The organism is Stenotrophomonas sp. STEN031 (genome assembly GCF_056759975.1).
Genome location: NZ_JBRREA010000002.1, coordinates 56,951 through 114,621, shown reverse-complemented (window position 1 = coordinate 114,621; position 57,671 = coordinate 56,951). Strand labels below are relative to the sequence as shown.

The window sequence follows — 57,671 nt, the reverse complement described above, 5'->3', positions numbered from 1 at the left end:
TGCGGGGGACGACAACGCGCCCGCCGACGGCAACGCTTGGACCTGGGTGCGTGTAATGACCCCCTGGGCCGGCGACAACTGGGGCGGGGTAGTGTTGCCTCGGCGCGGTCAGGAAGTGCTGGTTGCCTTCCTGGAGGGCGATATCGATCGCCCGGTTATCGTTGGCGCGCTCTACAACGGCCGCGGTCAGCAGGATGCACAGCACAATCAGTTGAACAGCGCTGGCGCGAACGCCACCGGCAATGCCGCTGCATGGTTTGAAGGCAACGACCACGCCGCTGTATACACCGGCTTCAAGAGCCAGGCGCTGGCAGAAAGCCAAAGCGGCACCGGTGGCTACCAGCAGCTGCGCTTCGACGATACCCCCGGACAAGGCCGTGCACAGCTGTCGACAACGCAGCACGACACAACGCTCACCCTCGGACATCTGAAAGGCGGTGACGACAATGTGCGCGAAGGCGAGCGCGGCTTCGGCGTCGAGCTTTCAACCCAGGCACACGGCAGTCTGCGTGCCGGTCGCGGTCTGCTGCTGACAACCGAGGAGGGCACGCCGCAGATGGCAGCACCACAAGCCATCGCACAGCTGCAGCAAGGCCACGACCTGCTCAAGAGTCTCGCCGACTCCGCAACTGATCAAACAGCGCAGCTGCCCAAGGATCCTGCCGAACTTCCCATCGATCAAACCCTGGCCGAGCTGCAGGAGCAGCTCAAAGCAACGCATAGCGGCAGCAGCGCCGGCAGCATCAATGGCGGCGATGGTGAAGCACCCGGCTGGAGTGCGCCGGTATTGCTCGGCAGCGGCGTAGCCGGCGTAATGAGTCTGACCCCGGCCGACCAAGCCTGGGTAAGCGGCACCCACACCTTGCTGAGCAGCGGCGTTGCCCTGAACTGGATGACGCAGGGCTCGCTGAGCCTGGCAGTCGCGCAAGGTCTGGTGCTGTACACGGTAGGCAGCGAAGGCAGCAAGGAAAGCCCCAATCAGGAGCGAGGGATTGCCCTGCACGCGGCACAAGGCAAGGTGAGTGCAAGGGCGCACAAGAACCAAGCCACGATCGCCGCGAAAACCAACGTCCGGATCGCCAGCACGGAAGCCGATGTCGAGATGGCGGCGCCCAGCAAGCATCTGCTGGCTACGGCGGCCGGTGCTTACATTCGGATTGAAGGCGACAACATCGAGCTGGGCGCGCCCGGGAAGATTGAGTTCAAGGCAAGCCAGCGGGATTGGGTGGGGCCGGCTGGTGTGACAGCAGAAACCACTGTTCCGCAAAGCTCTCATAAGGCTTGTGAATATCGCGTCCGTGCAGCGGAGGTTTCCGGAGCAGGTTTTGTTCCACTTGGGCGCGCGGTATGAGGCTGGATCACAGATTTTTCAATGAGCATCAGTTTGCTCTTATAAATCCATTGCAAATGGATAGGCGCGTGGCTCGCTTGTGGCCCGGTACTCCTCTTGTGCCTGCGGAACTGCGAGCTCAACAGCAGGTCTTCCCTTACCTGATTGATCTCAGATACATGTCTACCGATGAAAGGTTGCATGCGCTGGATAAGACTGTTGAGTACGCTCACTCTCATGAGCAGAGCCCATTCTCCGCGTTGATAGCTAGTCAAGAGAGCCACGCGCGTTTACGAAGTCATCTCTCACGAGTCATGGTAAGACAGATTGAAGGCGAAAAAATGCTCTTCCGCTACTACGATCCACGGGTTTGGGAGTGCCTGCTTTGGATATTGAGCGAAGCACAACTTAGCTCCCTGCTGGGCCCTATTGTTCGTTGGACCGCGCCATTGGCTGGGGGGATGGATTGGATTTCGTACGCTGGTAAGGGTCTGTCGCATGAAGCGTTGATGTTCGATGCTGCGCAACTTCGAGCTATTGCGTCGCTGGCTTCGGTAAATCGTGTGGTTGCGCGGCTTAACGTTGATGTCGAACAGCTGGGGCGGCCAGAAGGACTATCTCAACGTATCTATAAGGAGATCGAGCGCGCGCGAAGTTTCGGTCTGACAGATTTTGATGATCTAGAGGCCTTTGCTTATATCTCCATCTCCGAGTCGCCGATAGTTCATGAAAATCTCGCTTTTCGAGAAGCGATAGATATTGCTAAGGCCGATCCCGGGGCATATCGCAGCATTGTGACAAATCTGGTTGAGCATATGCATGCACAATCATTGAACATTTATGAAAGTTACGGAGCTAGATAGCATGGAACGTAGGCCAACACAGTCGTGCGATCCCGCGAAGAAATGCGATGTGTGTGATCAGGTGGGTTTGCCCATATTGCCAGTGCGTTATGCGATTTGTCGCTCGGACGTGAAAGATAGTTGGCAGGGCCCTCGATTGAGTGGAAGCTTCGGCAAGGAGGTATCTGCAATCTCACTTCCTGACGGCGAGGCACACTATACGCTTAGGCTTGCCCGCTATGGGTACCTCTATGTATTCAATGAAGTCAGGGGTGAATGGAAGGGCTTCCAAGTAACAAGCGATTCTTATCTGCTTGAGTTCGACCCTCATGGTGTTCCACCGCCTCGCGAGGAGTTCGAGCCAAGCTGCGCCAGAATGGCGGACTCTCAGGTTGCAAGGTTTGTAACCATTCCAGATCCTAAACGTGCGGGTAATGTGTGGTTCGGGTTTAGCGAAGCGCCTTGGCCTGCAGAAGTGCTGAAGCGCAATCGGACCGCTGCCGAACGTCGAAAGCACATGCGCTGCGTAAACGTGCAGAACTGGCTGGGCGGAAAGATAATTGAACACGCGGGCAGTGCGCTCGATGCATCTGCACAGGTGAGCGAATTTAAATTCGGCAAACTGCCTAGGCAAAGCAGCGTAACCAATATTCCGTTCGTTGCTTCGAGCAATTCTACACCGACAGTGCCAGGGAGCCCAATTCTTGTCGACGGGGTTGTTTCGTCCGTTATTGAAGGGGTCACCGTATACGGGAATCCCGGATTTGATTTCTCATTCCTCCCTTTCTGCAGGAGTAAGCAGGATATACCTGGAATGGAGGCTTGGCTGCAGAAGTCGGCTTCGATTGGGCGGCCGATGATGCTGGCACTTAATGATCCGGCGGGAATCACGCAAGAGTTGTCTGCGCTAATGCGCAAGAAAGCGCGTGATTTCGAGGAGGAAAATGATAGGGCTTGGAAACAGGTAAGTGCGGTTGCTATTCACAGCATGCGACAGGCTATCGAAGACCAAGCCGCCGCTGAAGAATTGAGTTCCGTAAAGTCGAGAGTATACACAGGCCGGGCAGCTATCGAACTCTATGCAGCCGGTGTGACCAAAATTCCGGATGAGTTGACGCCAGAGCAAGATAGGAACGCCCGCGATTCTGCGTGGAAGAGGTATCGAGATGATTACGATGATGATGCGCTGAAGGCATTTGAGTCCAACCTCGAGAAGGAGATGCATGATTATACAGTGGCGCACATAACGCCCTTGGCTTTAAGTTTTGTCAAGTGGTATAGGCACGATGTGTTTAGGTCTTGGCTTGCGTGTAATCACCACGATGAAGTCTCATATAGCTCGATGCGACTGACAGAGATCGTCGAGAACTCGTTGGACGGGATTGTTGGGCATGACGCCATTCAGGCGGCGGTCCTTCAAGATCTAGTTGGACGTTTTACCGATCTGAAAAATGTAACAATGCGCGCCTTGACTCTGAACGACAGTCTTGCGGCTGAGGTAATTGAACAGCAATCAAAGTCGCTAGCGGATAACCCGGGAGCTTGGTCCAACCTTTTCAAGGCATATGGTCATGTTCTGGCTCGGGGGCGGGAGAAGCCTCAGGAACTTCAACGAGGGTTAGGGCTGGTCGCAAGCTTGGTATACAAAATATCCGGAGGGATTGTCACTTGCCTTTCTAAAGTTGGATCTGCGCTTAGACGAGGTAGTGTCAACGTTGCCATTACGGCTGCAACGAGAAACAACATGTTGGGTCTCTTGGGGGTTTTATCTGGAAAGAGAATCGAACGCATTGGGATTCAGGCTTCAGAGAGGGAGATGGCGCATTTTCTCACTGAGGCATTGAGTCAAGGACAGCCGGGCATAGATAAACAGCAGTTACGTGCACGGATCGATCAGCACCTGCGACAGGAACTAAGTGAGCGAAGTGGGGCGCGAACGGCTACTGGCGAGCGGAATGCGCGAGGCCGAAAAGTTTTTCAATGGGCAGTATTTTGGGATCAACGTGCCATCAGTGCCGCTAGAGGGGGTAGCCCAGGTGCTCTTGGGAACCTCTTGATGACCGAAGACCAAATAAGGTCTATGGTTCAGAATCGGACATCCCAGCATATGGGGCCGCGGGTGAGCTTGGATGTACGTCTCGGTGTGGTTGGTCTTGTATTAGACGCGTGGAACACATGCGATGCCTATGGAAAGCTTGACGTCACGTCCGAGGGTCCAGCGCTCCGCAGGGGCCTTTCTATGGCCTCCGCCCTGATGGGATTCGTCGCGACAAGTGTTGAGCTCGCTGGACTTGGCCTGGAGAAGACGCAGTGGGGTAGAGCCGCCCTGCAAAACGAGATCAGATTTGGGGCTGCGCGTGTAGCTACTCGAGCTGGGGCAATTGGTTTCTATGCACGCGTTTTTGGAGTGGTTGGGGGTATTTTGGGGGCTGTTGTTGACGGATGGAAGGCTATGGATGCTATAAGAAAAGGTGATATTCCTATGGCCGTCTTCTATGGTGTCACTGCGGTGTCCGGTGTGGTGGTAAGCGTCTTGATGCTCGCTGGCGTTCTTACTGTCGGGGTGGGCTTCGTTGTGCTGCTCGTTCTTGGACTTCTGAGTATGTTGGGGGAATGGTTGATAAATCTAGTTCGCGACGACAAGATCGAGGTGTGGATAGATAAAACCCCATTTGGTGTGAATAATCATGGCCGTTTTGAATCCGTAGAGGATCAGGAAACTGCTTACAATGCGTTGATGCCGGCTGAGGGTTAAGTTATGAGTCAGTTTGCGGGGTGGTTGGCCCAGCGTTACAAGGTTGAGCGTCCTCTGTCCGATTACGAGGTTGCCGCTGGATTTGATAAGCTTTGCTCATTCAAGATTTCGAAGCCAATTGATCAGGGGTTGATAGCAATAAACTCGACATACATGGAGTATGTCGATAGGCACTTCGACTATCGTGGTTGGGCGGCGATGTGGGGTGCGCTGATGATTGCGCTCGTACTCGCATTTGCGGCCGGGATGATGTGGACACTTTGGCAGGTGCAGATTGACGGTGAACGAGTAGTTGCACAGGCTGAGTACTATGCTGTCGGCTTCCTGGTCTTGTTGTGCCTGTTTTGTGCGGGATTTGCGTATTGGATGCTGCTAGGCCGGGATATTTTCAGGTATCAATACTATCCAATAAGATTCAATCGAGAGACGGGGATGGTCCACGTGTTTGTTGGTGGTCAGCGTCGCGCGATATCCGTGCCTTGGAAGGATGTTTATTTCTATATCGGGCGAGACAAACCTGTTGGACCAGACGAGGGTCATACTTATGACCTGCGCGGTAATATAATGCGTGACGGAATTGTGGTTCACACTTTTGCCGTGGGTTCTGATAGTGGGGACAGTCTTGGAGTGTCTTTGGCTAGCTGGGAGATGATCAAGCGCTTCATGGAGTCTGGTCCTGGTGCTTTGCCGTTTCCGCCGCTGCAACTATTCACGTCTGTAGAGCCAAGCTTTCGAAATGCTTTCATCATTCATATATCTTCCTCTGGTCAGGGAATGGTTCTGTTAGGTCTTCCGATAACTTTCCCTTGGGCAATATCGCGCTATTTGACGATGAAGCTTTGTCGTAAGCCGGTTTGGCCAGAGTCCGTGCTCGCGGATTGCAGGTCTCGTAGTGGTAAAGCCGATGGCCTAAAGGCGCCGGCAGTATTTGGGCGAGTCAAACAGGGGCCCACGGCAGAGGCGATGATGACCTATTGGAGCGAATCAGTGCGGGAGGCAAAAGCCTTGGACGCAGATTTGAAAGCACAAATCTATGGAAAGGCCGTCGTTTAAGGAGTTCGTAAGTATGCGCGATCCCTCAAACTGACCGATTAGTGATGCTCAACCAGATCGGTGCAAAGTTTACTCGAATCAATTTATTTAGCTGCGGGTCCGAGGTTGACCCGCTACGGAAAATCGGTTGGCGTCGGCGAAGAAGTAGTTAGCCGTGGAGTGGCGTAGTAATGTGCTCTTACAATATATCTATAGGGCCTCCAGGTGTGGCGTGAACGGTGTTATCTCTGGTAACGGACGAGACGGTATGGAGACTGTCGGTAGATTACGTTGGGCTTACGGCTTCGACAGCACGCAATTGGCTCCATGGCAACATGTACGAAAATACATGGAAGAAGACGGCCGATCGCTACAGCCAGGCAAAAAATTTCGCGCGACCGATCTATCCCGAGTCCCAGAATTTCTAGCAGAAATCGTCGCCGACGCTGGCGGCCCAGCGATGGACCAAAGCGCGATTGACCAGTTGATCCGGTTGAAGCATCGCCCATGAGTGCAGCAAGGAGTACGAGCTTTGGCTGCCGATCCGTAGCAATACTGAGGGCTTTCGGATCATCAAGAACCTGATCTGGCGATTCGCTGGGATCTGCACATCACTTCCGTTCGCAAGGACCAGCAATAAGCCAGGCCCCTCTGCTGGCCAGATTTTCCCGATGATGATGCCCGGGCTACTCTTGAAGTAAAGGACGAAGATTGATGGTTTCCGGAGAAGATGGCTCGAATTTGATCCCTGGTCGCTGGGTCAAGAATTTGCCAGGAAGTTGTGCTGGGTATATAAGAAATTCGAAATTGCCCGCCGAGTTGGTTAACAGAATGGATGACGTTGTCTTGGAGATATCAAGGTCTTCGATAATTATGCGGGGCGGCCCTTTATTGTTCGCAATCTTAGGTCTTTTTTGTTTCTTCGCTTGTTTTTTGTTGCTTATAAAAATTGCTTTCCCGTTGGATAGGGAAGTTATTGCTGTTGTTTTTGTTTTTCCAGTTTTATTGCTAGGTGCATCTTGGATTGTTTTTCTGTTATTAAAAACGGATCTTGGTATTTCGAGTGATCGGCCAGTTCGTTTTAATAGGGCTCTTAAGAAAATCTATGTTTATGAACATTCCTATAGCTTGAATCCATTTAGGGGGTGGCCTGTGACTGTAAAGATTTTCGACTGGAGTGATGTTGATGCCAAGATATATTGTTATAAGGGATTCACGGGCAAGGTCTATATGCAGAGGTTTTCCCTTTGGTTAATAGATCGAGGGCGCTCTGATGTGAGCGGATGTTTTCAATTGATGGGTAATTGGCCAACTACCAAAGAGATGCATGATGCTTGGGATTATTGTGTTGAATACATGGAGTCCGGCGTGTCGGCTGTTCCTGCTTGCGAGCCTAGAAATCAAGACGTAACATTTCGGCGCAGCTTGTTCCACTATATGCGCATGTTTGACCCAACCAAAGATGGAGAGAAAATGCGTGGTCGAATGACGGCAGGTGATTGGTCTTTTAATTTGCCGTTTCTTCTGTTGACATTTTGGCTATTTTTGCCGATGGGGGTTGCGCACTATTTTGCGATGCGCTTTTCTCCTGCTGTTAAATGGCCGGAGGCCGTGGGTAACGAATCACTTAGTAACTAGCAATCCCTCTGTCGCCTGCCTGTAAACTTGATCCAGGCATTCTTAGAGGTCTCCGGGCAAACTAGGCCCAAGGAGACCACTGATGCGCAAGAGCAAATTCACCGAGAGTCAGATCGTTACGACGTTGAAGCAGGTTGAGGCTGGAAGGCAGGTCAAGGATATCTGCCGTGAACTTGGCATTTCCGATGCGACTTACTACGTCTGGAAGTCCAAGTACGGCGGTATGGGAGCTTCGGACGCGCAGCGGTTGCGGGACGTTGAAGCTGAGCACGCAAAGCTCAAGCGGATATACGCCGAACTGGCGATGGAGAATCATGCGTTGAAGGATCTGATTGCAAAAAAAGCTGTAGACCCGGCGCATAAGCGCCCGCTCTTGGCCTGGTTCCAGAACCACCACGGCTGGAGCGAACGCCGGGCCTGTGCGGCGATTGGAATGCCACGGTCGACGGCACGCTACCGTCATCGACCGGATCGGGACGAAGAGGTGATCGCGCTATTGGCCGAGCTCTTCGAGCGTTTTCCGGAGCGCGGCTTCGGCAAGCTGTTTCAACTGATTCGTCGCCGCGGTATGGTATGGAATCACAAGCGTGTCTGGCGTGTGTACTGCCTTATGAAGCTAAATCAGCGTCGACGAGGAAAGAAGCGTATTCCAACCCGACATCCGATGCCGTTGGTGGCCGCTGAGTAGATCAACGGCAGCTGGTCGATTGACCTTCATGTCCGACGCGCTTTGGGATGGGCGACGGTTCCGGACATTCAAGGTAATCGACGATTTCAGCCGCGAGGCTTTGACCATCGAAGTTGATCTCAATTTACCGGCTACACGGGTCATCCGCTCTTTGGAACGAACTGCGGCGTGGTGCGGCTATCCCGCAAAGCTTCGCCTGGACAACGGTCCCGAATTCATCGCCTTGGCGCTGGCGGAATGGGCCGAGCGCAGGAGCATCGCGCTGGACTTCATCGAACCAGGACGACCGATGCAGAACGGCTTCATCGAACGCTTCAATGGCAGCTTCCGACGTGGAGTGCTGGATCTGCACGTCTTCCGTAATCTCGCCGAAGTACGTGAACAAGCGGAGCAGTGGTTGGCCGATTACAACACCGAGATACCTCACGACAGCCTCGGCGGGCTGACACCCGCCGAATTTCGTCAGTACTATGAACCGGAAACCTCTAATTTAGCCTGGCATTGAATTACGGGGAGTCGACAATTGCACTGATGTTGGCGTTTGCGGCTGGGATGATATGGGTGTTTTGGCAGGTGCAGGTTAGCGGCGAACGACTTGCCGTTCAGAGCGAGTACTTTGCCGTTGGATTTTTGGTTTTGCGGCGTGGAATGGATGGCTTGGTATTCGCGTGACATGTTGTCTGCAGTTGCAATCGATGTTATGTATATGCCAGAGATTGACGGCCGGCCTAATTTTAATGTTCCAGCTCCAGATGGACTGAGGAAGATGATTGCTGCGGCGGATTCTGTATGATTTCGGAGGAGCGCAAACTGGCTCGGCCAGCGGAGCGGGTTGAAATCGGCGAAGAAGGGTTGATGTCTGTTAAGGGGCGGAGCGCGATGTATCCGCTGCCATTAAAGGGGCGCTACGGTAGGTCTTTTGATCTCGTCCTGGAGATTAATGAAGATTTTGCGATATTGAATCCTGCAGGGACAGCTAGTGGTGCGGCTAATGGGTTTCTTATTCTCCTGGTGGTCTTGCTTTCGATAACGATGTTATTCTTTGGTAATTGGATCTTCTTGGCGATTATTGGAGAGGGGAGCGGAGACTGGTTTATAACGACGGTATGCGTTCTGGGGTTTCTCCTCTTTGGTACTGGAAATGTTGCAGTCATCAAATCGTTGAGGCGGCAAGTGGTTGGCTTTCCGCTATTAGCGCTTCGTAAAGAACGTAAGGTTGTTCAGTTGCAGGGCAGTGCTCGTGTTGAGGCCGATTGGGAGCGTCTTAGGCCCTACATTGAACCTGTGACGAGCGTAAGTTCTGTGGGCGCATCAACGTCCTGTAATGTTCATTTAATTGAGCCTACTGAAGACGGACGCAATGCCCGCCGGCAAATTTTGCTGCAGAACGCACTGGGTTTATACGATTGTTTAGCCACATATGAGTTCCTGGCGAGGTATATGGAGGGTGACTGGGAAGGTTTGCCTGATATACATTTGATTCCAGGTGTCCGCCCTAAGTTCTGGGACGCATACCGCTACGGTTTCTTTAACGGTTGGATTGGTGTCCCGCGCTGGGATGAACGCTCTGAAGCGTCCCGTCGTTGGATGTGGTTGCTTACTCCGCTCTGGACGGCAATTTTCTGGCCTTTGGTGATATTAACAATTGCGGGAACGCGCACCGGTCGTGTTCTGCGATTTGATCAAAGCGAGATCGGGAAGGCGCGCGATGCCATTGCGGAGCCAATGCCAGCATCGCTTCAGGACAAGATCAAAGCACCGTCGCGATTGCAACCTGCGGAGAAGTTGCTCTATTGGCTTTCGATGATGTTTGGCGGAGTGTTGTGGGGTGCAATAGCGCTGAAGTCGGTTATGTTGATACTTGGCGCCGATAGTGCAGTTGTGGCGATCAACTAGAACTGTTTTGATAATGTCGGTGCATAGCAGTTACGCAACCTTGGAGCCGAGTGTCGCCTGTCCGTAGACTTGATCCAGGCATTCTTAGAGGTCCCCGGGCAAACTAGCCCCAAGGAGACCGCTGATGCGCAAGAGCAAATTCACCGAGAGTCAGATCGTTACGACGATGAAGCAGGTTGAGGCTGGAGGGCAGGCAGGTCAAAGATGTCTGCCGTGAGCTTGGCATTTCCGATGCGACTTGCTACGTTTGGAAGTCCAAGTACGGTGGCATGGAAGCGTCGGATGTGCAGTGGCTCCGAGACGTTGAAGCTGAGTACGCGAACCTCAAGCGGATGTATGCCGAACTGATGGCGATAACTCGAAGCACGCTTGGCTAGAACGTTGCTATTGGGGGCGTTTGACGTCTGAGCGTTATGAGGATGTCGACGTTGAGAGTCGAGAGTATCAGCTATAGGAATCTCTTTATGTACTACCGCGGAATAATGCCGGGTCGACCTTTCTCGGTTAACAGTAAGCTTAGCGATACAGATAGGCGGAATCAGCTCTTCAAAGGTAAGAGGCTGGGAGATGTAACTCCTTATCCAGACCTTACGATTATAAAAATGAATTCGTCGTACTTGGAGGTTGTTGATAAATTTTACAGCTGGAAGGGGGTGTTTACTGCGTTTGTTGTTATTTGGATTGCCGTCTTAGTTTCGTTTTCACTGGGCTTTGGTTGGCTGGAGATTGAATCGGTTCGCGGTGGAAAGGGCGTATCAACGTTTGGTGCATTTGCGGTCCCGACTCTGCTCCTAATGGCAGTTGCTGTTTTCTTTTTGGGTCGATTTGAATGGGCGTACTATACCCACTATCCTATCCGACTTAATAGATCGCGTCGTGATGTTTTTGTTTTTCGTAAGGATGGGAGTGTGCTCCAAGTAAATTGGGATAGTATCTTCTTTACATTGGGCGTTGATGGTCGACTTTGGGAAATTCGCGGCCATGTAGTCGGCGAAGACGGTGAGACGATAAAGGAGACGTTCGCTTTAGGAATCAATGATTCGGGTAGCGATGAGGGTATGCGAAAACTACGTTGTCATTGGGAGTTCTTTAGGCGGTACATGGAGGAGGGGCCGGATTCTGTTGCTCCCTACTTGAAAATTGCGTTGCCTATTGATGGAAAAAGAGAGTCATTCAGAATAGGTTATGAGGTGCTAGCATCAAACTTCCGACACCCAGACCCAGTTGTTGCGTTGTTTGGTTCTTTGGCTTGGCCTTTTGTTGCGCTAACTTCGCTGGGCCGGTGGTTGGCAATGCAGAGAAGTAAGGTTCCACGCTGGCCGAGTGACGTGGAATTGATGAACGTAGTGGATAAGGGTGACTTATATGATGTGGATTCCCGCATAAATCCGAAGCGCCGACGTTGACTTTTTAACCTCCGTTCCCTGTACAAAAAATTTATCCAAATGGTCGTGGCGGTCTCTAGATGAACCGGTTTCAAGGAAGAGATTGCTGCGTGATTCTCGCCTGCCCGTTAACTTGATTCACCCCTTCTTAGAGCTCCGCAGGCAAACTAGACCCAAGGTGTCCGCCGATGCGCAAGACCAAATTCGCCAATAGTCAGATCGTTGCGACGTTGAAGCAGTTTTAGGCCGGAATGGAGGTCAAGGGTGTCTGTCGTCACCTTGGCATTTCCAAGGCGACCTACTACGTCTGGAAGTCCAAGTACCGCGGCATGGAGGCTTTGGATGTGCAGCGGTTGCGCGATGTCGAAGTCAGGCACGCAAAGCCCAGCGGATGTACGCGGGACTGGCGATGGGAAATCATGCATTGAAGGATCTGATTGCAAGGAAGAAGTAGCGCCCATGGCTAGGAATGTTCACGACGCGTTGTTCGGAATGAGTCACCTTCCAGGAAAGAGTGGTTGGTGGGGGGAACTACTAAGTACGCATAGTAAGGCGGAAGCTATCGAGCCCGCCTCTCTCAATGCTATCCAAGCAATTAATAACTCCTTCATGACATTTTCACCTGCTACCGAAGCGTCTGGCAGGGGTTTTGCGTTCATTCTGGGTTTGGTATTCGGCTGTGCAAGCTTGAGTATGATTTTATCTCGCGTGGTACTGGGGGGTATTCTGTCACGGGCTGACTTCTGGCCTTATTTCGCGGCCGCCTATGGGGTGGTCCTTCTGATAGGTGGTGCGTTCTTTATATGGTCAATTGCCGCTGTTAGACGCACCGCCCCGCTCCCGGTTGTGCTGAGTAGAAGGCTTAGGAAGTTTTATTGCTGGATTGACAAGAAGAGCGGCTGGGTCACCGTAGATTATGACGCCGCACAACCCGTTTCGTTGGTGTCCAGGAGCTATAGTCTGGCAGGTGCTGCGACAGGTTATGTGCTCGCCGTGACTGATATTGACAGTTCCGATCGCCGTATCCGCTCGTGTGTGCCGTTGGCCCAGCCCAATCGCGACAATCGTGCGCCTGAAATGATTTGGGAATTCATTCGCCATTACATGGATGGAGACCCGAAGACTCTGCCTCCTGTGGATCCACTGCCATCCATTGATGATGCTGCTGCGGACTATGTGCTGCTCGATAGACGGTTGTACGGGGGGGCTTGTGGATAACCAGCATCGTATAAAGCCTGGTGCGTTCCCTGTGATCTATGTTTCTGTGGTTGGAGCCATAATGTATTGGTTCGAACGCGCAGGGCTTTGGATCTGGCGTCGTGCTCCTCGACCTGATTGGCCATCGGATATTCTTGCGGACATGTCAGTACGCTCTCCAGAGAGCTCGTTCAGAACTAGAGGGCTCACCGCTGCAGAGCGTCTTGCTTATGATGGGAATCTGGACTATTTGAACCGTCGCTGGCTCCTGCTGGGAAGTATTAGCACGGTGCTTGTCTTTATGATGTTTGCGATAATCGGAATTCCACCTTGGTTCTCTGATTTTAGTCGGTGATGAGAACGTGTGCGGATGACCTGTCAACTCAACGTTTCCGGAGTTTGTTAGCCGCTGGTATCTACTAAAGGGTTCCAATGCGTTTCTTGGGTTGACTGGAGGGATTGCCTATGCGCCGCTTGGCGCCCTGTTGGATCGAGTTATGTTTTTAGGGCCGCCTTCCTGCGAGTGTCGCCTGCCCGTAAACTTGACCCAGGTATTGTTAGAGGTCTCCGGGAAAACTAGCCCCAAGGAGATCACTGATGCGGAAGAGCAAATTCACCGAGAGTCATATCGTTACGACCTTGAAGCAGGTTGATCTTGGAACGCAGGTCAAGGATGTCTGCCGTGAGCTTGGAATTTTCGATGCGACTAACCAGGTCTTGATGTAATGATCCACTGAAATCCTGCTCAGGTGTCAGTTTTCCGCAAAGGAGACACCGATGAGCGAAAAGATTGAGGAAGAGATCAAGCGCTGGAGCGCCCGGCGCAAGTCGGCGCTGGCCCTTGAGATCATCTTGGAGGCAACCAGTTGATCATTCGTAGCTCGGGCGGGATTGCCATCTGCCATCTGCCGTCTGCCGTCTGCCGTTGGGCAGTTGGCCTGCCTTATCCTGGATCGACTGCGGTTTATCGACTTATTGGGGAAGTGGTGATGCAAATGATGGTGTGTTTTTTTCGAAGGCCTAGCGCATGAGCCAATTTGCAGGTTGGTTAGCCCAGCGTTACAAGGTGGGGCGTTCTTTGTCAGATTACGAAATCGCCGCTGGATTCGGCAGTCTTCGCTCTTTCAGGGTTTCTAAACCAATAGATCAGGGTTTGATAGTGATAAACTCGATGTACCTCGAATACGTGGATCGCCACTTCGAATATCGTGGTTGGGCAGCGATGTGGGGGGCTCTTTTGATTGTGCTGGTAATGGCATTCGCGGCCGGGATGATATGGGTGCTTTGGCAGGTGCAGATCGCTGGCGAACGAGTGATCGTACAGGGTGAGTACTATGCCGTTGGTTTTTTAGTCTTGCTTTGTTTCTCAATCGCAGGCCTTGCATACTGGATGCTGTTGGGGCGGGATGTTTTTAGATATCAGTACTACCCAATTCGATTTAATCGGGTGACGCGTATGGTGCACGTCTTTATCGGCGGTAACCGCCGTGCCATATCTGTCCCCTGGAGCGACGTGCACTTCTACATCGGGCGAGACAAGCCTGTTGGGCCAGATGAAGGTCATACCTATGACTTGCGGGGAAACGTGATGCGTGACGGCATTGTGGTCCACACGTTTGCTGTGGGTTCCGATAGCGGAGGTAGTCCAGGGGTGTCTTTGGCTAGTTGGGAGATGATCAAACGCTTCATGGAGTCAGGTCCTGATGCTTTGCCGTTCCCACCTTTGCAGTTGCTTACGTCCGTTGTACCTAGCTTTCGCAACGCTTTCATCATGCACGTATCTTCCCCAGGTCCGGGAATGATCTTGCTGGGTCTGCCGTTGACTCTCCCTTGGGCATTATCCCGCTATTTGACGATGATGCTGTGCCGTAAGCCGATTTGGCCTACGTCCGTGCTTGCGGATTGCAGGTCTCTTAGCGGTCAAGGCGATGGCCTCAAGGCGCCGGCAGTATTTGGGCGAGTGAAGCAGGGACCCGAGGCAGAGGCGATGATGACCTATTGGAGGGAATCAGTGCAGGAAGCAAAAGCCTTGGACGCAGATTTGAAAGCACAAATCTATGGAAAGGCCAATGTTTAAATAGTTCGTAAGACTGTGGCGGCATCGAAGCTTCGGAGGTGCAGCGGTTGCGCGACGTTGAAGCCGAGCACGCCAATCTCAAGCGGATGTATGCCGGATTGATGGTGATAACTCGAGGCACGCTTGGCTAGAGTGTTGCTATTGGGAGCGTTTGACATCTGAGCGTTGTGAGGATGCGGACGTTGAGAGTCGAGAGTATCCGCTAAAGATCCGGATCGGGATATGCGGGCAAGAGGAGTGAGGCGATATGTTGACGGGTTGGTATCCGAGATTTGAGAAAGGGCGAGGCATCACCAATGTTGAAAAGGCTGATCATCTTGCGTTAGGTGTGAGTGAGGGGGTTATTCCAGGCGATTCCACTTCGCTGATTTCACTGAACTCTACTTATGCGGATTTTGTAGATCGAACATTTTCGATGAAAGGTTTTGCTCCAACCTTGGTCGCAGGTGCCCTTAGTGTTTTTTTTGTCGTTACCGCTATATGTGCGATCGCAAGTATTCTTCCTGCCAATCCTTCGATGGCCGAGTTTTTTGCAGCGATTTTTCTGTTAAGCATAACTAGCGGTCTGGTGTATTTCTTCTGGAACCTTGTGTTAAGGCATGACTTTTTTTCATATCGGTACTATCCGGTAAGATTTAACAGGCTAACGAGGAAGGTTCATATTTTCAGAAGCAATCTTTCAGGTGGTGAAGTAATCGTGCCGTGGGGGAGTGATGCTCTTTTCTTCCATGTTGGGCGGGGTAGTCAAAATTCGGTTTTGCGCGATCTACGCTGCCATATCCTTGATAAAAATGGAATTATTATAGAAACGTTTACTGTCGGGATCTTCCATGATGATCCAGGGCGGGTGCGTGAGCGCTGGGAGTTCATTAATCGGTACATGGAATGGAGTGCGCAACGTGCGGTTTCTCACGACGCGGATAGAGTTATTACGCTGTCCGTGCGTAATAGTCTTGGAAATGCTTATCGTTGGACCTGCTTCCTACTTGGAAAGTCGCTGTTTCCTTTCAGACACTTCTTTTTTCCGTTGTACTGGACTTTGGCGCTAACACGATGGGTGGTTATGCTGACGTGCGCAGTCCCTCGCTTTTCCTCCGCAACGGAAGCTGAAAGTAGATTCGATCCAAATGATGCAGATCGTTGGGACGAGCCGGACTATATTGATCAATTTGGCGACCGCCCAGATGTGGTGGCAAGAGCAAGGGAACTCTATCGCGAGCGGCAGCAACGTAAAGGTAAATCTTAGTATTTCCGGAGAGTATTTTCGGTGAGGTCGCATGGAGTGCTGTGCAGGCGTGTGTCGCCTGTCCATGGCCTTGATCCGGACATCCTTAGAGGTCTCCGGGTAAACCAACCTCAACGAGACCGGCGATGAGTCAAATCGCTACGAAGTTGAGGCTCGTCTCCGGCAGGCTCGCGTATGGTCGATTGCCGATGGACGAATCAATCGTGGCTTATGAGAAAGCCCGCAGCGGCGGGCTCGTGGCCATGAGTGGAAATGGAGGGCAAGGCGTCGTCACGACTGCATCTGCATACGCGTCGTTGAGGAACTTCTGACTTTCAGTCGATTCCAAATCCGAATAGGCAGGCCATCACATGGCAGGACAAGCAGGATCCCTGCCGCGTACGCCGGCACAGATCTTCGCGCGACACTCCAGGCCCTTGGTGGTGTTCGCACCAGGACACGCACGCAGCTGGGTCTGGATGGTCGATTCGGTCGAGGCAGTCTTCCGCGTTGCAACCTGTTCGAACGCAACGCGTTCGTCATCGGCACGCTTCTTGTCGTCTGCTTCAATTTTCGCGATCAGATCATCCATGGTCTGAGGCTGTGGCGCGGCAGCGCTTTTCTTCTTCTTGCTTTCCTCTTCCTTGATGATGCCCAGCAATGTGCCCAGAAGATTCTCGTCCGCATTTCTGCTGCCTGCAGCAGGGCGTGCGGCCGCTGTTGTGCGCCGCACGCGTGCATCCCGTGCTGCGGGCGCTGGTGTTGCGTTCGCTGCGGCGGTTTCCACAGCCGGTGGCGTCGCGTTGCGGTTCCTGGCATCTGCGCTGTCCGGCGCATCAATGATCATCGCAGCGCCATCGCTGGGCGCAGCATAGGGTGCGTCGGGGTGGCCGGTAGCGCCGGTTACAGATGAATCTGGGTTTGCATCCGGGTTCAGCGAGTACTCGGTGCTGTCCTGTGACGCGCTGCTCGATAGCCACCACAACGTCGCCGTCGTGAACGACAGTAGAAGTGCGCAGCACGCGCCAACCCACAGCCAGACGCGCCGGCGTTGAGTGGGGCGGTCTTTGGTGGCGCGCGACGATGCGGCAACCTGTCGACCTTCCATGTCTGCGAGAATGCGGCCCGTGTTCGGTGCCGGGCCGTTGTTCTGCGCTCCCCCTGAGAGCAGACTCGGCCGATTGATTCCGCCATTATTCAAGTGCTTCCAGCCCTTGGTTTGAGTCGGCTAGTGCCGAAACGAATACGCGCATTTGTAGAGTAAGCCTCTCGATGCGTCAACCAGCATTGTCGTCATGGAGGACCGGTGACTGTAATTGTCGTTGTAGCCATTGTGCTGTTGCTGCTTGTTGCACTGCTTTGTTGGGGTTTGTTGTTTCCTGAGTCGCTGGGTCCGGTGTTTGCGCGATTGCAGGCACGCTGGGCAGCGGCTTGGCAGCGGGCAGGGCGCGCGGGTGATCGTGCAGGTCAGGGCGCGGCGCGTGTGCGCAGTGGGGTTCGTGAAGAAGTCGTTAGTGCGCGCGGTGCGCTGCGCCGCCATTGGCCTGTGTTGGCGATAGCCATCGGGCTGTTGTCGATTCCTCCCGTGATAATTCTGATGTCGCGGCAAACCGTGGTGCTGTCGGATTTTCGCGGAGATGACCTCGCCGAATCCGGCTCGATGGTTGCGCAGTTGCTGCGTGGCGAGCGTTTGACCCCGCCGCCAGCGCCGCCGCCAGAGGTGTTCACCACCACCGAGATTCGTCGCTTGCGACCAGAGATAGTTACGGCTGATCGCAAATGGAACCAGATTGATCCGGATCTGCAGCAACGCGTTCTGGCTATCTACGAAGTGATGCGTCGCCAGTATGGTTACGAGATGGTGCTGATCGAAGGCTACCGCAGCCCCGAGCGGCAGGCCGAGCTGATGGCGGGTGGTAAGGCCACGCGTGCCGGCGCCTGGCAGAGCTGCCACCAGTACGGACTGGGTGTGGACAGCGCGCCAATCCGTGACGGGCGTCTGCAATGGGACATGGAAGACCCGTGGACCCGGCGAGGTTATTTTCTGTACGGCGAGCTTGCTGAACAGGCAGGTCTGGATTGGGGTGGGAACTGGCGCAGCATCAAGGACTACGTGCACGTCGAAGACACGGATCGCTGCCGCACCGCACGCAATGCAAAGCGCGATGAACTGCGACGGCAAGGCTTATAAGCGCGGACAAGTGCTGGTATCGTAAGCCGGTGATGACTCGGGTCGCCGTTGGACAGGGGCGATGGAAAGGCCGGGTCACGGCGAATCAAGGAGCATGATGCATGGCACGACCGTTTATCGTTGTCGGTGACAAACTGAGTCATGGCGGTAGCGTGGTGTCTGGCACTGGCCAGACCGACGTCAATGGCAAACCTGTTTCCCGGATAGGGGACCGCGCCATTTGTGCGGTGCACGGGGCAACATCAATCATCAGTGGCGACGCTACCGTCGTAATCGACGGGCAGCCTGTCGCACGTGACGGAGATCGCACTGCGTGTGGTGCCACGTTGTTGGCAACACAAAGCAGCACCGGGTTGGGCTAATCGCAACACGCAGTACAGGAGCGGGCATGGAGCACGGCGACTGATGGCAGGTTGGTTGAAGAACGCGGGGAGCGTGATGATGGTTTTCGTTGCCACCTGGGCAACGGCCATCATGTACTGGCGTAGCAGCGGCACTACCCCCAATGGCATGCAGATGTTGGCCTATCTCGGCGTATTGCCGGTAGGTTTGAGCGGTGCGGGCTACATGCTGCGCAGCATGCTGTCGCGCGGCGTTGAAAAGGTGGTTGAAACAAACGCGAGCGGCGCTGTGGCGCCCTCTGCTGCGGCGATGGCTGCCCCCGGCGCGGCGCTGCCGTCGATGGCGATAACAGCAGCCAGCATCAATCTGGCTGCGGCCACCGACGCCAACGCAATGTTGGCCGTGGCAACGGCGCTGCCCAGGCCGCAGTTGGACAATCGGTTTCGCGACGCCAACAACCTGCCTATCCGGGTCAGCGCGGTAGCTGATCTGGACGAGTGGCTGGTGTTGTCCGAGCGTGAAGGTGATATCGATACCGCAGCCCATGAGCGGCGTGCGACGGCCTTGTTGCAGCCGGTCCTGGAGCAATTGCTGGATGCGGCCTATCTGGCGATGCCAGCAATCGTTGGTGGTGAAGAAGTCGTGGTTGCCGGCTTGCGTCGTCGGGAAGAGGAACGGGTCGATAACGCTCTTACTGTCGAACTCGTGGTTTCACCGGCGTGGTCTGACGGATTGCGTCACTGGGTACAGGCATGGCTGCAGGAGCAAGCCGTGCAGGCCGGCTTGGACGCGCGTCGGTTTGATGTTCGCATCAGCGTGCTCGAGCGCCCCGGGGATGTATGGGCGCATCTGCAGCGCATAGTGGATGCATTGAGCGCAGGTACGCCGCGCTGGCATCTGCTGGTTTCCTGCTACTCCGCGATTGACGCCGGTGTCATCAACACATGGTTGACTCAGGGCCTGTTGGCAACCACCCAGAACGCCCAGGGCCGTGTACCGGGCGAGGGCGCGGCCGGTGTGCTGTTGAGCAGCATCGCACTCGCAGGTGAAGGCGCGGGGCGCTTGTGGCGCCCACAGGTCGAGCGTCTGGAGCCGGTTTACGGCAGCCGGCCTGCGGAGCTTCGTCGTCAGCTCGCCACGGCGGCGCAACAGTGGCTGCAGCCTTTGCTTGCCGATGCGGGCCGTGTGCAGTTCGTGCTGCATGACGCCGATCAGCACCCTGAATCCATTGTCGCCACTGCGGCGGTCACGGCTGCGCTCAATCCGGACCTCGATTTCAGTTCACAAAGCCTTGCCCTTGCAGTGTGCTCAGGTGAGCTTGGCCCGGTGTTGCCGGTTGCCCAGTTGGCCCTGGCCCAGGCGCAGTTGCAACGGCAGTCCGATGCGGTGCTGTTGCTGGGTGTTGCCGATACGCAGCAACGTTTGTTTGGTCTCGTAGAGCCGCTTTCTTCCCCGACGCTGGCGGCTGAAATGCCAACAGTCAACTAACCCCTGGATTCCCTGCATGAGTTTGAGCAATTTCAGCTACTACCTGCGTGACTATCGCTTGTGGATGGTGATCGGCCTTATCGGCGCCGCGGGGCTGGCCAAGTACGGCGAGGCCGAAGCACGTCAGATCGGCATATGGGCAGCGATTGTTCTCGCAGCACTGTTGGTTGTCGCGCTGATCGTGTGGATCATCAAGCGGATCATGGCGCGGCGCGCAGCACGGCGGGTGGAAGCGATGGTGCAGGGCGAGGCCGACAAGGCCGTGGCCAATGCGCAGCCGTCGCAGCGGGCCGATACCGAAGCCTTGCGTAAGCGCATGCTGGACGCGGTGAAGCAGATAAAGTCTTCGCGGATGGGCATGCTCAAGGGCAATGCCGCGCTCTATGAGCTGCCGTGGTACGTGATCATCGGCAATCCTGCTGCGGGCAAGAGCACGGCCATCCTCAACTCCGGGCTGCAGTTCCCGTTCGAGGACAACCGCAGCAATGTCATCCAGGGGATTGGTGGTACCCGCAACTGCGATTGGTACTTCACCACCAACGGCATCGTGCTGGATACGGCCGGACGCTATTCGGTCAGCACCGAAGACCGCATGGAGTGGCTAACGTTCCTGGGTCTGCTGAAGAAGAATCGGCCGCGCGCGCCGATCAACGGTGTGATCATCGCGGTCAGCATTGCCGAGCTGTCCGGCAGCAAGCCGGAATTCGCAATGGAGCTGGCCAAGAATCTGCGCCAGCGCGTGCAGGAAGTCACCGAACAGCTGGAGGTTTTTGCGCCGGTCTACGTACTGTTTACCAAGGCCGATTTGATCGCTGGCTTCAGCGAGTTCTTTGGCAACCTGGACCCGGGCGAGCGTGAGAATGTGTGGGGCGCGACCTTGCCGGCCGATGTGCTGCAGCAGAGTGACGCCTTGACGGCGTTCGACAAGCACTTCGACGAGTTGGCGGACGGCATCAAGGAGATGAGCCTGACCCACATGGCCATGCAGCGGGGGCGCGAAGTCTCGCCAGGCCTGTTGTCGCTGCCATTGGAGTTCGTTGGCATCAAGCCGGCATTACGCACCTTCATCGCAACGCTGTTCGAGGAGAATCCGTATCAGTTCAAGCCGGTGTTCCGCGGCTTCTACTTCAGCAGTGCGTTGCAGGAAGGCCGTTCGGTCCATCATGCCTCCGAGCGCGTTGGGCGCCAGTTCGGGCTGCAGCGCGGCTCCAATGTCGACGAGGCGCCGAGCGGGCAGACCGCGTTCTTCCTCAAGGATCTGTTCCGCAAGGTGATCTTCGCCGACCGCGAGCTGGTCCGGCAGTACGCAAGTCCACACCAGAATCGCCTGCGCTATGGCGTGTTCCTGGGGGCGGTGGGTGTGTTGGCTTTGGGTTTGGGACTGTGGACCTGGTCGTACACCACCAATGCGCAACTGGTGGCCAATGCGACCAAGGATCTGGACCAGGCCGTGCGTGTGCAGAAGGATCGCATGGACCTGAAGTCACGCGTCGACGCGCTGCTGCTGCTGCAGGATCGCATGGAGCAGCTCGATCGCTACAAGAAGGAAGGTGGCATCACCACCAGCCTCGGCCTGTACCAGGGCGACGCGATTCGCGACAAATTGCTGCGCGAGTACAACCACGGCATGCAGCAGGTGATGCTGGCGCCTACCGTATCCAATCTTGAGAATTATCTGGGGCAAGTGGTTGCCGAGCGCGACAAGCTCGGCCAGGCCAACGCTGCCGCTGCGGAAAGCGAAACGTTGTATCAGAACGCATCGCCGACCAGCACCAACGACGCCTACAACGCGCTCAAGACCTACCTGATGCTGGGCAATCCCAAGTATGTGGAAGGCGCGCACCTGTCACAGCAGCTCACCCTGTTCTGGCGCAATTGGCTGGAAGCCAATCGTGGCCAGATGAGCCGTGAGGAGATGGTGCGCGCTGCCGAGAAGCTGATGACCTTCTACGTGGCGCAGGCCGGCAAGCCGGGTTGGCCGCAGGTGCAGAACAAGGTCACCCTGGTCACCGATTCGCGCCAGGCGCTGTCACAGGTCATGAAGGGCCAGCCGGCGATGGAGCGCGTGTTCGCGCAGATCAAGGCGCGCGCCGGTGCGCGCTTTGGCACGGTAACGGTGGATGGCCTGGTGGGTGAGGAGCGCAATGCGCGGCTGATCAATGGCAGCTATGCCATCTCCGGTGCTTTCAGCCGCAAGGCCTGGGAAGACTATGTGCAGGATGCGATCAAGGAAGCGGCCAACACCCAGCTGAGCACAACCGACTGGGTCCTGGGCACAACCGAGCAGAGCGACTTGTCACTTGCCGGCAGCCCAGAGCACGTCTCGCGTGAGCTGGTGACGCTGTACAAGCAGGAATACGCGCGGGAGTGGGGCAAGTTCGTGCAGGGCTTGAGCATTGCCGAGTTCAATACCTTCGACGAGGCCGCCGCCCGCATCAATCGCCTGGGCGACGCCAGCAACTCGCCGTTGCGCACCCTGCTGGAGAAGATCAACGAGGAAACCATCTGGGACAACCCGCCTGCACAGGCGCGCTCCAGCAAGGCCGGCAAGGGTTTCGTGGCTTGGTTCCAACGTACGATCCTGCGCAAGGATCCGGCAGCTGCTGCCGCAGCCGCGCCGGTCGGACCGATTGGCAAGGCATTTGAAGGTATCGCGAGGCTGACCATGCCACGCGGCGATCAGCCGGCCGTGATCGCGGCGTACTTCGACACGCTGGGCAAGCTGCGCGCCCGTTTGAATGCGATCAAGTCGCAGGGCGACGTGGGTGTGGGCGCACGCAAGCTGATGCAGGATACCTTCAGCAATGAAGGCTCCGAATTGAGTGTCGCGTTGGCCCTGGTCGACGAGCAGGTGCTGAACGGTTTGGATGAGAAGCAGCGCGATGCACTGCGACCGTTGCTGCTGCGTCCGTTGACGCAGACCTTTGCCGCTCTGGTGCCGCCGACCGAAGACGAGGTCAACAAGACCTGGACGGCGCAGGTCTATGATCCGTTCAAGGCACGTATCGGCCAGCAGTATCCGTTCAACCTGAACTCGGATGTGGACGCCGCCGCCAGCGATATCGGTGCCATCTTCGGCGCCAGCGGCAGCATTGCCACCTTCAACAAGGACGCGATGGGGGCACTGGTCATCCAGCGCGGGCCCTTGCTTGAAGCACGGCGCTGGGCGGGTATCGGTATCAACCTGTCCTCCGAACTGGTCGCCAACTACGGCAACTGGGTCAGCGGTGCCGGTGCGGGCGCAGCGCAGGACAGCACCATCTTCGAGCTGCTGCCGTCACCGGCCACCGGAGCGGTGGAGTACACCATCGAGATCGATGGCCAGCAGCTGCGCTATCGCAACACGCCGCCGCAGTGGACCACCATGCAATACCCGAACGCGGGTCAGATTCCCGGCGTGAAGATCTCGGCGGTGACCGGCGATGGGCGCACGGTGGAGGTATTCAATGCGCCGGGCTCCAATGGTTTCAAGCGCTTGATGTCCGAAGGGCAGTATGAGCGTCTCGATGACTCCAGCCGCATCACCTGGGAAGGCAGTGGTGTTGCCGTAACGGTGGAAATGCGTGTCGTACGGCGTGCAGGCACGGGCTCTGATGGCAGCGATTGGCAGCGCGGCCTGCAGTTGCCGGAGCGCGTCGCCGGCGGTGCGCCTGTAGCCGCAGCACCGCAGGTCCCCGCGATGCAGGCACCTGCAGCAACTACGCCTGCGACGACGCCGGCGCAGCAGGCTGCCGGAGGTGCGCGATGAGCCGCGTTGTCAGTGCCGGTGTTTCCTATTTTGGAAAGGTGCCCTCGCGGGGCGACTTCGTGCGTGCCGCCGACAACCACCAGTTGCTGGGGTGGCTGGACCGCTGGGCCGGTGAGTCCTTGGAGTTACTGAGCCAGAGCCCGGATTGGAAGCAGCGCTACGACGATGCCCCGGAGATCAACTACGCCTTTCTTGGCTCGCGTAGCAAGATGCTGGTGTGTGGTCATTTCCTGGCCAGTCGCGACGCGTCCGAGCGACGCTTCCCGCTGCTCTCCGCATTGCGACTGGAAGCCCCGGAACCTTTGCCGTTCATCGGTCGCAGCCCCTTGGCGCTGTCCAATGCGTGGTCCGGGCTGGCGCGATTGGCTCGCCAGGCCAACGAAGATGCCGATGCCACACAGGCCTTGAGCCAACTGGCAGATGCACGCTTCAGCATCAGCACCGATCCGGCCGACTACAACGCCAGTTTCCATGACTTCCTCGAAGGCACCACTATCGCCAGCTTCGAACAGCGCCTGCGTGAGGCAGGCCATGGCGATGTGTCCTTGCGGCAGGTGCTGCCGGCCTTGGGCTTGTTGCTGCAGCCGGTGCTGAGTGGTGGCGAGGTGACCATCGACAAGGCGTTGGTGCTGCCGCTGGTGCGCGACCCGGCCTATCGACCATTGGTGGCTGCCTTCTGGTTGGACCTGGTATCCAGCTTCGTCAGTCGCGGTGATTTCGAGCTGGCGGTGCTGATCCGCAACGATGCAAAGCCGAACATGGTGATTGGCTTCAACGGTGCTGATCGCATGGTATTGCGGGCGGCACTGGATCCTTCCGAAGCAGGCGACTACCTGATTCACCTGCAGCACTCGGCGTGGGTGGATGACTACCTGCATGGCGACTACAACTTGAACCGCTTCGGCAGCTTCCTCGAGCGTGACGACCTTGCCTTGGTCACCGCGCGTCGGCTGTTTGGCGAGACTTTCCTGGGAACCTGACGATGCATCTGTTCAAAGTGAGTTACATCGCTGCATTGCTGTTGGCGGCTACGCCTGTGTTCGCACAAACGGCAGCTCCGGCAACTGCGGCGACGCCTGCAGCGGGGGAGCGCCCTGTGGTGATCGAAGGGGTGGTGCCGGATCAGGCCACCAAGGCCAAGCTGCTCAATAACCTGCGCGCGGTCTATGGTGCCGAACGTGTGGTCGATCGCATTCAGGTGGAGAGCATCGCCACGCCACCCAACTGGGGCGACTATGTTGCCGGGATGATCAACACCGGGCTCAAGCGCGTTTCACCCGGCAAGCTGGAGGTCAACGGGCAGTCGGTGCGGATTACCGGCGAAGTGGCCAATGAGGCCCTGCGGCAGCAGGTTGCCAGCGACCTCAGCCTTGCCAGCAATACCAGCTATACGGTCAGCAATGCCTTGAAGGTGGGGTCACAGCAGAGTGTGCTGGATCAAACCCTGGCTAACCGGATCATCGAGTTCCAGAGTGGCAGTGCCAAGCTCACGCCGTTTGGCATGAGCATTCTCGATGAAATGGTGGCCAAGATGGCGCAGATGCCGGACAGCCGCTTCCTGATCATTGGCCACACGGACAATGTCGGCCAGCGAGAGTCCAACCTGTCGCTTAGCCATGCGCGTGCGGCAGCGGTGAAGAACTACATGATGTCCAAGGGCATTCCCAGCACCCATATGGATGTGCTGGGCAAAGGCCCGGATGAGCCCGTCGCGGACAACACCACCAACGACGGGCGTGCGCGCAACCGGCGTATCGAGTTCAAGATCCAGTAAGTGCCGGGCCCAGCTTGAAACGACAACGACGGGCTCAAAGCCCGTCGTTGTCGTTTTTGACATCGAGCATTTCTTCCATCTGCTCGAGCGTGGTGTGGTCCTTGATGACACGCTTCAACCACACGTGCAGTGGCATCTCGCCCCAGCTGGCGGCCTTCTCGGCCAGGTAGGCGACCGGGCTATGCGGTTCGGTGCGACGGAAGAACTCGGCTACCTGACGTAGCTGCGCCAACGCTTCCTTGCGGCTGGTCGGTGCGCCGGCAGGGCCACGTGGCGCCGTGCTGGCCGCCGCTGGCTCAGCGGTGATCGCTGCGGGCGCGAAATGTGTGCCATTCGCTTCATCGGTGGTGTCTTCCACCTCGCCGTCGAGCAACATGCCGGCCTCACGCGCGAAGCGGCGGACGGTGCGCTGCAGATGATCCAATTGCTCACGCACCGAGCTGAAGCTGGGGCCATCCATGCCCAAGCGGCTGTCCACCGCGGCCTGCAACTCATCCAGTGCCTGGCTGCAGTCGGGCAGGGCGGTAACCAGCTGCCGGTACACGTCGTGAGAGGTGCTGCGACGCGCGGCTTCCAGAACATCAAGGCTTGGCCGGCCATCGGAAGGCTCGCCACCATTGGCGTGGGCATGCTCGAAGTCGGCCAGGCTGAAACGACCCTGCGGTGCGACGGCAATGGGTATCGCGCGCAGCCATTGCGCGGTATTGGTCAGCAACCAGCTCAGGTTACCGATGCGTTCCTCGTAGTCGCCGTCATACGCTACTGGATGCACGTCATCCCAATAGCGCTCGCACAGCCCAGCGGTGACCCGGAAGCCTGCGGCCAGGCCGGGAAAACCCTCCTGCTGGGTCGCTGCCTCGCACAGCCAACCGGCCAGGCGCAGGTCTTTGGTGCGGGTCTGCAGCAACTGGTTGCAGTCGCGCAGCACGCTGCCCCAGTCCGCATATTTGATGTCGGTCTGCCACGCCCCCTGATCCAGGGTGGGGTCATCGGCACGACGGTTTTCGATGATCCGATCAAATTCGGCCGAGAACGACAGGTCTTCACCGGTCGCTGCGTGTCCGTCAATCGGGGCCAGCAGGGCATCCTGATCCAGCATGGCAAATCTCGCTGTGGGTTACCGCCCGATTCTAGCGCGGCTGTGGGCAGAAGAATGTAGCGCTTGGTTGCAGGCTGGCGAAGAGAACGTCGCGCCTGCCTTCATTCAGCAATGGCTGGGCAGCTTGCTCATGCACCCTTGGGGCGATGGCGGACGTGGATGTGAAGGGGATGTCGTTGCACCTGGCCTGCGGCGTCAAGCGCTGGCGTTGCCACGGTCAATCACGGATGGGCAGGTCGATGTGGCTGCTGCCATACCAGCGTACTTCCAATGGCGTCGCTGCATCGACCAGGGTTTCATCACTCGGGTCCTTGCCGCTACCGAGATTGAGTTGTCGATCAGGCTGCTTGATCACCCCCAGCGTCACCACTATGCGGCTGCCCGCAGCGAGCCTGCGGCCCAGCAATCGGGTATCGGTCAAGCGCACGCTATGGCGTCGTGCGGGGGTGAGCAGTTGCCGCTGGCGGGGATCGGCTGCATGACTGAGCCGCTGCAGCCAGTACGCAAGATCGAGATAGGTGCCGTCGGCAGTGCGTTCGTAGATGGCGAGCGCGATGTCGGCGTCCTGTTTGTTCAGACTGAAGTCCAATGTGCCTGAGAACGCGCCCGCCAGTTCGGTGTCCTGCGCCAACGGTTCGCCCAGGAAGACCAGCCCCGCGTGTGGATCAAGCGTGCGGTTGACGACATTGGGCGGGGCCTGCCAAGCGGCGTCGCCGCGATCATGGAAATCGACCCGCTGCACGCTGCTGCGGGCAGGCGCGGGTTCAACCGCAAGTCGATGACCGCCAGCGCTGGCGGGCAGCAAGTAGAGCCGCTGTTGGCGTGTCGGCATTGCATCAAGCGATGCGACATGACGCCACTGGTTGCTGCCCATGACCTGCCAGTTGACCCGGTCGGCCAGCAGCGGCGGTTTGGCCGCAGCTTTCAGCACATGGTCGAACCATGCAAGGCGCAGCGCCTGAAGGTCCACGCGCGCGACGGGATCAGGGGTATAGCCCTGCACCTGTTCGGGTACGCCGGCCTGCATGGTGAAGTGCTCGTAGGGACCGATGATCAGGGTGTGATCGGCATCCGGGCGCTGTTTCAGGTGCTGGCGGAAGTAGTGCAGGGCGCCGATCTGCGCGCCATCGAAGTAGCCAGTTGTCGCCAGCACCGGGATGCCGATGTCAGTGAACTCCCGCCCTTGGGGTATCAATGCCTGCCAGTAAGCGTCATAGGTAGGATGCTGCAGCCAGCGCTCGAACCAGGGGTTCGCCGCGCCGTCCAGCATAGGCAGGTCGCGATAGGCCTGCCCGCTGCGATACCAGCGCCTGTTCAGTGCGTTCCAACGCTCGTTGTCACCATAGGTTGCATCGTCCAGCGAGGTGCTGTTGGTTGTGTAGAACGGCCATGGGTAGATGAAATTCAGGAAGATCCCACCTTCCATCGGAACGTCGATGCCCGGCGCGGTGGTTGCGGAGGTGGCGATGGCTTTGAGTGCAGGGGCCCGTTGTTTGAGTGCCGCCCATTGCGTGAAACCGCTGTAGCTGCCGCCATACATGCCGACCTTGCCATTGCTCCATGGTTGGGCGGCAGCCCAGGCAATCACTGCCGCGGCATCGCTGCCATCGTGCTCATACGGCCGGATCGGATCAGGGCTGCGGCCCTTGCCGCGACTGTAGGCGACCACGCTGCCGTAGCCGTGTGCAGCCATGGTCTTGGCATCGGACCAGGCCCAGTCGTCATTTGCATAGATGGTGAAGGTCAGCAATACCGGTAGTTTGCTGGCCTTGTTAGGGTGCACGGAAATGGCGGAGATGCGCGCGCCATCGGGCGTGGTGATGCTGATGTTACGGTCAATGCTGTAACGCCGCGCGTCGTCTTCGCTGATCGCTTGCGGCACCAGCGGCAGAAACTCCGCGTATGCGGCGTGCACCTGCCACGCCCGCAGTAGGGCGGTGGCTTGCTCGTCGTTCAGCGCTGCGACACTGGCGGTGGCATCGATCAGTCTGTCCCGTTGTTCGCGCAGGCCTTGCAGATTGCTGCCGAAAGCGAATTCGGCTTTCAGGGCCATCGGGTCATCGAGCCGCTGGAAGTGGTCTGCAAAACTCCGCTTCCACGCGTCGGCGAAGCTGATCCGCTGCGCTTGCTGCAGCTGTTTGGCGCTCGCGTAGATCTCGTACTGGAGATACAACGGTGGCTGCTGGGGTGGATCGCCGCGCAAAGCGCGCAGCTTGTGAATACTTTCGATCGCCTGTGGGTACTGGCCTGAGACTAGCTGCAGGCGGAAGCGGGTATCCAGCAGCGGTTGTTCGTCGCCCTGGGGCAGGCGGCTCAAGGTGAGCCTCGCAAGCCCGGGCATGGCGGCATCTACATCGGAGTGCTGAAGCCGCGCGGGCGCGGGTGCCGACACGTCCAGGGCCGAAGCAGTTCCCGCGGCGAGTAACAGGAGCAGGGCAAGCAAGCCGTGCATGGCAGGACCAACGGTTTGATCGTTTGCCTTCAATAGCACATCGCATGGATGAGCGTAACGGCGGGTCTGTGCCGGTCGCAGGCTTGCAAAAAGCGGGTGATGCCGGGCTTGGGTGCGTTGCGGTGGCCCGGCTCATGGCAGGCACGAACCAGTTGGACCTCAGTGCGGAAAGCACAACGGGCAGGCCACAGGCCTGCCCGTTGCATTCACGGCCAGAGGCGCTCGGTCAGCCGAGGATGCCCGGCAGATCCAGTCCCTTCTCCTTGGCGCAGTCGATGGCGATGTCGTAGCCGGCATCGGCATGGCGCATCACGCCGGTGCCGGGGTCGTTCCACAGCACGCGTGCGATGCGCTGGTCGGCGGCCTCGCTGCCGTCACAGACGATGACCACGCCCGAGTGCTGCGAGTAACCCATGCCCACGCCGCCGCCGTGGTGCAGGCTTACCCAGGTGGCACCGCCGGCGACATTGAGCATGGCGTTAAGCAGCGGCCAATCGGAGACCGCATCCGAGCCGTCCTTCATCGATTCGGTTTCGCGGTTGGGCGAAGCGACGCTGCCGCTGTCCAGATGGTCACGGCCAATCACCACCGGCGCGCTCAGTTCGCCATTGCGCACCATTTCGTTGAAGGCCAGGCCGAGTTTGTGGCGCAGACCCAAGCCAACCCAGCAGATACGTGCCGGCAAGCCCTGGAAGCTGATGCGTTCGCGCGCCATGTCCAACCAACGATGCAGGTGTGGGTCGTCGGCGATGATTTCCTTGACCTTGGCATCGGTCTTGTAGATGTCTTCAGGGTCGCCACTCAGCGCCACCCAGCGGAACGGGCCAACACCGCGGCAGAACAGCGGACGCACATAGGCCGGCACGAAACCGGGGAAATCGAAGGCATTCTTCAAGCCTTCGTCGAAGGCCATCTGGCGGATGTTGTTGCCGTAGTCGACGGTGGGAATGCCGGCGGCATGGAAGGCCAGCATCGCTTCGACGTGCACGCGCATCGCGGCCTTGGCGGCGTCGCGGACCTTCTCCGGATTGGCCCGCTGTTCGGCCAGCCATTGCTCGACGCTCCAGCCGATCGGCAGGTAGCCGTGCACCGGGTCGTGGGCGCTGGTCTGGTCGGTAACGCAGTCCGGGCGAACGCCGCGGCGTACCAGTTCCGGCAGGATCTCGGCGGCATTGCCAAGCAGGGCAATCGACTTGGCTTCACCGCTTGCCGTGTACTTGGCGATACGTGCCAAGGCGTCGTCGATGTCGGTGGCCTGTTCGTCTACGTAACGGGTGCGCAGGCGGAAGTCGATGCTGCTCTGGCGGCATTCGATGGTCAGGCTGCTGGCACCGGCCAACGAGGCGGCCAACGGCTGTGCGCCGCCCATGCCGCCGAGGCCGGCAGTGAGGATCCACTTGCCGCTCAGGCTGCCGCCGTAGTGCTGGCGTCCCATCTCGACGAAGGTCTCGTAGGTGCCCTGGACGATGCCCTGGCTGCCGATGTAGATCCAGCTGCCGGCGGTCATCTGCCCGTACATCATCAAGCCCTTCTTATCGAGCTCGTTGAAGTGCTCCCAGTTGGCCCAATGCGGCACCAGGTTGGAGTTGGCGATCAGCACGCGCGGTGCGTCCGGGTGGGTAGGGAATACGCCGACCGGCTTGCCGGATTGCACCAGCAGGGTCTGGTTGTCGTCCAGGCGCTTCAAGGTTTCCAGAATCTTGTCGTAGCTTTCCCAATCACGTGCGGCGCGGCCGATACCTCCGTAGACCACCAGCGAGGTCGGGTCTTCGGCGACCTCGGCATCGAGGTTGTTCTGCAGCATGCGGAAGGGCGCTTCGGTCTGCCAGGATTTGCAGTTGAGCGTGGTGCCGCGAGGTGCGCGCGGGTTGCGGGAGGGGTCGTGACGGGTCATGCATTTCTCCTGGTAGCAAATTCCATACAAGCGCCAAGCACTTGCTGCAAGGTGTTGCGGACGGGGCTTGCGTGTTCGGGGTCGTAGGGCGTGGGCCAGCTGTGCTCGTCCACGTCCTCGGGTGCGGGTTCGTGCATGTAGCCGCGGCAGCCCAGCTCCATCTGCAGGGTGTGCACGCCGTTGGCGGTGTTGCTGTAGTGGCGGGTGATCCAGCCACCCTTGAAGCGACCGTTGCGCACATGGCTCATGCCGCTCAACGCACACAGGTTCTCGACCACGTCGGTGAGCGCGTTGTCGCAGGAGGTATCGGGGGCACCGCTGGGGCCGGCGCTGCCGATATTGAACTGCGGCAGTTCGCCCTCGAATAGATGCGGAATCAGGGAGCGGATCGAGTGCGCGTCGTAGACGACAACGGTCTCGTGCTGGGCACGCAGGCGTGCGATCTCGCCGGCCAGCGCAGCGTGGTAAGGATCGAACCAGGTTTCGCGGCGGTACTGGATCTCCGCGTCATCAGGTTCGTGTCCGGCGCGGTACAGCGGCTGGTTGTCGAAGGTGGTAAGCGGGCACAGGCCGGTGGTGTTCTGCCCTGGGTACAGCGAGACACCGGATGGGTCGCGATTGACGTCTATCAGCGAGCGCGAGATGGCAGTGCGTACCGTGGTGGCGCCCATTGCCTTGGCGAAGGCATAGAGTTCGTGCACCCACCAATCGGCATCGCGGCGTGCAAGCCACGGTGATACGAAGTGGCCGACGCGCGATGCCGGCAATTCGGTTCCGGTATGCGGGAAGCTGACGATCAATGGAGCGTGACCGTGGTGGATCTGCAGCCAATCAGGGGAGTTCGTCATGGGGATTCCTGGGGTATGGCAGGCGTTGTTCTTCCCTTGCTGGCGGGGGAAGATGCCCGAAGGGCAGAAGGGGATGCTTTGCACGGTAAAGGCCAGAAGCTCCCCTCATCCGGCGCTGCGCGCCACCTTCTCCCGCAGGCGGGAGAAGGGCTTGCATCGCAGCTCGCGGTGAACTGTGCCTGGCCTGGCAGATTGCAGCGTTGCTGGCTATCGCCTCTCCCGCAAGCGGGAGAGGATGCCCGGAGGGCAGGTGAGGGCGCTCTTCGCGGTGAAGCCGAAAAGCTCCCCTCATCCGGCACTGCGCGCCACCTTCTCCCGCAGGCGGGAGAAGGAATGGCAACACGGCTTTCGGCCAGCTCTGCATGTGCTTCAATCAGGCCTTGTCAGTCACATCAACACCCGGCAACTGCACACCCAAGCCAGCCGTCAACGCAGCAGCGCGCACCAATGCAGTCGCAGCAACCATGTCCGGGTGGAAGTAACGGTCGTCCACCAAGGTCGGTACCTGCGCACGCAAGGTCGAACGCACCTGCTCCAACGCCGGACTCGAACGCAGCGGCGCGTGGAAGTCACAGCCCTGGCCGGCGGCGAGCAGTTCAATGCCGATCACGTTGGCCGCGTTCTCGGCCATCGTGATCAGACGACGCGCGCCATGCGCCGCCATTGATACATGGTCTTCCTGGTTGGCCGAGGTCGGGATCGAGTCGACGCTGGCCGGGTAGGCGCGCTGCTTGTTCTCCGAGACCAATGCTGCCGCGGTCACCTGCGGGATCATGAAGCCCGAGTTCAGGCCCGGCTTCGGGGTCAGGAAGGCCGGCAGGCCGGACAGTGCCGGGTCCACCAGCATGGCGGTGCGACGTTCGCTGATCGAGCCGATCTCGCAGATCGCCATCGCCAGCATGTCCGCTGCGAATGCCACTGGCTCGGCGTGGAAGTTGCCGCCGCTCAGTGCTTCACCGGTGTCGGTGAACACCAGCGGGTTGTCGGAGACACCATTGGCCTCGATTTCCAGGGTGGCTGCCGCCTGGCGCATCACGTCCAACGCCGCGCCCATTACCTGCGGCTGGCAGCGCAGGCAGTAAGGGTCCTGCACGCGCACGTCGTTGTCGCGATGCGATTCGCGGATCGCCGAACCTTGCATCAACTCGCGCAAAACCGCGGCAGTGGCGATCTGGCCGCGCTGGCCACGGATGCTGTGGATGCGCGGGTCAAACGGGGTATCCGAGCCCTTGGCGGCTTCCACCGACAACGCACCGGTAACCAGCGCGGCCTGGAAAACCACTTCGATCTCGAACAGGCCGGCCAGTGCGTAAGCGGTCGAGTACTGGGTGCCATTGAGCAGCGCAAGACCTTCCTTCGCGCCAAGTACCAACGGCTGCAGACCGGCCTGCTTGAAGGCTGTCTCGGCCGACATGCGAGCACCACCGACAAACGCTTCACCGACACCAATCATCACGCTGGCCAGATGCGACAACGGTGCCAGATCGCCAGAGGCGCCAACCGAACCCTGGCAGGGCACAACCGGCACCACGTCCTTCTGCAGCATTGCTTCCAGCAGCGCCAAGGTCTGCGGGCGGATACCCGAGGCGCCTTGCGCAAGACTGGTCAGCTTCAGCGCCATCATCAGCCGCACGACATCGACCGGCATCGGCTCGCCTACACCGGCGGCGTGCGACAGCACGATATTGCGCTGCAGGGTTTCCAGGTCTTCGCGTTCGATGCGAACGCTGGCCAGCTTGCCGAAGCCGGTGTTGATGCCATACACCGGCTCGCCCTTGGCGACGATGGCGTCCACCACCTGCGCGCTGCGCAGCACTGCGGCCTGGGCGGATTCGTCCAGACGCACGTTGGCGCCGCGATAGATCTGCCGCCATTGCGCCAGCGGGACGTGGCCGGGGAGGAGGGTCAAGGTAGTGCTCATGCGTGCTCCAGCAGTGCGAGGTTCAAGGTGCGAGGTTCAGACGATCTGCCCGCGCCAGACGCGGGCATGCAAAGGATTGAAGCCGATCCGGTAAACCAGGTCGGCGGGTGCATCGATGTCCCAGATGGCGAGGTCGCAGTCCATGCCGGCGGCCAGCTTGCCGACGCGATTGGCGCGGCCCAGTGCGCGTGCGGCTTCACGGGTGAAGCCGGCGATGCACTCGTCCACGGTCATGCGGAACAAGGTGGCGCCCATGTTCATCGTCAGCAGTGGACTGGTCAGTGGTGAGGTGCCGGGATTGCAGTCGGTTGCCAACGCCATCGGTACGCCGGCGTCACGCAGGCCCTGGATCGGCGGCAGCACCGTCTCGCGGGTGAAGTAATAGGCGCCAGGCAGCAGTACGGCAACGGTGCCTGCCGCGCGCATCGCGGCGATGCCGGCTTCGTCCAGATGTTCGATATGGTCGGCGGACAGTGCGCCGTTGTGCGCTGCCAGCTCTGCACCGTGTTGGTTGGACAACTGCTCGGCATGGATCTTGATTGCCAGACCGTGCTGCTTGGCCGCCTCGAACACCTGTTGTGCCTGCGCCGGCGAGAACGCGATGTTCTCGCAGAAGATATCGACCGCTTCGGCCAGACTTTCGGCGGCGATGGCCGGAATCATCACTGCGCAGACTTCGTTGATATAAGCCTGTGCCTCGTGGCCCGGCGGCACTGCATGCGCACCCAGGAAGGTCGGCACGATCTCCACCTTGCGCAGTGTTCCCAGTTCGCGCGCCACCCGCAGCTGCTTGCGTTCGTCGGCCAGGGTCAGGCCATAGCCGGATTTGATCTCGATGGTGGTGATGCCTTCGGCCAGCATTGCATCCAACCGGGGCAGGCTGGCGCTGATCAACGCCGCGTCATCTGCCTGGCGGGTGGCGCTGACCGTGGAAACGATGCCACCACCGGCCTTGGCGATCTGCGCATAGCTCACGCCCTGCAGGCGCTGCTCGAACTCACCGGCGCGGTTGCCGGCATAGACCAGGTGGGTATGGCAGTCGATCAGGCCGGGGCTGATCCAGCGGCCGTTGCAGTCGACGCGGTTATCGGCCTCAAATGCGGGTGCTTCCGCGGCAGGTCCGACATGCAGGATGCGACCATCGCGGGCGGCGACCACGCCGTCGCGGATGCTGCCCAGTCCGCCCGTGGCGTCGTCCAGGGTCATCAGGTTGGCGTTGTGCCAGAGCGTGTCGCAGCGCATTGTCCCTCTCCATGCCTATTTGTATATACAATAACGGCGACCATCGGAGAGTGTCCAGTGACAACGATCAAGCCGACCCCATCTGTCCGCTTCCATGCTGCCCAGGCCTTGTTGCCGCAGGGGTGGGCGCAGAACGTGCGCATCGACTGCAGCGCTGGCCACATCACCGCAGTGGCTGCGGATGAGCCCTGGGATGGCCAGTCGCAACGGCTGGGCGTGGTGGTGCCGGGCCTGGGTAATCTGCACAGCCACGCGTTCCAGCGCGCGATGGCCGGGCTCACCGAGGTGGGAGGACGTTCGGGCGACAGTTTCTGGAGCTGGCGTGAGCTGATGTACCGGTTCCTGGATCGCCTGGATCCGGATACCTTCCAGGCCATCGCTGCGCAGGCCTATATGGAAATGCTGGAAAGCGGTTTCACCCGGGTCGGTGAGTTCCACTACTTGCATCACACCGAGACCGGCAGCCGCTACGCCGACCATGCCGAAATGTCGGTACGCGTTGCCGCAGCAGCCGACGACACCGGGCTGGGCCTGACTCTGCTGCCGGTGTTCTACGCACACAGCGATTTTGGCGGTGCCGCGCCGACCCCGGCACAGCGACGCTTTCTGCACGACATCGACGGCTTTGCGGACTTGCTGGATGGCTGCAAGCGGGCACTGGCAGACACGCCCGATGCGGTTCTGGGGCTGGCCCCGCACAGCCTGCGCGCCAGCACTCCGCAGGAACTGCAGGCGCTGGTTGCCTTGGCGCCGGGCCCAATCCATATCCATATCGCCGAGCAGACCCGCGAGGTGGATGCCTGTCTGGCCTGGAGTGGGCAACGGCCGGTCGAATGGCTGTACGCCAACGCAGCGGTGGATGCGCGGTGGTGTCTGGTGCACGCCACCCACGTCAACAGCGATGAAGTGCGGTTGATGGCGGACAGCGGTGCGGTGGTTGGGCTGTGCCCGATCACCGAAGCCAACCTGGGCGATGGCCTGTTCCCGATGCGTGACTTCATACAGCTTGGCGGACGCTTCGGCGTTGGCTCCGACTCCAATGTGCTGATCGACGCAGCGGAAGAGCTGCGCCTGCTTGAATATGGCCAGCGCCTGCAGCTGCGCGGCCGCAACGTACTCTCCCCCGGTGATCTGTCCAGTGGCCGCTGGCTGTACCAGCAGGCGGGCGAGGGCGGGGCGCAGGCCCTGGGCGTGCCGTTCGGGCTGGAGGTGGGCGCCGCTGCCGATCTGCTGGAGCTGGACGACGAGCACCCGGCCTTGCTGGGACGCAATGGCGACGCCTTGCTTGACAGTTGGCTGTTCGCCGCACGTAATGGCGCCCTTCGCAGCGTCTGGCGCAACGGTCGGGCCTTGGTCCGCGATGGCCGCCACGTGAACCGTGATGCGATCAGCGCGCGTTACCGTGCCGCGCTCGCGCGGATACTGGGCTAAGGTCGGCTATCGGCCAGGCACCGCTTCTTTCAGGAAACCCGAGTGAAGGGCAAGAAAGCTCCCACCCTCAATCACCGCATCCGCAGTGACATCGAAGGCCGCATCCTCAGCGGCGAATGGGAGCCTGGCTTCCGTATCCCGTTCGAACACGAGCTGATGGAACAGTACGGGTGCTCGCGGATGACGGTGAACAAGGTGCTGACCGCGCTGGCCGAGAGCGGCATGATCGAACGCCGCCGACGCGCCGGCTCCTTCGTGGCGCGGCAGCCGCCCCATCTGGAACAGGTGGCGCTGGAGATCCCCGACATCGAAGTGGCGGTCTCTGACCGCGGCCACGAATACGGCTTCCAGCTGCTTGAACGCGCGCACCGCAAGGCCAGGGAAAACTCGGCCGAAGAGCTGCAGTTGGTAGGTGACGGCAAGTTGCTGGCGATGCGCTGCCTGCACCTGGCCGACGGCAAGCCGCTGGCGTTGGAGCGCAGGTTGATCAATCCCGAAGCGGTGCCGGAAACCCTGAAGGTGGACTTCTCCATCCACGCGCCGGGCAGCTGGCTGCTGCAGAACGTGTCATGGACACGCGGCCAGCACCGTATCAGCGCGGTGGCCGCGACCGCCGACGAAGCTGCATTGTTGAAAGTACCGGTGGGCACGGCCTGCCTGGTCATTGACCGCCAGACCTGGCGCGGCGAGCTGCCGATCACCTGGGTGCGGCAGATGTTCCTTGGCGATGCCTACGATCTGATTGCCCGCTTCGCGCCGGGCGCACGCTGATTCAATCCGTTCGATGCAATCTCCAGCCAGGTCGATGGCCTGGCTGGACGCTGCTGAACTCCAGATCTAGATGGTGCTGCACTGCCGCCAGCGTACCGGCTCATCCACGCCTGGGCGCGGATTGAGCTGCACGCGGGTGGTGCGCAAGGCCGGGTAGCGCTGCAGCTGCTGGCAGATCAGGGGCCATACCTGGGCATCGTCGCCGCTGCGCTCAACCGACAGGGTGGAACGGGTCAGCCAGATGCCACTGACCACGCCCGCCGTACTGGCCAGGGCCTTGGACACGGATTGCTGATAACGCAGCAGCGTGGCGGCATCCGGGTCCTGCACGAGATCGCTGGGGTTGGAGGTGTTTGCCGGTGCCGGTGCTGCTGGCTTGCTGGCTTCGGCTTTTTCGCTGGTGGCCGGGGTCACAGGCGCGCTGACGGGATCGGGTGTGGTGTCGCGGGCAGGGCGGGGAGCGGCAGCGATGGATTCGGGCGCAGGGCTGTCGCCGCGCAGGGTCATATACCCCATGCCGACCAGCAGGCCCAGGGTGATCGCCGCCAGGCCCGCGATGCCGGTGTGGCGAACCGCTTCGCGTCGCGCGATGCCGGTCACGGTCTCGCGTGCCTCGGCCGGCATATAGGGCTTGAGCAGCGGCCACAACTGCCGCGCGTCGATGACCTCGATCGATCGCTTCTCCGCTTCGACCAGACCGTCGCGTTCAACGTGGCCTTCGGTGATCAGCAGGCCACCTACGGCGCCGGTAAGGCTGATGGCCGACGCCAACTCATGGATCGCACTGGCATCGAAGCGGTAAGCGCGGCCATGCTTGCATGACACCAACCAGCGCTGGCCATCCCGTTGCAGCAGGAAGTCGCTGCTGGTGCCACGATCGTTCTCGTCGTCATCGGTCAGTGGATGCAGGTCGCGCTGTTCGGCCATGGCCTGGTGCACGATGCGCGAAAACTCACGCCAGCGCATGCCAGCCAGTGCGGCCAGGCCATGCTGGCGCTCGGTTTGACGGCGGGCGACCAACCACAGGTATGCCGACGCCAGGCCCCACAAGAGCAATGCAAGCAACAGGGCCAGAATCCACGAGAACATCGACATACCCGAAAGCCTAGAGAAGGGGCCCAGTCTATCTTCCCTGACGACCGTAAGAGCTGGCTGACTTCGCCTTTTTTGTACGCTGTTGCCGAATCAGTCCGTGGACCGAGGGGCCGGCCAATAATGGCTGTCGGGCACCGCGCGCGCGCCAAAGATGGCCTGGCCGACACGAACCACGGTCGCGCCTTCCTCGATGGCGATCTCGAAGTCTCCTGACATGCCCATCGACAGCTCATCCAGGCCGATGCCGGCCGGGGCGTCCTGGCGCAGGCGTTCACGCAGTTCCCGCAGGCGGACGAAGCAGGCGCGCACCTGCTGCGGCTCGGCGGAGAACATGGCCAAGGTCATCAGGCCGCGCACGCGCAATGCGCCCGAGCGCGGCAGGGCCTGCAGGAACCCGGCAACCGCCTCGGGCACCAATCCATACTTGCTGGCCTCATTGGACGTGTTTACCTGCACGAAGACGTCCAATGAACGGCCTTCTGCCTGCAGGCGGCGGTCCAGCGTTTCGGCCAGGCGCAGGCTGTCCAAGGCCTGGAATTCGTCGGCAAAACGGGCCACCAGTTTGGCCTTGTTGGTCTGCAGGTGGCCGATGACCGACCAGTGCAGATCGGTCAGGTCCTGCATCGCCTCCCATTTGTGATGGGCTTCCTGCACCTTGTTTTCGCCAAGCATGCGGCAGCCGGCCTGATAGGCCAGGCGGATATGGGCTTCGTCGATGGTTTTGCTGACCGGCAGCAGGCGTACGCTGTCCGCGGCCCGGCCCACGCGCTGGCAGGCCACGGCCATCCGCTCGCGGACCAAGGCAAGATTATGGCGGAAGTCATCCACGCTTTCGGCACGCGGGTAGCGGCCGTGCAGGGCGTGACGGGTCTGGGTGCCGACGGTGCTGCCGGGGGCCGTGTCGGGGCGCGGGGTTTGCATGCTTGACTCCAGCGATTGCGGCCACCGCCCGATGCTGCGCGGGCGGAGCGGTAAGCCACAGATTATCGCTTGCTGGCGGTGCCTGGCCCCGGAATCTGGCTGCCGTGACGAATCGCAGGCATGAAAAACCCGCCATCCGATGCCGTGAGGGGAGGGAGACTTACGGCGCGGTACAGCTGGCGGGTGAGTTGATTCTTGCGCAAGCAATGTTGCTTTGCAACATCACTGATCTTCAGCTTGCTGCCCGCCGTGTGCGGCGCGGCTCTCAGCCCGGGTAAGACGGCGGTTGAGGGCGTCCAGGCGGTCGTTCAGGGCCTCGATATCGGAACGCGAGGGGATGTCCATGCGTCGCAGCACGCTGTGTACGCGGTCTTCAAACGACTTTTCGACCTTGTCCCAGGTATCGGCGGCGCGCTCCCGGGCCTGCCCCAGGGTGTTCTCGACGGTGTCGCGCAGGCTTTCGCCGTTGCGCGACTGTTCGCGGGAACGGGCTTCGCTGTCCTGGCCTTCCTTGACCAGGGTGTCGAACAGTTTGCTGCCCTCGGCCTGCGCCCGCGACAGTGCGCCCAGGCCGGCCAGCCACACCTGCTGTGCCGATTCGGTCACCTTCCTGGTCAAACGCTCGGCCTGGCCTTGCGTGCCGGCGCTGTCGTCTTCGTCTTCCGGGCGTTGCTCGTAGGTGGTCATGACGATGCTCCTATGCGGGGTTGAAGAGTTCAGCCACACCGTAACGGCTTGGCGGCCTGAGTTGTGTGACGGCGCCGGCTCAGCCGAGCTTGTCAGTCAGCACGCGTTGAATTTCGGATTCCACCATGCCTTTCATTGCCGAGAGCAGGAAGCCCAGTTCGGCCTTGACCCGCACGGCACCCGGCAGCAGCTCGATGGCACCGTCCACGCCGGAACGGTTGAAGTGCAGCACCGGGCCGTCCCAGCGGGTAACCACGTCGAAGCGTTCCTGCAGCTTTTCGGCGACTTCGGCAATGGCGGTGCGGGCCTTGTCGTCGGACAGGGAGTGGGCGTGCTGGATATCAATGGTGGACATGGCGTGCGGCCTGTACTGCTGTATGTGAGAAAGATGCGCCATTGTGCGGACCTGAGCGGCGTAGTCCAAGTCTCACGTACACCTTCTGCATGACCGGATGACCTGCTAGTCTGCTGCCGGTGCGCACTCTGCAAGTCCATTTCAGCAATCGTCAGCAGCCGGATCAGTCATTGATGCCGGGGGTCCAGCGCATCGTGCGCCACGCGTCGGGTCAAATCCGGCTCGGTGATGGCAGCGTCGGCCCCTTGCTGTTGGCGCAGTTCTGCACCGATCAGCGCGGCGTCTGGCTCCAGGTTGCCAGCGGTGGCCGCGGCATTCACGTCAATGGCCGGCCGGTGCGGCGGATGGCATTGCTGCGCGCCGGTGATTCGGTCTACGCCGACGGTACGGAGATGCTGCTGCGCGGGGAATGCGAGCAGGTCCCGCATCCGCCCGAGGCGCCCGGCGATGGCGGCGAAGATCTGCGGGCGCTGCTGCGCGGGGTGGGGGGGCGCCACCACGGGCGCAGCTTCACCCTGGACAAGCCGCGCCTGGTTGGTAGCGATCCGGCGAGTGACATCCTGATCGACGAGCCGGCCTTCGCCGAACGGCATGCCCGTTTCGAGCGGCATGGCGACAAGGTCCTGCTGCGCGACCTGGGGTCGGCCGAAGGTAGCCTGGTCAATGGCGTAAATGCCCGGCATTGCTGGTTGCAGGCGGGTGACCAGGTGGTTTTCGAAGGTAACCACCGCTTTGTGCTGGAAATTCCGCTGGGCCCGGTTGCCGCCAATGCGGCCATCGCGGTCGAAGATGATGAAGAGCCGGTGGCGGTCAAACCCTCCACGTTGGCGCCGGCAAAACCCCGTTTGCCCCGGCGTTGGCCTTGGCTGTTGCTCAGCGCCTTGTTGCTGGGGGCGGCGATCAGCGCGTTGTTGCTGTTCGGCGCCCGCTGACTAGCGGCACCTGTCGTACTGAAATCTCACGCATGGGCCGGGGAAGCTGCACGCGCAGAATGGGTGCAGATGCAACTTTTCCCAACTGGCCCAAGGCTGTTGCGCTGCGGCATACTAGGGATTCTGCTCAACAGGTGTGACATGACGCGCGCATTCAATTTCAGTGCCGGCCCTGCGACATTGCCGGAATCGGTCCTGCGCCAGGCGCAGGCGGAGATGTTGGAATGGAATGGCGTAGGCGCGTCCATTGTCGAGATAAGCCACCGCAGTGCCGACTTCATGGCCGTGGCCGCCGAGGCCGAAGCCGATCTGCGGCGCCTGATCGGCATTCCTGACGATTACGCGGTGCTGTTCCTGGGGGGCGGTGCCACCACCCAGCAGGCGCTGCTGCCGCTGAACTTCGCCAGCTCGGGCCAACGCGTGGACTACGTGGTCAGTGGCCACTGGGGCAAGACCGCGGTCAAGCAGGCTCAGCCCTATGTCGACGTCAACATCGCCGCCAGCGGTGAGGCCAGTGGTTATCGGGATATCCCGGCGCGTTCGCAGTGGCAGCTATCTGACGATGCGGCCTATGTGCATATCACCGCCAACGAAACCATCCACGGCATCGAGTTCCGTGATGTGCCGGATGTGGGCGGGGTGCCGCTGATCGCCGATTTCAGCTCGTCCATTGCCTCCGAGCCGATTGACGTGTCGCGCTATGGCGTGATCTACGCAGGTGCGCAGAAGAACCTTGGCCCGGTTGGCATCGCCGTGGTCATCATCCGCCGCGACCTGCTGGAACGCGCCGGCCAGCCGCGCGCGGATATCTTCGATTACCGCTCGCATGTCGCGCGCGACTCGATGTTGAACACACCGCCGACCTGGAACTGGTACCTGGCCGGGCTGATGTTCAAGTGGATGCTGGCCCAGGGCGGTGTCGATGCCTTCGCCAGGCTCAGCCTTGCCAAGTCGTCGGCGGTCTATGAGGCCATTGACGGTTCCGGCGGCTTTTACCGCAACGAAGTAGCCGCGGCCGTACGTTCGCGGATGAACATCCCGTTCTTCCTGCCCAGCGAAGAACTCAATGCGCGTTTTGTCAGCGAGTCCAAGGCAGCCGGCTTGCTGGCGCTGAAGGGCCACAAGGCAGTCGGCGGCATCCGCGCCTCGCTGTACAACGCCATGCCGCTGGAAGGCGCACAGGCGCTGGCAGCATTCATGCGTGATTTCCAGCAGCGTAACGGTTGAACCAATCCCGCCGTGCGCGCCGCGCCGGCCAGTAACAGGTAGACGATTCCATGGCGACCAAGCCAAGCAAGACCGCCAGTAAAGCCCAACCTGCCGCCAAGAAAGCACCGACCAGGCAGGCTGCGGTGAAGAAGACTGTCGCCAGCAAGAAAGCCGCCGCCGAGACCCTCACCGTCGCGAAGCCGGTGCTGTCGGATGTGCGCGCCAAGATCGACCAGATCGACCGCAGCATCCAGGCCCTGATTGCCGAGCGGGCCAACTTCGCCCATCAGGTCGGCAAGGCCAAGGGCAAGCTGGCGGCAGCCGTTGACTACTACCGCCCCGAGCGCGAAGCGCAAGTGCTGCGCATGGTGGTGGACCGCAACGAAGGCCCGCTCAGCGACGAAGTGCTGGTGCACGTCTATCGCGAAATCATGTCGGCCTGTCTGGCCCAGCAGGAGCCTTTGAAGATCGGCTACCTCGGCCCGGAAGGCTCGTTCACCCAGCAGGCCGCGCACAAGCACTTTGGTCGTTCGGCGCTGGGCCTGCCTTTGGCCAACATCGAAGAGATTTTCCAGGAAGTGGAAAACGGCAACGCCGATTTCGGCGTCGTGCCGGTGGAGAACTCCGGGCAGGGCACGATCCAGATCACCCTGGACATGTTCCTGACCTCCAATCTCAAGATCTGCGGCGAAGTCGAGCTGCGCGTGCAGCAGTACCTGCTCTCGCGCACCGGCCGCATCGAGGACATCGAGCGCATCTACGCGCATCCGCAGGCCTTCATGCAGACCTCGGCATGGCTGCGTGCCAACCTGCCCAAGACCGAAAAAGTGCCGGTGTCCAGCAACTCCGAAGGTGCCCGACGCGCCCGCAATGCGGAAGACGCTGCGGCCATCGGCGGCGAGAGTGCCGGGCATGTGTATGGCCTGAAGAAGGTGGTGACCAAGCCGATCCAGAACGACGCCGACAACACCACGCGCTTCCTGGTGATCGGTCGCCAGCTGTTCCCGTCGTCGGGCCACGACCGTACCTCGGTTTTGGTCTTCATCCACGACAAGCCCGGCGCGCTGTTCGACGTACTCAGCCCGTTCGCACGCCACGGCATCAGCATGAACCGCATCGAGTCGCGACCCTCGCACCAGGCCAAGTGGGAATACGGTTTCTTCATCGATCTGGCAGGTCATATCGAAGACGAATCGATGCAGGCCGCATTGGCCGAGCTGAAGTCGCACTCGGCGCAGATCAAGGTGCTCGGTTCCTACCCGGTCGCCGTGCCGTGAGTTCCAAAGCCCCTCTCCCCGCGGGAGAGGGGTTGGGGTGAGGGCAGGGTTGCCGACATTCTTCAATTCGCTGCAGCCATGTGCTCCCTTACCCTCATCTGCCCTTCGGGCACCTTCTCCCGGAGGGAGAAGGGTTTGCTGACGCGCCCCTGGCGCACTGAATACTAGAGAGACCGCATGAGTTCCCAGCCCTACTGGATTGCACGCAAAGGTTCCGCCCTGCAGGGCACGCTCGCCATTCCCGGCGACAAGTCGGTATCGCACCGCTCGGTGATGTTCGCCGCGCTGGCCGATGGCGTTTCGCATATCGATGGTTTTCTGGAAGGCGAGGACACCCGCGCCACCGCCCACATTTTCGAACAGATGGGCGTGCGATTCGAAACGCCGTCAGCCTCGCAGCGGATCGTCCATGGCGTTGGCGTGGATGGCCTGAAGGCACCAACCGACGAGCTGGATTGCGGTAACGCCGGCACCGGCATGCGTCTGCTGGCTGGCCTGCTGGCCGCGCAGCCCTTCGACACGACGCTGATTGGTGATGCGTCCTTGTCCAAGCGGCCGATGCGCCGCGTGACCGGGCCGCTGGCGCAGATGGGTGCACGCATCGACACCCAGGACGATGGCACGCCGCCGCTGCACATCCACGGCGGGCAGACACTGCACGGCATCGATTACGAATTGCCGGTGGCCAGTGCGCAGGTCAAGTCGGCGGTGCTGCTGGCGGGCCTGTATGCGCAAGGCGAGACATCAGTGGTCGAGCCGCATCCAACCCGCGATTACACCGAGCGCATGTTGCGCGCATTCGGCGTGGAGATCGAGTTCGAACCGGGCAAGGCACGCCTGCGCGGCGGCCAGCGCCTGCGTGCGACCGATATTTCGGTACCGGCGGACTTCTCGTCCTCGGCGTTCTTCATCGTTGCCGCCAGCATCATTCCCGGCTCGGAAGTGCGTTTGCGTTCGGTCGGCCTGAATCCGCGCCGCACCGGCCTGCTGGCTGCACTGCGCCTGATGGGCGCGGACATCACCGAGGAGAACCATGCCGAGCACGGTGGCGAGCAGGTCGCAGATCTGGTCGTGCGCTATGCCCAGCTCAAGGGCGCGGAGATTCCGGAAGCGCTGGTGCCGGACATGATCGACGAGTTTCCGGCACTGTTCGTCGCCGCCGCCGCCGCCGAAGGCCAGACCGTGGTGCGCGGCGCAGCCGAGCTGCGGGTGAAGGAGTCAGACCGTCTCGCGGCGATGGCCACGGGCCTGCGTGACCTGGGCCTGCGCGTGGACGAGACCGATGATGGTGCGACCATTTTCGGTGGTCCGCTGGGCAGCGGCACCATCGAGAGCCACGGCGATCACCGTATCTCGATGGCTTTTGCCATTGCCGGCCAGCTCAGCACCGGTGAAGTACGCATCAATGATGTCGCCAACGTGGCGACCTCGTTCCCAGGCTTTGACAGCCTGGCCAGTGGCGCCGGCTTCGGGCTCAGCGTCCGGTCCTGAACTCCACAGGGACCTGCACGACGCTGTTGATGGCGCGACCATCCCGCATCGCGGGCTGGAAGCGCCATTGCTGTAGCGCGGCAATGGCGGCCTGATCCAGGGCGGGGTCAATACCGCCTTCATGTCCGATCACGGTGGCTTGGCTGACCCGGCCGTCGGCATCCACCTGCAGACGTACGATCACATCGCCTTCGATGTCGGCACTCAGCGCGGCGGCCGGATAATCCGGGGTCGGATTGTTGGCCAGCGGTTCGGCATCACGATTGCCCGCGATGCTGACCACCGAAGTGGTATCGGCAGTGGTGATGGAAACCGGGCTGGCAGCCACTGGAGTCTGCAGGTGGCGGTACCCGAGCACGGCAAAGACAGTCACCACCAGCAGCGCCAGCAGGCCCCACAGCCATGCCACAGCAATGCCGTGCGGGCGTGCCGGTGTATGAGGGTGGCTCGTGCTGTGTTGAAGGGGGATGCTGGACATCGACATGTGGGCTCTGCGTAGCGACTACGCAACAAGTCTGGTCCCGCACTCCCAAACGGCGAATGACTTTGGACGGAAACCGGCCCCCTTGGGGAGCCGGGGTTCAGCTTACGGCGCCGGTTTGAAATCGAAGGGGATTTCCAGGCTGCCCTGCATTGGCTGGCCATTGCTCTGTGCCGGCTGGAAACGCCAGTTGCGCACGGCTTCCTGGGCAGCCCGGTCAAGGTCGCGCGAGCCACTGCGCTGGATCACGCGGACATCCAGGGGGACGCCATTGGCGTCCACGTCCACGTGAACAATTACCGTACCGCTTTCGCCGCGGCGCAGGGCTGCCGGCGGATAGTCCGGCGCCGGGCTTTGGCCAGGCAGTGGCACTGGCTGGTCACTGGGCGCGGGCGCGACTGGCGCGGCCGGTGCCGGATCGACCGGCGCAGTCTCAGCGATGGGCTGCGGTGGTGGGGCGGGCGCGGCCTCGACCAGCTCCGGGGTTTCCTCCACCGTTTCCGGGCGCGCATCGGGCATGTCGCTGGCGCCGGCACCTGCGGGCAAGGGTGCCGGCAAGGGCGCCAACACGGCGTTGCTGGCCTGTGGCTGGGCCGGATCGGCGCGATAGAACTCGTTGTGGCGACGGGCATTGAGCCAGACCACCAGGAACAGCAGAACACCGACGCCAAAGGCGATGCCAGCGATCTTCAGGCTGCTGCGGGGCAGGTGAAACGTGAAGTTCTGGTCGGAGCGGGAGCTTGGAGCGGACATGGCCTTGACCGTATGGAACCGGCCGATTCTTGCACAGGAAAGGTGAATCGCGCGGCAGAAAGCTGCAGTTCGCGCGATAATCCAATATCCACACCCGTACACAGTGCCCAGCCATGCTTGATCCAGCCCTTCTTCGCCAGCAGCCCGCCGAACTTGCCGAACGCCTGCGCAGTACGCGCGGTTACGTTCTGGATGTGGCCGCCTTCGAGTCGCTGGAGGCTGACCGCAAGCGCATCCAGGTGCGCACCCAGGAACTGCAGAGCCTGCGCAACAGCCGTTCCAAGTCGATTGGCCATGCCAAGGCCAAGGGCGAGGACGTGTCGGCGATCATGGCCGAAGTGGCCGCGTTCGCCGATGAGCTGAAGAGCTCCGAGGCCCAGCTCGATGTACTGCGCGAGCAGATCGAAACCCTGTCGATGGGCATCCCGAACCTGCCTGCCGCTGATGTTCCGGCCGGCAAGGACGAGAATGACAACGTCGAGCAGCTGCGCTGGGGTACCCCGCGCGAATTCGACTTCCCGGTGCTCGACCACGTGGAGCTGGGGGCCCGCAACAATGGCCTGGACGCGGAAACCGCCGCCAAGCTGTCCGGCGCACGTTTCACCGTGTTGCGCGGTTCGATCGCGCGTCTGCACCGTGCCCTGGGCCAGTTCATGCTCAATCTGCACAGCAACGAGCACGGTTACGAGGAAACCAATGTGCCGGTGCTGGTCAACGCCGACTCGCTGCGCGGCACCGGTCAGTTGCCCAAGTTCGAGGAAGACCTGTTCAAGACCGCGTTGGGCGAATCCACCCGCTATCTGATCCCGACCTCGGAAGTGCCGCTGACCAATATCGTCCGCGACGAGATCATCGACGCCGAGCGTCTGCCGCTGCGCATGACCGCACATTCGATGTGCTTCCGCTCCGAGGCCGGCAGCGGTGGCCGTGACGTGCGCGGCATGATTCGCCAGCACCAGTTCGAGAAGGTTGAACTGGTCAGCGTCTGTGCTGCCGAGGACAGCGCTGCCGAGCATGAGCGCATGACCGCGTGCGCCGAAGCCGTGCTGCAGAAGCTGGGCCTGCCTTACCGCAAGGTGCTGCTGTGCACCGGCGACATGGGCTTTTCGGCGATCAAGACCTATGACCTGGAGGTATGGCTGCCGTCGCAGCAGACCTACCGCGAGATCTCGTCCTGCTCGAATTGCGGTGATTTCCAGGCGCGTCGGATGCAGGCGCGCTGGCGCAATCCCGCCGGCAAGCCGGAGCTGGTGCACACCCTCAATGGTTCGGGCGTGGCGGTAGGCCGGGCGATGATCGCGGTGATGGAGAACTACCAGAACGCCGATGGCTCGATCACGATCCCGGAAGTACTGCGCCCCTACATGGGCGGTGCCGAAACCATTGCCTGACCCCAGACGGTAGTGCCGAGCCATGCTCGGCAGCGGCCTGCCCGATAACGCTTCGGCGCGCGTGCCCATACGGTCTTTGATCGGTGTGGGAGCGGTGTAAACCGCGAAGCCGGCTTCGTTGAATTTGCAAAACGGTCGGCAATCGCAACGATTGTGAGCTTCGCGGCTGACGCCGCTCCCACAAAAACAAGCGGCCCCGAATTTGGTAGTGCCGAGCCATGCTCGGCAGATGCCTGCCCGACAGCGCTTCGGCGCCCGAGCCGACAAGGTCTTTAGGTCCTTGTGGGAGCGGTGTAAACCGCGAAGCTCGATAGGCCGGAATTGCAGAAATGCCCGCGATCGCAAGGATTCCGGGCTTTGCCGCGCAAGCCGCTCCCACAAAAGCAGGCAGCCTGGCATTGGGTAGTGCCGAGCCATGCTCGGCAGATGCCTGTCCGATATCGCTTCGGCGCCCTTGCCGACAAGGTCTTTGGTCCTTGTGGAAGCGATGTAAACCGCGAAGCCGGGAACACTTGAATGTCGAGGCATAGCAGGGCCGCAAGGTTTGCCAGCTTCGCGGCTGACACCGCTCCTACAAAAGCGCGCCGTTCCTGGACGCTGCGCCCTCTAAACATGAATGGGCGTCTGCAGTGCTTCGCCCCCGGCATGCTGGAACCTCAATCAGGACTGTTTGGGGCCTGATTTGTAAATACAGGACAAAGGTGATTAAATTTAGCGGTTCGTTCCAATAGTGGGATCAATCCATGCAGGACCTCAACGACCTCTACTACTTCGCCATGGTGGTCGACCACGGCGGTTTTGCTGCTGCCGAGCGTGCGCTGGGCATACCGAAATCACGTCTCAGCCGGCGCATCAGCCAGCTTGAGACAGACCTCGGTGTGCGCCTGCTGCAGCGCTCGACGCGCCGTTTCGCGGTCACCGACGTGGGCATGAGCGTGCATCGGCATGCGCAGACGATGTTGGCCGAGGCCCAGGCCGCGCGCGAAGTGGTGGACCGGCTCAGTGCAGAGCCGCGTGGGCTGGTGCGCGCCAGCGTGCCGGTGTCGCTGGCACAGATGCAGCTACCCAAGCTGTTGCCGAAGTTCCTCGAGCAGTACCCGAAAGTGCGGCTGCAGCTGAACATCAGCAACCGTCGCGTGGACATCATCAACGAAGGCTATGACGTGGCCTTGCGGGTACGTTCGCGCCTGGACGATGACGGCAGCCTGGTCATGCGCAGCTTTGGCCAGGTACAGGAGTTGCTGGTGGCCAGCCCGGCGTATCTGGATCGGGCGGGGCGCCCGGCCTCGCCGGAAGACCTGGGCAATCACGTCACCCTGAGCATCAGCGAGGACGAGGCCCGCCAGCGCTGGGAGCTGCATGGGCCGGGCGGGGAAGTGCGCCGGGTCGAACTGCAACCGCGAGTGGCCGGGTTTGACTTCCCGTTGCTGCAGGCGATGGTCAAGGACGGCTTCGGTATCACCATGCTGCCGGAAACCGTCTGCGCAGAGGCCGTACGCAACGGTGAACTGGAAGTGGTGCTGCCGGACTGGTCGCTGCCGCAAGGGATCTGCCATGCGGTGTTTGCCTCGCGGCGCGGGTTGTTGCCGGCGGTGCGGGTGTTCATCGACTTCCTTGCAGAGCACCTGCCGACCGAACTGGAGGCCTCGCGCCTGCATTGTGGGGGCGCCTGCGAGCGGGCCAAGGAGAAGATCCGCGCTTCGATGGCGGGATCGTTGGCAATCGAAGCTGGTTGAACAAAAAAGCCCGCAAGCATGCGAGAATGCCCGCCCCGGAACGCTATCCGGGGTAGTTGCACGTTACGGGCAGATGGCCGAGCGGTTTAAGGCACCGGTCTTGAAAACCGGCGAAGGGTCAAACCTTCCGTGGGTTCGAATCCCACTTTGCCCGCCAGACATGTGGAGAAGCCGCTGGAAACAGCGGCTTTTCTGCGTTTGTGAGTGGTGGACACGGCGCGGGCATCCGCGTTGCAATGACACCGGTGGCGGACATCCAGGACAGTTCCGCTGGTAAAATGGACACGGCTTGGGGGAGCTGCGCGCCCGGGCATGCATGGGCTTGTCGCGGCACTACCTTCCAGCGTCCGCGTCGAGATCCATGGATTTACGAAAACTTATTCTGGTGCTCACCTTGATCGGAGCACTGGTGCCGTTCGCCAATACGTTCTATGCCAGCTATACGGTGCAGCGCCAGCAATTGGTGGACACCACCCTGGATGGCAACTATGCCTACGCCAACAAGCTGGCCAAGAGCACGGAAGACTTCCTGCAGGCGTCGCAGTTGCAGCTGGCCTATACCGCGCAACTGCTCGCGCTGAAAATGGACGATGTATCCAAGTTGGAGGAGGAAGCCGCGCGCCTGCGCATGATGAGCAAGAGCTTCAACTCCATCACCATCTTCGACGCAGGTGGCAAGGTATTGGCGACCTCGCCCGAAACCCTGGGGCTGCAGGGTCGGGTATTGGGCAGCGAAGCGGTGAAGACTGCATTGCGCGAGAAGCGACCGCTGATCAGCGCGCCCTACCAATCGGCAACCGGCAACTTCATCGTTTTCATCAACCACCCGATAATTTCCGCATCGGGCCGCTATCTCGGCGCGGTGGGCGGCGCGATCTACCTGCAGAAGGAAAACATCCTTGACCGCCTGCTCGGCCAGCATTTCTATGTTGATGGCTCCTATCTGTTCGTGGTCGATCAGCAGAAGCGCATCATCTATCACCCGAATCCGGACCGGATCGGTGACTTCGTGGAGAAGAACGTCGTCGTCGACCGCGTCGCCACTGGCGTGGCGGGGAAGGGGCCCACGGTCAATTCGCAAGGCGTGAAAATGCTGGCCGGCTACGCGCCGGTTGCATCGACGGGGTGGGGCATCGTTGCCCAACGTCCCGAGGCGGCCACGCTTGCGCCGTTGACCCAGCTGATGCAGGGAACCTTGTACCGTGCGTTGCCGGCAACGATCCTGACCTTGGTCCTGATACTGTGGAGTGCGCGGTTGATCTCGCGCCCGCTGCGCTTGCTGGCCGATGGCGCCCGCAAGATGGAGGATCCGTCTTCGGCCAAGGACATCCGCTCGGTCAAGTCCTGGTACTTCGAGTCGCGTGAGCTCAAAAAGGCCCTGTTGATCGGCATTGACGCGATCCACAAGAGCTTCAGCAAGCTGCGCGAGGACACCACCACGGACCCCTTGACCAAGCTGGGCAACCGGCGCCGACTGGATGAGGCGTTGGCGAACTTCGAGAGTCAGGCCAGCACGTTCTCGGTGATCTCGATCGACATTGATCACTTCAAGATGATCAACGACACCCATGGCCATGATGCCGGCGACGTCGTGTTGCAGCAGCTCGCCCAGCGCATGCGCGAAGCCTGTCGCGCCTACGACGTGCCGTTGCGCGTCGGTGGCGAGGAGTTCCTGATCCTGCTGCCATCCACCACGCTGGCAACGGCAGCGCAGGTCGCCGAACGGCTGCGTGTGGCGGTGGCGGAAATGCAGATCGCCAGGGTGGGTACGATCACGATTTCACTGGGCGTGGCCAACTGGCCACAGAGCAGTTTCGAGATCGAGGCGGTGCTCAAGGCGGCCGATGAGATGCTGTATGCATCCAAGCGCGGCGGCAGGAATCGGGTCTCGGTGCATCAGCGCGAGGCGGGTGCCCGCTTCCACGTCTGACCCGGCGGGCGCGGTCTGCGTCATCTGCGACTCGACGCAGATGGCGTCAAGGCTGCCGGTAGGTGTTTACCTACATACAAGCAAGAGAACTGCTTGCATGATTGCAGACCCGCTGCGAGAGCAGCAGCTTCGTACAGGACGTACCGCATGCAAAGGTCTTTTCTTGGTTTGATCGTAGCCGGCATTTTCTCGCTGCTGCTGGCTGGCTGTGACCAGGAGGGAAATCTGTCACTCACCGGCAAGGCGGCAGAGCTGGAGGCCAGCAGCAAGTTCCAGGTGAGTACGCGGCCGATGCTGAGCAGTACCCAGGCGCTGTCGACCCTGCTGCAGGGCACGGGCTTTGCCGCCGAAGGCCAGGCTTCGCTGCCGGGCTACAGCGACATCGAGTTCTTTCCTATTGCAAGCGCGGATGCAGTCGAGGCGATGCGCGCGTATCCAGCAGGACGCAGGGATGAAGCGCCGATTGATCTGTCCGGCATCGATTTCAGCAAGAGCTTCGCCTTCCTCGTGGCGCACCCGAGCTCCAGTTCGTATGGGGCTATAACCTCTGGCCAGCACGCGACGTTTTTCAGTTCGGTACTGCCGTCCTATGAAAAGGACAAGGTGGTGTTGCGCATCGATGCCAGCAGGCTGGGGGAGATCGATCCCATGACCGCCCTGGGCGGCAACTGGGAGGGCAGCATCTATGCGGTCGAGCGGCGCGGGCGTGACAAGCTGGAAGTGCGGCTTTATGACGAAAGCTATGTCTACTCGCTTGCCGCAGATGCGGCCACCGGCATGCCCGAGGGAGCTGCGGCAACCGCGCAGTAAGGCGGGGGCCACCCCGTTCCCGATCAGGGTGCGGGCGGCTGCAGGACGTGGCGAGCGTGGCTTGACGTAAAATGACCGGGTCGGGCTTGGCCCTGGTTGTCGGAGTTGTATCCATGTTTTCTGAGGCGTGCAGCGTGTCTGCTGCGGTACAGGTGCTGGCCCAGGCCTGTCCCGGGCGCGGGTGGGTTGTCTCCGGTAGCCGGCAATGACGGAAGGTCCCGCCAACGCAGATACCGAAGCGGCAGTCGACACGCATTGGATGCGCCAAGCCTTGGCCTTGGCTGACCGCGCGCAGCGCGAGTTCGATGAGATTCCGGTAGGTGCGGTTCTGGTCGGCGCCGATGGCGCGCTGCTGGGGGAGGGCTGGAACCTCAATATCGCCCACCATGATCCCAGCGCCCATGCCGAGATCGTGGCCATGCGCCAGGCCGGCAAGGCCCTGGGAAACCATCGCCTGGTCGGCAGCACCTTGTACGTGACGCTGGAGCCCTGCGCGATGTGCGCGATGGCGCTAGTGCACGCACGCATCGCGCGGGTGGTGTATGCCGCCACCGATCCCAAGACCGGTGCCTGTGGCAGTGTGTTCGATCTGCTCACCGATCCGCGCCATAACCACCGCGTGCAGGTGCAGGGTGGGGTGCTGGCACAGGAGGCCAGCCTGCGACTGAGCAATTACTTCCGGGCCAAGCGTGGACGCCCGTTGCTGACACCCGACGACCTTTGACGCAACCCCTACCTTGGGCAGGGGTATCATGTGCGCTTCGATATTCCGGCCGTTCGGCGATTGACCGTCGGCCCCAAGCATGAGGCAGCACATGGCGGACAACAGCGCAGGCAACGATCGGTTGATCTGGATTGACCTGGAAATGACCGGTCTGGATACGGACAACGATTCCATCATCGAGATCGCCACCGTCGTCACCGATGGTCAACTCAATGTGCTGGCCGAGGGCCCCGAGTTCGCCATCAACCATTCGCTGGCCACGCTGGAAGCGATGGACGAGTGGAACCGCAACCAGCACCAGCGTTCAGGCCTGTGGCAGCGGGTGCTGGACAGTAGCACCAGCATGGGCCAGGCCGAAGCCAGGACCATTGCCTTCCTGCAGGACTGGATCAAGGCCGGTGCCTCGCCGATGTGTGGCAACTCGATCTGCCAGGATCGCCGCTTCCTGCACCGGCAGATGCCGCGGTTGGAGAAGTATTTCCATTACCGCAACCTGGACGTGTCCACGATCAAGGAGCTGGCCAAGCGCTGGTCGCCGGCCGTAGCCGCAGGGGTGAGCAAGACTTCCAGCCATACCGCGCTCAGTGATGTGCAGGACTCCATCGCCGAGCTGCGTCATTACCGGCAGTTCATGGGTGTGCTGGCGGGCGTGCCGGAAGCAGGCTGAATCGGATGACCGGGCTTGCTCTGCGTCTGCAAGACAACGCGCAGGATCTGGCCGATCTGGAACGTGCCGTTGGCTTGCTGGAGTCGCCCACGCTCACCGCCCGGATGGCCAACCTGATTGGTGGACCACTGGAATTTGCGGTGCGCAAGCTGCCGACAGCGGTGTCCTCGCGCATCCAGGGCGTCACCGAGGCGGCCCTGTACAAGGCTGCGCAGACGGCGTTGTGGACCATGGACAACAAGCAGCCCGGCAAGCCGGCCTCGCCGCGCCTGCACAAGCTGGCGGCGGCTGCGTCCGGTGCGCTGGGCGGGGCAGGTGGGCTGCCCGCGCTGGCGATCGAACTGCCGCTGTCGACCACCATCATCATGCGCGCGGTCGCCGATGTTGCCCGCAGTGAAGGTTTTGATCTGAGCGAGATGGCGACCCGCCAGGCCTGTCTGGAAGTGTTCGCGTTGGGTGGCAACTCCGGCCAGGACGATGCCAGCGAGACCGGCTATTACCTGGCACGCGGCTTCACCACCGAGGTGATGCGTCATCTTTCGGCGGAGTTGGCTGGTACCGCGATCAGTGGCAGTCACGGTGTACTGCTGGGCCTGGGCCCGAAGGAGGCCGGCAAGTGGCTGGCCAGAATCGTGGAGAAGATCGCCGCCCGCTTCGGTGTGGTGGTCTCGGAGAAATTTGTTGCCCAAGCAGTGCCGGTGATCGGCGCGGTGGCTGGTGCCACCTTGAACACCATGTTCACTGCTTACTACCAGGACATGGCCCGCGGACATTTCATCATCAAGCGGCTGGAGTCGAAGTATGGTTTCGATACCGTGAGGCTGGCCTACGGCGGGATTACCGGCCGCCTGCGTCTTTGATGCTGCCTTCCCTGCGCGGGTAGTCTGTCAGGGCGTTGCCTTCACCTGTTGCGAAGCCCATTCTGGCTAGCCTGTGTCCTTCCTACGGAGCGAGGTGGTCATGAGCCAGTACAAGATCGCGGTTTTCGTCGGCAGTCTGCGCAAGGAATCCATCAATCGGCGGCTGGCACTTGCGTTGGAGAAGCTGGCCGGCGACCGCGTCAAGTTCGACTACATACAGATCGGTGACATACCGCTGTACAACCAGGATCACGATAGCCAGTTCCCGGCGCAGGGTACGCGCATGAAGAACCAGGTGCGTGCCGCCGATGCGGTGCTGTTCGTCACCCCTGAGTACAACCGTTCGATTCCCGGCGTGTTGAAGAACGCCATCGATACTGCCTCGCGCCCATACGGCGACAACGCCTTTGCCGGCAAACCGGCGGCGGTGGTCGGCGCCTCCATTGGTGCCATCGGCAGTGCGCTGGCCCAGCAGCATCTGCGCAATGTGCTGGTATTCGTCGACCTGGCGGTGATGCCGCAGCCGGAGGCTTTCCTGCACTTCAAGGAAGGTTTGATCGAGGCCGATGGCAGCATCAGCAACGACGGCACCCGCCAGTTCCTGCAGGGCTTTGTCGACAAGTTCCTGGCCTGGATCGAGCGCCAACGCCAGGCCTGAGGCCCCGCGAGGCGGGCGCCACACATGCGATAATCCGCATCCGGTGCTGCAACGGCGCCGGGTGCTTGTTTCTGTATGCCAGCCGAACCCTGAGCTCCCATGGACTTGGGTTGTGGACAGGTTATCCACAGACTTGTACGTATCCCGGTGGGCTATGCCCACCTACCATGGCCGCACGGCCTTATTGCAGGAATAACGCTTTTCATGTCCGCCCGTACTGGTTTCCGTTCCGACCGCGACCGCGGTGACCGCAATGACCGCTCCGATCGCAGCGAGCAGCGCATCGACGCTTTGCGCGTGCCCCCTCATTCAGTAGAAGCCGAGCAGGCCGTGCTGGGTGGCCTGATGCTGGCACCCGAGGCCTATGACCGGGTCAACGAGGCACTGACTGACAAGGATTTCTACCGGCGCGATCACCAGTTGATCTACCGCGCGATCCGTGAGCTGTCCGAGCGCGATCGCCCGTTCGATGCGGTGACCCTGGGTGAATGGTTCGAATCACAGGGCAAGCTGGACATGGTGGGCGATGGCGCCTATCTGATCGAACTGGCCAGCACCACGCCGTCGGCCGCCAATATCGGTGCCTATGCCGAGATCGTGCGCGACAAGGCTGTGCTGCGGCAGCTGATCCAGGTCGGCACCGACATCGTCAACGATGGCTTCCAGCCCGAAGGGCGCGACAGTTCGGAGTTGTTGCAGACTGCGGAAAAATCGGTGTTCGCGATCGCCGAACAGGGCGCGCGCGGGCGTACCGACTTCGTGGCGATGCCGGGCGCACTGAAGGACGCCTTCGAAGAACTGCGCAATCGCTTCGAGAACGGCGGCAACATCACCGGTCTGCCGACCGGTTACAACGATTTCGATGCGATGACCGCCGGCCTGCAGCCGACCGATCTGATCATCCTGGCCGCGCGTCCGGCCATGGGCAAGACCACCTTCGCCTTGAACATCGCCGAATACGCGGCGATCAAGTCGAAGAAGGGTGTGGCGGTGTTCTCGATGGAAATGTCCGCATCGCAGCTGGCGATGCGCCTGATCTCTTCCAACGGCCGCATCAATGCGCAGCGCCTGCGTACCGGTCAGCTTGAGGACGAGGACTGGAGCCGCGTGACCGGCGCCATCCGCATGCTGAAGGAAACCAAGATATTCATCGACGATACGCCTGGCGTGTCGCCCGAAGTGCTGCGTTCCAAGTGCCGCCGGCTCAAGCGCGAGCACGATCTTGGTCTGATCGTGATCGACTACCTGCAGCTGATGAGCGTGCCGGGCAACAGTGAGAACCGCGCGACCGAAATCTCGGAAATCTCGCGTTCGCTCAAGGGGCTGGCCAAGGAACTGCACGTGCCAGTGATTGCGCTGTCGCAGCTCAACCGCTCCCTGGAAACCCGTACCGACAAGCGCCCTGTGATGGCTGACCTTCGCGAATCCGGCGCTATCGAGCAGGATGCGGACATGATCGTCTTCATCTACCGCGATGATTACTACAACAAGGAAAATTCGCCGGACAAGGGCCTGGCCGAGATCATCATCGGCAAGCACCGTGGTGGTCCCACCGGTTCATGCAAGCTGAAATTCTTCGGTGAGTACACCCGCTTTGACAACCTGAGCCACGATTCGGTGGGTTCGTTCGAATAAGCGGGAGCAGCTGCATGTCCACCGCCATTGTCTGGTTCCGCCGCGACCTGCGACTGCGTGACAACCCGGCGTTGCAGGCCGCGATTGAAGCGGGCCACGATGTCATCCCGGTCTACATCCATGCGCCGCACGAGGAGGGCGCATGGGCACCAGGCGCAGCCTCCGACGCCTGGTTGCATCATTCGCTGCAGCAGCTCGATGCACAGCTGCGCGCCATCGGCTCGGCGCTGCTGCTACGCAGCGGCGACAGCATGGCCCAGCTGCAGGCCCTGATTGCCGAAAGCGGCGCCGAGGCAGTCTATTGGAACCGCAAGTACGAGCCCGCCACGCAGCCGCGTGATGCGGGGATCAAGCGTGGCCTGCGCGGGCAAGGTGTGCAGGTGGAAAGCCATAACGGCTACCTGCTGTTCGAGCCCTGGGAGCTGGCCACGCTGCAGGGCGGCCCGTACAAGGTGTTCACCCCGTTCTGGCGCAATGCACTGACCCGCTGGCGGCTGGCCGAACTGTCCGAAGCACCACGCACGTTGAGCACGCCGGCGTTGTCGGGCCTGCCCTTGCAGGCGCTGGGCCTGAAGCCGCGTCTGGGCTGGGATGCGGGTTTCTGGGAGCATTGGCAACCGGGTGAGGCGGGCGCACAGGAAGCGCTGGAGGTTTTTGCCGAGGGTGCGCTCAATGGCTACCGCGAGCAGCGCGACCTGCCGGATCGCACCGGCACTTCGTTGTTGTCACCGCACCTGCATTTCGGCGAGATCGCACCGTGGCGCATCGCCCATACCCTGGAAGGAATGCGTAG

45 protein-coding genes, 1 tRNA gene and 4 pseudogenes (2 of these 50 running past the window's edge) are annotated in these 57,671 nt (G+C 60.4%); 37 read left to right on the top strand and 13 right to left on the bottom strand.

Features of this window, described 5'->3' with window-relative positions; genetic code table 11:
• The 14 genes and pseudogenes from ACVOLQ_RS01465 to ACVOLQ_RS01400 form a co-directional block, all read left to right on the top strand.
• Positions 1 to 1,351: the final stretch of a type VI secretion system Vgr family protein gene (locus ACVOLQ_RS01465; protein WP_481526806.1), read on the top strand. 1,397 nt of this gene lie to the left of the window's left edge; 1,351 of the gene's 2,748 nt are visible here — the last part of the coding sequence; its start codon lies off the left edge, out of view; the stop codon is at positions 1,349 to 1,351.
• Entirely contained in the window at positions 1,348 to 2,193 is an 846-nt protein-coding gene (locus ACVOLQ_RS01460) for a DUF4123 domain-containing protein (RefSeq protein WP_481526805.1), read from the top strand. The genes ACVOLQ_RS01465 and ACVOLQ_RS01460 overlap by 4 nt, the downstream gene beginning before the upstream one ends.
• A gap of 1 nt (position 2,194) precedes the next feature.
• Positions 2,195 to 4,927: a T6SS effector BTH_I2691 family protein gene (locus ACVOLQ_RS01455; RefSeq protein ID WP_481526804.1), complete on the top strand. Its 2,733-nt coding sequence runs from the start codon at positions 2,195 to 2,197 to the stop codon at positions 4,925 to 4,927.
• A gap of 3 nt (positions 4,928 to 4,930) precedes the next feature.
• Complete coding sequence (locus ACVOLQ_RS01450) at positions 4,931 to 5,980, top strand: DUF6708 domain-containing protein (RefSeq protein ID WP_481526803.1); 1,050 nt, start codon at positions 4,931 to 4,933, stop codon at positions 5,978 to 5,980.
• Between the two features lie 810 nt (positions 5,981 to 6,790).
• The gene (locus ACVOLQ_RS01445; RefSeq protein WP_481526802.1) at positions 6,791 to 7,597 is read left to right on the top strand and encodes a DUF6708 domain-containing protein; all 807 of its coding nucleotides are present in this window, start codon (positions 6,791 to 6,793) and stop codon (positions 7,595 to 7,597) included.
• Between the two features lie 82 nt (positions 7,598 to 7,679).
• Positions 7,680 to 8,790 (top strand): annotated as a pseudogene (locus tag ACVOLQ_RS01440) (IS3 family transposase).
• A 284-nt stretch (positions 8,791 to 9,074) separates the two neighbouring features.
• Positions 9,075 to 10,181 carry a hypothetical protein gene (locus ACVOLQ_RS01435; RefSeq protein ID WP_481526801.1) on the top strand — a complete coding sequence of 369 codons (1,107 nt, stop codon included), beginning with the start codon at positions 9,075 to 9,077 and terminating at the stop codon, positions 10,179 to 10,181.
• A 124-nt stretch (positions 10,182 to 10,305) separates the two neighbouring features.
• Positions 10,306 to 10,528 (top strand): annotated as a pseudogene (locus ACVOLQ_RS01430) (transposase); the annotation flags it as partial.
• 255 nt (positions 10,529 to 10,783) lie between these two features.
• Positions 10,784 to 11,587 (top strand): DUF6708 domain-containing protein, encoded by an 804-nt coding sequence (locus tag ACVOLQ_RS01425; RefSeq protein ID WP_481526800.1) that lies wholly within the window; start codon positions 10,784 to 10,786, stop codon positions 11,585 to 11,587.
• Between the two features lie 167 nt (positions 11,588 to 11,754).
• Positions 11,755 to 12,014, top strand: a pseudogene (locus tag ACVOLQ_RS01420) (transposase); the annotation flags it as partial.
• Positions 12,015 to 12,025: 11 nt separating this feature from the next.
• Positions 12,026 to 12,784 (top strand): hypothetical protein, encoded by a 759-nt coding sequence (locus tag ACVOLQ_RS01415; protein ID WP_481526799.1) that lies wholly within the window; start codon positions 12,026 to 12,028, stop codon positions 12,782 to 12,784.
• A gap of 576 nt (positions 12,785 to 13,360) precedes the next feature.
• Positions 13,361 to 13,480 (top strand): annotated as a pseudogene (locus tag ACVOLQ_RS01410) (transposase); the annotation flags it as partial.
• Between the two features lie 310 nt (positions 13,481 to 13,790).
• Positions 13,791 to 14,840 carry a DUF6708 domain-containing protein gene (locus ACVOLQ_RS01405; RefSeq protein ID WP_481526798.1) on the top strand — a complete coding sequence of 350 codons (1,050 nt, stop codon included), beginning with the start codon at positions 13,791 to 13,793 and terminating at the stop codon, positions 14,838 to 14,840.
• Positions 14,841 to 15,087: 247 nt separating this feature from the next.
• Positions 15,088 to 16,086, top strand: a complete 999-nt coding sequence (locus tag ACVOLQ_RS01400) for a DUF6708 domain-containing protein (protein WP_481526797.1) — start codon at positions 15,088 to 15,090, stop codon at positions 16,084 to 16,086.
• A gap of 346 nt (positions 16,087 to 16,432) precedes the next feature.
• Here ACVOLQ_RS01400 and ACVOLQ_RS01395 read toward each other — a convergent pair whose 3' ends face one another.
• The gene (locus tag ACVOLQ_RS01395) at positions 16,433 to 17,173 is read right to left on the bottom strand and encodes a hypothetical protein (RefSeq protein WP_481526796.1); all 741 of its coding nucleotides are present in this window, start codon (positions 17,171 to 17,173) and stop codon (positions 16,433 to 16,435) included.
• 198 nt (positions 17,174 to 17,371) lie between these two features.
• On the opposite strand from ACVOLQ_RS01395, the gene ACVOLQ_RS01390 reads away from it, so the two are divergent.
• The 6 genes from ACVOLQ_RS01390 (at position 17,372) to ACVOLQ_RS01365 (ending at position 25,608) form a co-directional block, all read left to right on the top strand.
• Complete coding sequence (locus ACVOLQ_RS01390; RefSeq protein WP_481526795.1) at positions 17,372 to 18,256, top strand: M15 family metallopeptidase; 885 nt, start codon at positions 17,372 to 17,374, stop codon at positions 18,254 to 18,256.
• Between the two features lie 101 nt (positions 18,257 to 18,357).
• Positions 18,358 to 18,618, top strand: coding sequence for a PAAR domain-containing protein (locus tag ACVOLQ_RS01385; protein WP_313172233.1), 261 nt, complete (start codon positions 18,358 to 18,360; stop codon positions 18,616 to 18,618).
• Positions 18,619 to 18,661: 43 nt separating this feature from the next.
• Positions 18,662 to 20,086, top strand: a complete 1,425-nt coding sequence (locus ACVOLQ_RS01380; protein WP_481526794.1) for a hypothetical protein — start codon at positions 18,662 to 18,664, stop codon at positions 20,084 to 20,086.
• A gap of 16 nt (positions 20,087 to 20,102) precedes the next feature.
• Positions 20,103 to 23,834 (top strand): type VI secretion system membrane subunit TssM, encoded by a 3,732-nt coding sequence (gene tssM / locus ACVOLQ_RS01375; RefSeq protein ID WP_313172229.1) that lies wholly within the window; start codon positions 20,103 to 20,105, stop codon positions 23,832 to 23,834.
• Positions 23,831 to 24,814 (top strand): type VI secretion system-associated protein TagF, encoded by a 984-nt coding sequence (gene tagF / locus ACVOLQ_RS01370; RefSeq protein ID WP_313172227.1) that lies wholly within the window; start codon positions 23,831 to 23,833, stop codon positions 24,812 to 24,814. The genes tssM and tagF overlap by 4 nt, the downstream gene beginning before the upstream one ends.
• Before the next feature lie 2 nt (positions 24,815 to 24,816).
• Complete coding sequence (locus ACVOLQ_RS01365) at positions 24,817 to 25,608, top strand: OmpA family protein (RefSeq protein ID WP_313172225.1); 792 nt, start codon at positions 24,817 to 24,819, stop codon at positions 25,606 to 25,608.
• A 34-nt stretch (positions 25,609 to 25,642) separates the two neighbouring features.
• On the opposite strand, the gene tssA is transcribed toward ACVOLQ_RS01365, so the two are convergent.
• The 6 genes from tssA to hutI form a co-directional block, all read right to left on the bottom strand.
• Positions 25,643 to 26,707: a type VI secretion system protein TssA gene (gene tssA / locus ACVOLQ_RS01360; RefSeq protein WP_313172222.1), complete on the bottom strand. Its 1,065-nt coding sequence runs from the start codon at positions 26,705 to 26,707 to the stop codon at positions 25,643 to 25,645.
• Positions 26,708 to 26,924: 217 nt separating this feature from the next.
• Positions 26,925 to 29,024 (bottom strand): CocE/NonD family hydrolase, encoded by a 2,100-nt coding sequence (locus tag ACVOLQ_RS01355; protein WP_481526793.1) that lies wholly within the window; start codon positions 29,022 to 29,024, stop codon positions 26,925 to 26,927.
• Between the two features lie 361 nt (positions 29,025 to 29,385).
• Positions 29,386 to 31,053, bottom strand: a complete 1,668-nt coding sequence (gene hutU / locus ACVOLQ_RS01350; RefSeq protein WP_481526792.1) for a urocanate hydratase — start codon at positions 31,051 to 31,053, stop codon at positions 29,386 to 29,388.
• Positions 31,050 to 31,901, bottom strand: a complete 852-nt coding sequence (gene hutG / locus ACVOLQ_RS01345) for an N-formylglutamate deformylase (RefSeq protein ID WP_481526791.1) — start codon at positions 31,899 to 31,901, stop codon at positions 31,050 to 31,052. Before hutG ends, hutU begins: the two co-directional genes overlap by 4 nt.
• A gap of 373 nt (positions 31,902 to 32,274) precedes the next feature.
• Positions 32,275 to 33,822, bottom strand: coding sequence for a histidine ammonia-lyase (hutH, locus tag ACVOLQ_RS01340; protein ID WP_481526790.1), 1,548 nt, complete (start codon positions 33,820 to 33,822; stop codon positions 32,275 to 32,277).
• Between the two features lie 36 nt (positions 33,823 to 33,858).
• Entirely contained in the window at positions 33,859 to 35,064 is a 1,206-nt protein-coding gene (gene hutI, locus ACVOLQ_RS01335; RefSeq protein WP_481526789.1) for an imidazolonepropionase, read from the bottom strand.
• A gap of 66 nt (positions 35,065 to 35,130) precedes the next feature.
• Here hutI and ACVOLQ_RS01330 point away from each other — a divergent pair, with 66 nt between their 5' ends.
• Together ACVOLQ_RS01330 and hutC are read left to right on the top strand one after the other, a co-directional pair.
• Positions 35,131 to 36,495 (top strand): formimidoylglutamate deiminase, encoded by a 1,365-nt coding sequence (locus ACVOLQ_RS01330; protein ID WP_481526840.1) that lies wholly within the window; start codon positions 35,131 to 35,133, stop codon positions 36,493 to 36,495.
• A 42-nt stretch (positions 36,496 to 36,537) separates the two neighbouring features.
• Positions 36,538 to 37,266: a histidine utilization repressor gene (hutC, locus tag ACVOLQ_RS01325; RefSeq protein WP_481526788.1), complete on the top strand. Its 729-nt coding sequence runs from the start codon at positions 36,538 to 36,540 to the stop codon at positions 37,264 to 37,266.
• Positions 37,267 to 37,332: 66 nt separating this feature from the next.
• On the opposite strand, the gene ACVOLQ_RS01320 is transcribed toward hutC, so the two are convergent.
• From ACVOLQ_RS01320 to ACVOLQ_RS01305, 4 genes are all read right to left on the bottom strand, one after another.
• On the bottom strand, positions 37,333 to 38,355 hold the full coding sequence (locus ACVOLQ_RS01320) for a restriction endonuclease (RefSeq protein ID WP_481526839.1): 1,023 nt from the start codon (positions 38,353 to 38,355) through the stop codon (positions 37,333 to 37,335).
• 96 nt (positions 38,356 to 38,451) lie between these two features.
• Positions 38,452 to 39,282, bottom strand: coding sequence for a YggS family pyridoxal phosphate-dependent enzyme (locus tag ACVOLQ_RS01315; protein ID WP_481526787.1), 831 nt, complete (start codon positions 39,280 to 39,282; stop codon positions 38,452 to 38,454).
• 222 nt (positions 39,283 to 39,504) lie between these two features.
• Positions 39,505 to 39,969, bottom strand: a complete 465-nt coding sequence (locus tag ACVOLQ_RS01310) for a phasin family protein (protein ID WP_481526786.1) — start codon at positions 39,967 to 39,969, stop codon at positions 39,505 to 39,507.
• 79 nt (positions 39,970 to 40,048) lie between these two features.
• The gene (locus ACVOLQ_RS01305) at positions 40,049 to 40,324 is read right to left on the bottom strand and encodes a polyhydroxyalkanoic acid system family protein (RefSeq protein WP_303749885.1); all 276 of its coding nucleotides are present in this window, start codon (positions 40,322 to 40,324) and stop codon (positions 40,049 to 40,051) included.
• A gap of 119 nt (positions 40,325 to 40,443) precedes the next feature.
• Here ACVOLQ_RS01305 and ACVOLQ_RS01300 point away from each other — a divergent pair, with 119 nt between their 5' ends.
• The 4 genes from ACVOLQ_RS01300 (at position 40,444) to aroA (ending at position 45,233) form a co-directional block, all read left to right on the top strand.
• On the top strand, positions 40,444 to 41,256 hold the full coding sequence (locus ACVOLQ_RS01300; protein WP_313172200.1) for an FHA domain-containing protein: 813 nt from the start codon (positions 40,444 to 40,446) through the stop codon (positions 41,254 to 41,256).
• A gap of 141 nt (positions 41,257 to 41,397) precedes the next feature.
• Positions 41,398 to 42,483, top strand: coding sequence for a 3-phosphoserine/phosphohydroxythreonine transaminase (gene serC, locus ACVOLQ_RS01295; protein ID WP_481526785.1), 1,086 nt, complete (start codon positions 41,398 to 41,400; stop codon positions 42,481 to 42,483).
• Between the two features lie 50 nt (positions 42,484 to 42,533).
• Positions 42,534 to 43,742: a prephenate dehydratase gene (gene pheA / locus ACVOLQ_RS01290; RefSeq protein ID WP_481526784.1), complete on the top strand. Its 1,209-nt coding sequence runs from the start codon at positions 42,534 to 42,536 to the stop codon at positions 43,740 to 43,742.
• Between the two features lie 177 nt (positions 43,743 to 43,919).
• Complete coding sequence (gene aroA, locus ACVOLQ_RS01285; protein WP_481526783.1) at positions 43,920 to 45,233, top strand: 3-phosphoshikimate 1-carboxyvinyltransferase; 1,314 nt, start codon at positions 43,920 to 43,922, stop codon at positions 45,231 to 45,233.
• On the opposite strand, the gene ACVOLQ_RS01280 is transcribed toward aroA, so the two are convergent.
• Entirely contained in the window at positions 45,217 to 45,717 is a 501-nt protein-coding gene (locus tag ACVOLQ_RS01280) for an energy transducer TonB (protein WP_481526782.1), read from the bottom strand. The two genes, aroA and ACVOLQ_RS01280, sit on opposite strands and share 17 nt — an antisense overlap.
• Before the next feature lie 102 nt (positions 45,718 to 45,819).
• Positions 45,820 to 46,467: an energy transducer TonB gene (locus tag ACVOLQ_RS01275; RefSeq protein ID WP_313172188.1), complete on the bottom strand. Its 648-nt coding sequence runs from the start codon at positions 46,465 to 46,467 to the stop codon at positions 45,820 to 45,822.
• Between the two features lie 113 nt (positions 46,468 to 46,580).
• Between ACVOLQ_RS01275 and serS the strand changes: the two genes are divergently transcribed.
• The 11 genes from serS to ACVOLQ_RS01220 form a co-directional block, all read left to right on the top strand.
• Positions 46,581 to 47,858, top strand: coding sequence for a serine--tRNA ligase (serS, locus tag ACVOLQ_RS01270; protein ID WP_313172186.1), 1,278 nt, complete (start codon positions 46,581 to 46,583; stop codon positions 47,856 to 47,858).
• A gap of 743 nt (positions 47,859 to 48,601) precedes the next feature.
• Entirely contained in the window at positions 48,602 to 49,594 is a 993-nt protein-coding gene (locus ACVOLQ_RS01265) for a LysR family transcriptional regulator (protein ID WP_282267030.1), read from the top strand.
• Between the two features lie 67 nt (positions 49,595 to 49,661).
• Positions 49,662 to 49,751, top strand: a tRNA-Ser gene (locus tag ACVOLQ_RS01260).
• Between the two features lie 228 nt (positions 49,752 to 49,979).
• Complete coding sequence (locus tag ACVOLQ_RS01255; RefSeq protein WP_481526781.1) at positions 49,980 to 51,524, top strand: sensor domain-containing diguanylate cyclase; 1,545 nt, start codon at positions 49,980 to 49,982, stop codon at positions 51,522 to 51,524.
• Positions 51,525 to 51,671: 147 nt separating this feature from the next.
• On the top strand, positions 51,672 to 52,334 hold the full coding sequence (locus tag ACVOLQ_RS01250; protein ID WP_481526780.1) for a hypothetical protein: 663 nt from the start codon (positions 51,672 to 51,674) through the stop codon (positions 52,332 to 52,334).
• A 205-nt stretch (positions 52,335 to 52,539) separates the two neighbouring features.
• The gene (gene tadA, locus ACVOLQ_RS01245) at positions 52,540 to 53,058 is read left to right on the top strand and encodes a tRNA adenosine(34) deaminase TadA (RefSeq protein ID WP_313172177.1); all 519 of its coding nucleotides are present in this window, start codon (positions 52,540 to 52,542) and stop codon (positions 53,056 to 53,058) included.
• Between the two features lie 91 nt (positions 53,059 to 53,149).
• Complete coding sequence (gene orn / locus ACVOLQ_RS01240; protein ID WP_313492798.1) at positions 53,150 to 53,725, top strand: oligoribonuclease; 576 nt, start codon at positions 53,150 to 53,152, stop codon at positions 53,723 to 53,725.
• A gap of 5 nt (positions 53,726 to 53,730) precedes the next feature.
• Positions 53,731 to 54,585: an EcsC family protein gene (locus ACVOLQ_RS01235; RefSeq protein ID WP_313172173.1), complete on the top strand. Its 855-nt coding sequence runs from the start codon at positions 53,731 to 53,733 to the stop codon at positions 54,583 to 54,585.
• A gap of 100 nt (positions 54,586 to 54,685) precedes the next feature.
• Positions 54,686 to 55,243, top strand: coding sequence for an NADPH-dependent FMN reductase (locus tag ACVOLQ_RS01230; RefSeq protein ID WP_313172170.1), 558 nt, complete (start codon positions 54,686 to 54,688; stop codon positions 55,241 to 55,243).
• A gap of 204 nt (positions 55,244 to 55,447) precedes the next feature.
• Complete coding sequence (locus tag ACVOLQ_RS01225) at positions 55,448 to 56,878, top strand: replicative DNA helicase (RefSeq protein WP_303749900.1); 1,431 nt, start codon at positions 55,448 to 55,450, stop codon at positions 56,876 to 56,878.
• Between the two features lie 14 nt (positions 56,879 to 56,892).
• Positions 56,893 to 57,671, top strand: the 5' portion of a protein-coding gene (locus tag ACVOLQ_RS01220) for a cryptochrome/photolyase family protein (protein ID WP_481526779.1). 631 nt of this gene lie beyond the right edge of the window; the window shows 779 of its 1,410 coding nt (coding positions 1-779); the start codon lies at positions 56,893 to 56,895; the stop codon falls past the right edge of the window.

Coding starts and splice junctions, on each gene's coding strand:
- ACVOLQ_RS01460 (WP_481526805.1), top strand. CDS start 1,348: ATGAGGCTGGATCACAGATTTTTCAATGAGCATCAGTTTGCTCTTATA.
- ACVOLQ_RS01455 (WP_481526804.1), top strand. CDS start 2,195: ATGGAACGTAGGCCAACACAGTCGTGCGATCCCGCGAAGAAATGCGAT.
- ACVOLQ_RS01450 (WP_481526803.1), top strand. CDS start 4,931: ATGAGTCAGTTTGCGGGGTGGTTGGCCCAGCGTTACAAGGTTGAGCGT.
- ACVOLQ_RS01445 (WP_481526802.1), top strand. CDS start 6,791: ATGGATGACGTTGTCTTGGAGATATCAAGGTCTTCGATAATTATGCGG.
- ACVOLQ_RS01435 (WP_481526801.1), top strand. CDS start 9,075: ATGATTTCGGAGGAGCGCAAACTGGCTCGGCCAGCGGAGCGGGTTGAA.
- ACVOLQ_RS01425 (WP_481526800.1), top strand. CDS start 10,784: ATGAATTCGTCGTACTTGGAGGTTGTTGATAAATTTTACAGCTGGAAG.
- ACVOLQ_RS01415 (WP_481526799.1), top strand. CDS start 12,026: ATGGCTAGGAATGTTCACGACGCGTTGTTCGGAATGAGTCACCTTCCA.
- ACVOLQ_RS01405 (WP_481526798.1), top strand. CDS start 13,791: ATGAGCCAATTTGCAGGTTGGTTAGCCCAGCGTTACAAGGTGGGGCGT.
- ACVOLQ_RS01400 (WP_481526797.1), top strand. CDS start 15,088: ATGTTGACGGGTTGGTATCCGAGATTTGAGAAAGGGCGAGGCATCACC.
- ACVOLQ_RS01395 (WP_481526796.1), bottom strand. CDS start 17,173: ATGGAAGGTCGACAGGTTGCCGCATCGTCGCGCGCCACCAAAGACCGC.
- ACVOLQ_RS01385 (WP_313172233.1), top strand. CDS start 18,358: ATGGCACGACCGTTTATCGTTGTCGGTGACAAACTGAGTCATGGCGGT.
- ACVOLQ_RS01380 (WP_481526794.1), top strand. CDS start 18,662: ATGGCAGGTTGGTTGAAGAACGCGGGGAGCGTGATGATGGTTTTCGTT.
- tssM (WP_313172229.1), top strand. CDS start 20,103: ATGAGTTTGAGCAATTTCAGCTACTACCTGCGTGACTATCGCTTGTGG.
- tagF (WP_313172227.1), top strand. CDS start 23,831: ATGAGCCGCGTTGTCAGTGCCGGTGTTTCCTATTTTGGAAAGGTGCCC.
- ACVOLQ_RS01365 (WP_313172225.1), top strand. CDS start 24,817: ATGCATCTGTTCAAAGTGAGTTACATCGCTGCATTGCTGTTGGCGGCT.
- tssA (WP_313172222.1), bottom strand. CDS start 26,707: ATGCTGGATCAGGATGCCCTGCTGGCCCCGATTGACGGACACGCAGCG.
- hutU (WP_481526792.1), bottom strand. CDS start 31,053: ATGACCCGTCACGACCCCTCCCGCAACCCGCGCGCACCTCGCGGCACC.
- hutG (WP_481526791.1), bottom strand. CDS start 31,901: ATGACGAACTCCCCTGATTGGCTGCAGATCCACCACGGTCACGCTCCA.
- hutH (WP_481526790.1), bottom strand. CDS start 33,822: ATGAGCACTACCTTGACCCTCCTCCCCGGCCACGTCCCGCTGGCGCAA.
- hutI (WP_481526789.1), bottom strand. CDS start 35,064: ATGCGCTGCGACACGCTCTGGCACAACGCCAACCTGATGACCCTGGAC.
- ACVOLQ_RS01320 (WP_481526839.1), bottom strand. CDS start 38,355: ATGTTCTCGTGGATTCTGGCCCTGTTGCTTGCATTGCTCTTGTGGGGC.
- ACVOLQ_RS01315 (WP_481526787.1), bottom strand. CDS start 39,282: ATGCAAACCCCGCGCCCCGACACGGCCCCCGGCAGCACCGTCGGCACC.
- ACVOLQ_RS01310 (WP_481526786.1), bottom strand. CDS start 39,969: ATGACCACCTACGAGCAACGCCCGGAAGACGAAGACGACAGCGCCGGC.
- ACVOLQ_RS01305 (WP_303749885.1), bottom strand. CDS start 40,324: ATGTCCACCATTGATATCCAGCACGCCCACTCCCTGTCCGACGACAAG.
- serC (WP_481526785.1), top strand. CDS start 41,398: ATGACGCGCGCATTCAATTTCAGTGCCGGCCCTGCGACATTGCCGGAA.
- pheA (WP_481526784.1), top strand. CDS start 42,534: ATGGCGACCAAGCCAAGCAAGACCGCCAGTAAAGCCCAACCTGCCGCC.
- aroA (WP_481526783.1), top strand. CDS start 43,920: ATGAGTTCCCAGCCCTACTGGATTGCACGCAAAGGTTCCGCCCTGCAG.
- ACVOLQ_RS01280 (WP_481526782.1), bottom strand. CDS start 45,717: ATGTCGATGTCCAGCATCCCCCTTCAACACAGCACGAGCCACCCTCAT.
- ACVOLQ_RS01275 (WP_313172188.1), bottom strand. CDS start 46,467: ATGTCCGCTCCAAGCTCCCGCTCCGACCAGAACTTCACGTTTCACCTG.
- serS (WP_313172186.1), top strand. CDS start 46,581: ATGCTTGATCCAGCCCTTCTTCGCCAGCAGCCCGCCGAACTTGCCGAA.
- ACVOLQ_RS01265 (WP_282267030.1), top strand. CDS start 48,602: ATGCAGGACCTCAACGACCTCTACTACTTCGCCATGGTGGTCGACCAC.
- ACVOLQ_RS01250 (WP_481526780.1), top strand. CDS start 51,672: ATGCAAAGGTCTTTTCTTGGTTTGATCGTAGCCGGCATTTTCTCGCTG.
- tadA (WP_313172177.1), top strand. CDS start 52,540: ATGACGGAAGGTCCCGCCAACGCAGATACCGAAGCGGCAGTCGACACG.
- orn (WP_313492798.1), top strand. CDS start 53,150: ATGGCGGACAACAGCGCAGGCAACGATCGGTTGATCTGGATTGACCTG.
- ACVOLQ_RS01235 (WP_313172173.1), top strand. CDS start 53,731: ATGACCGGGCTTGCTCTGCGTCTGCAAGACAACGCGCAGGATCTGGCC.
- ACVOLQ_RS01230 (WP_313172170.1), top strand. CDS start 54,686: ATGAGCCAGTACAAGATCGCGGTTTTCGTCGGCAGTCTGCGCAAGGAA.
- ACVOLQ_RS01225 (WP_303749900.1), top strand. CDS start 55,448: ATGTCCGCCCGTACTGGTTTCCGTTCCGACCGCGACCGCGGTGACCGC.